At 65.7% G+C, this 56293-nt stretch carries 53 protein-coding genes; 35 read left to right on the forward strand and 18 right to left on the reverse strand.

What is annotated here, in order from left to right; genetic code table 11:
• Positions 1 to 148, forward strand: a 148-nt coding sequence (locus RIB52_RS13180) for a YadA-like family protein (RefSeq protein WP_350176571.1), incomplete at its 5' end; no start/stop codon positions are given.
• 80 nt (positions 149 to 228) lie between these two features.
• Here RIB52_RS13180 and RIB52_RS13185 read toward each other — a convergent pair.
• Both RIB52_RS13185 and RIB52_RS13190 read right to left on the reverse strand, forming a co-directional pair.
• Positions 229 to 1086, reverse strand: a complete 858-nt coding sequence (locus tag RIB52_RS13185; RefSeq protein WP_350176274.1) for an alpha/beta fold hydrolase — start codon at positions 1084 to 1086, stop codon at positions 229 to 231.
• A 135-nt stretch (positions 1087 to 1221) separates the two neighbouring features.
• The gene (locus tag RIB52_RS13190) at positions 1222 to 2916 is read right to left on the reverse strand and encodes an alpha/beta fold hydrolase (RefSeq protein WP_350176276.1); all 1695 of its coding nucleotides are present in this window, start codon (positions 2914 to 2916) and stop codon (positions 1222 to 1224) included.
• Between the two features lie 199 nt (positions 2917 to 3115).
• On the opposite strand from RIB52_RS13190, the gene RIB52_RS13195 reads away from it, so the two are divergent.
• From RIB52_RS13195 to RIB52_RS13215, 5 genes are all read left to right on the forward strand, one after another.
• Positions 3116 to 5314 (forward strand): putative bifunctional diguanylate cyclase/phosphodiesterase, encoded by a 2199-nt coding sequence (locus RIB52_RS13195; protein ID WP_350176278.1) that lies wholly within the window; start codon positions 3116 to 3118, stop codon positions 5312 to 5314.
• A gap of 100 nt (positions 5315 to 5414) precedes the next feature.
• Positions 5415 to 8315: an EAL domain-containing protein gene (locus tag RIB52_RS13200; protein ID WP_350176280.1), complete on the forward strand. Its 2901-nt coding sequence runs from the start codon at positions 5415 to 5417 to the stop codon at positions 8313 to 8315.
• 169 nt (positions 8316 to 8484) lie between these two features.
• On the forward strand, positions 8485 to 10686 hold the full coding sequence (locus RIB52_RS13205; protein ID WP_350176282.1) for a putative bifunctional diguanylate cyclase/phosphodiesterase: 2202 nt from the start codon (positions 8485 to 8487) through the stop codon (positions 10684 to 10686).
• Between the two features lie 70 nt (positions 10687 to 10756).
• Positions 10757 to 12574: a translation elongation factor 4 gene (lepA, locus tag RIB52_RS13210; protein WP_350176284.1), complete on the forward strand. Its 1818-nt coding sequence runs from the start codon at positions 10757 to 10759 to the stop codon at positions 12572 to 12574.
• Positions 12575 to 12663: 89 nt separating this feature from the next.
• Positions 12664 to 13413, forward strand: coding sequence for a Cfr10I/Bse634I family restriction endonuclease (locus RIB52_RS13215; protein WP_350176286.1), 750 nt, complete (start codon positions 12664 to 12666; stop codon positions 13411 to 13413).
• Here RIB52_RS13215 and RIB52_RS13220 read toward each other — a convergent pair.
• From RIB52_RS13220 to RIB52_RS13230, 3 genes are all read right to left on the reverse strand, one after another.
• Positions 13410 to 14612 (reverse strand): DNA cytosine methyltransferase, encoded by a 1203-nt coding sequence (locus tag RIB52_RS13220; protein WP_350176288.1) that lies wholly within the window; start codon positions 14610 to 14612, stop codon positions 13410 to 13412. The two genes, RIB52_RS13215 and RIB52_RS13220, sit on opposite strands and share 4 nt — an antisense overlap.
• Before the next feature lie 54 nt (positions 14613 to 14666).
• Positions 14667 to 15086 (reverse strand): very short patch repair endonuclease, encoded by a 420-nt coding sequence (locus RIB52_RS13225; RefSeq protein WP_350176290.1) that lies wholly within the window; start codon positions 15084 to 15086, stop codon positions 14667 to 14669.
• A gap of 79 nt (positions 15087 to 15165) precedes the next feature.
• Entirely contained in the window at positions 15166 to 15993 is an 828-nt protein-coding gene (locus RIB52_RS13230) for a hypothetical protein (protein WP_350176292.1), read from the reverse strand.
• A gap of 100 nt (positions 15994 to 16093) precedes the next feature.
• On the opposite strand from RIB52_RS13230, the gene RIB52_RS13235 reads away from it, so the two are divergent.
• Positions 16094 to 16888, forward strand: coding sequence for an outer membrane protein assembly factor BamD (locus tag RIB52_RS13235; RefSeq protein ID WP_350176294.1), 795 nt, complete (start codon positions 16094 to 16096; stop codon positions 16886 to 16888).
• Here RIB52_RS13235 and RIB52_RS13240 read toward each other — a convergent pair.
• Positions 16875 to 17345 carry a DUF1499 domain-containing protein gene (locus tag RIB52_RS13240; RefSeq protein WP_350176296.1) on the reverse strand — a complete coding sequence of 157 codons (471 nt, stop codon included), beginning with the start codon at positions 17343 to 17345 and terminating at the stop codon, positions 16875 to 16877. The genes RIB52_RS13235 and RIB52_RS13240 overlap by 14 nt on opposite strands.
• A 148-nt stretch (positions 17346 to 17493) precedes the next feature.
• Here RIB52_RS13240 and recN point away from each other — a divergent pair, with 148 nt between their 5' ends.
• The 4 genes from recN to RIB52_RS13260 are packed head-to-tail and all read left to right on the forward strand — an operon-like array spanning position 17494 to position 22236.
• The gene (gene recN / locus RIB52_RS13245; RefSeq protein WP_350176298.1) at positions 17494 to 19161 is read left to right on the forward strand and encodes a DNA repair protein RecN; all 1668 of its coding nucleotides are present in this window, start codon (positions 17494 to 17496) and stop codon (positions 19159 to 19161) included.
• On the forward strand, positions 19161 to 19625 hold the full coding sequence (locus RIB52_RS13250; protein WP_350176300.1) for a hypothetical protein: 465 nt from the start codon (positions 19161 to 19163) through the stop codon (positions 19623 to 19625). Before recN ends, RIB52_RS13250 begins: the two co-directional genes overlap by 1 nt.
• Positions 19622 to 21739 carry an NAD-dependent DNA ligase LigA gene (gene ligA, locus RIB52_RS13255; RefSeq protein ID WP_350176302.1) on the forward strand — a complete coding sequence of 706 codons (2118 nt, stop codon included), beginning with the start codon at positions 19622 to 19624 and terminating at the stop codon, positions 21737 to 21739. The genes RIB52_RS13250 and ligA overlap by 4 nt, the downstream gene beginning before the upstream one ends.
• Positions 21736 to 22236, forward strand: coding sequence for a CinA family protein (locus tag RIB52_RS13260; protein ID WP_350176304.1), 501 nt, complete (start codon positions 21736 to 21738; stop codon positions 22234 to 22236). The genes ligA and RIB52_RS13260 overlap by 4 nt, the downstream gene beginning before the upstream one ends.
• On the opposite strand, the gene RIB52_RS13265 is transcribed toward RIB52_RS13260, so the two are convergent.
• Entirely contained in the window at positions 22233 to 22904 is a 672-nt protein-coding gene (locus RIB52_RS13265) for an SDR family oxidoreductase (RefSeq protein ID WP_350176306.1), read from the reverse strand. The two genes, RIB52_RS13260 and RIB52_RS13265, sit on opposite strands and share 4 nt — an antisense overlap.
• Before the next feature lie 171 nt (positions 22905 to 23075).
• Here RIB52_RS13265 and RIB52_RS13270 point away from each other — a divergent pair, with 171 nt between their 5' ends.
• Both RIB52_RS13270 and RIB52_RS13275 read left to right on the forward strand, forming a co-directional pair.
• Positions 23076 to 23435 carry a YciI family protein gene (locus tag RIB52_RS13270; protein ID WP_350176308.1) on the forward strand — a complete coding sequence of 120 codons (360 nt, stop codon included), beginning with the start codon at positions 23076 to 23078 and terminating at the stop codon, positions 23433 to 23435.
• Positions 23432 to 24655 carry an RNA polymerase sigma factor gene (locus RIB52_RS13275; RefSeq protein ID WP_350176310.1) on the forward strand — a complete coding sequence of 408 codons (1224 nt, stop codon included), beginning with the start codon at positions 23432 to 23434 and terminating at the stop codon, positions 24653 to 24655. The genes RIB52_RS13270 and RIB52_RS13275 overlap by 4 nt, the downstream gene beginning before the upstream one ends.
• Here the strand turns inward: RIB52_RS13275 and RIB52_RS13280 are convergent.
• The 3 genes from RIB52_RS13280 to RIB52_RS13290 are packed head-to-tail and all read right to left on the reverse strand — an operon-like array spanning position 24652 to position 26957.
• On the reverse strand, positions 24652 to 25317 hold the full coding sequence (locus RIB52_RS13280) for a DUF2459 domain-containing protein (protein ID WP_350176312.1): 666 nt from the start codon (positions 25315 to 25317) through the stop codon (positions 24652 to 24654). The two genes, RIB52_RS13275 and RIB52_RS13280, sit on opposite strands and share 4 nt — an antisense overlap.
• Positions 25307 to 26245 (reverse strand): 50S ribosomal protein L11 methyltransferase, encoded by a 939-nt coding sequence (locus RIB52_RS13285; protein WP_350176314.1) that lies wholly within the window; start codon positions 26243 to 26245, stop codon positions 25307 to 25309. The genes RIB52_RS13280 and RIB52_RS13285 overlap by 11 nt, the downstream gene beginning before the upstream one ends.
• Complete coding sequence (locus RIB52_RS13290; RefSeq protein WP_350176316.1) at positions 26235 to 26957, reverse strand: SDR family NAD(P)-dependent oxidoreductase; 723 nt, start codon at positions 26955 to 26957, stop codon at positions 26235 to 26237. The genes RIB52_RS13285 and RIB52_RS13290 overlap by 11 nt, the downstream gene beginning before the upstream one ends.
• Before the next feature lie 108 nt (positions 26958 to 27065).
• Between RIB52_RS13290 and sdhC the strand changes: the two genes are divergently transcribed.
• From sdhC to RIB52_RS13315, 5 genes are read left to right on the forward strand one after another with little or no spacing between them, the layout of a single operon-like run.
• Positions 27066 to 27455, forward strand: coding sequence for a succinate dehydrogenase, cytochrome b556 subunit (gene sdhC, locus RIB52_RS13295; protein WP_350176318.1), 390 nt, complete (start codon positions 27066 to 27068; stop codon positions 27453 to 27455).
• A gap of 3 nt (positions 27456 to 27458) precedes the next feature.
• Entirely contained in the window at positions 27459 to 27845 is a 387-nt protein-coding gene (gene sdhD / locus RIB52_RS13300) for a succinate dehydrogenase, hydrophobic membrane anchor protein (RefSeq protein ID WP_350176320.1), read from the forward strand.
• A complete protein-coding gene (sdhA, locus tag RIB52_RS13305; protein ID WP_350176322.1) occupies positions 27845 to 29698 on the forward strand; it encodes a succinate dehydrogenase flavoprotein subunit in 1854 nt (617 codons plus the stop codon). The genes sdhD and sdhA overlap by 1 nt, the downstream gene beginning before the upstream one ends.
• A 53-nt stretch (positions 29699 to 29751) precedes the next feature.
• Complete coding sequence (locus RIB52_RS13310) at positions 29752 to 30270, forward strand: hypothetical protein (protein WP_350176324.1); 519 nt, start codon at positions 29752 to 29754, stop codon at positions 30268 to 30270.
• Positions 30271 to 30303: 33 nt separating this feature from the next.
• Positions 30304 to 31326: a C13 family peptidase gene (locus tag RIB52_RS13315; RefSeq protein ID WP_350176326.1), complete on the forward strand. Its 1023-nt coding sequence runs from the start codon at positions 30304 to 30306 to the stop codon at positions 31324 to 31326.
• Here RIB52_RS13315 and RIB52_RS13320 read toward each other — a convergent pair.
• Positions 31292 to 32869 (reverse strand): peptidylprolyl isomerase, encoded by a 1578-nt coding sequence (locus RIB52_RS13320; RefSeq protein ID WP_350176328.1) that lies wholly within the window; start codon positions 32867 to 32869, stop codon positions 31292 to 31294. The two genes, RIB52_RS13315 and RIB52_RS13320, sit on opposite strands and share 35 nt — an antisense overlap.
• 125 nt (positions 32870 to 32994) lie before the next feature.
• On the opposite strand from RIB52_RS13320, the gene RIB52_RS13325 reads away from it, so the two are divergent.
• Together RIB52_RS13325 and RIB52_RS13330 are read left to right on the forward strand one after the other, a co-directional pair.
• Positions 32995 to 33399 (forward strand): BlaI/MecI/CopY family transcriptional regulator, encoded by a 405-nt coding sequence (locus RIB52_RS13325; RefSeq protein WP_350176330.1) that lies wholly within the window; start codon positions 32995 to 32997, stop codon positions 33397 to 33399.
• Positions 33396 to 35147, forward strand: a complete 1752-nt coding sequence (locus RIB52_RS13330) for a M56 family metallopeptidase (RefSeq protein WP_350176332.1) — start codon at positions 33396 to 33398, stop codon at positions 35145 to 35147. Before RIB52_RS13325 ends, RIB52_RS13330 begins: the two co-directional genes overlap by 4 nt.
• A 61-nt stretch (positions 35148 to 35208) precedes the next feature.
• On the opposite strand, the gene RIB52_RS13335 is transcribed toward RIB52_RS13330, so the two are convergent.
• Both RIB52_RS13335 and ypfJ read right to left on the reverse strand, forming a co-directional pair.
• Complete coding sequence (locus RIB52_RS13335) at positions 35209 to 35787, reverse strand: hypothetical protein (protein WP_350176334.1); 579 nt, start codon at positions 35785 to 35787, stop codon at positions 35209 to 35211.
• Entirely contained in the window at positions 35759 to 36619 is an 861-nt protein-coding gene (gene ypfJ, locus RIB52_RS13340) for a KPN_02809 family neutral zinc metallopeptidase (protein ID WP_350176336.1), read from the reverse strand. Before ypfJ ends, RIB52_RS13335 begins: the two co-directional genes overlap by 29 nt.
• A 104-nt stretch (positions 36620 to 36723) precedes the next feature.
• On the opposite strand from ypfJ, the gene RIB52_RS13345 reads away from it, so the two are divergent.
• The 6 genes from RIB52_RS13345 (at position 36724) to RIB52_RS13370 (ending at position 43195) form a co-directional block, all read left to right on the forward strand.
• Positions 36724 to 37506, forward strand: a complete 783-nt coding sequence (locus tag RIB52_RS13345; RefSeq protein WP_350176573.1) for a 3-hydroxybutyrate dehydrogenase — start codon at positions 36724 to 36726, stop codon at positions 37504 to 37506.
• Positions 37503 to 39032 carry a M20/M25/M40 family metallo-hydrolase gene (locus RIB52_RS13350; RefSeq protein WP_350176338.1) on the forward strand — a complete coding sequence of 510 codons (1530 nt, stop codon included), beginning with the start codon at positions 37503 to 37505 and terminating at the stop codon, positions 39030 to 39032. The genes RIB52_RS13345 and RIB52_RS13350 overlap by 4 nt, the downstream gene beginning before the upstream one ends.
• Before the next feature lie 109 nt (positions 39033 to 39141).
• Complete coding sequence (gene guaB, locus RIB52_RS13355; RefSeq protein WP_350176340.1) at positions 39142 to 40596, forward strand: IMP dehydrogenase; 1455 nt, start codon at positions 39142 to 39144, stop codon at positions 40594 to 40596.
• Between the two features lie 135 nt (positions 40597 to 40731).
• On the forward strand, positions 40732 to 41937 hold the full coding sequence (locus RIB52_RS13360; RefSeq protein ID WP_350176342.1) for an RsmB/NOP family class I SAM-dependent RNA methyltransferase: 1206 nt from the start codon (positions 40732 to 40734) through the stop codon (positions 41935 to 41937).
• A gap of 59 nt (positions 41938 to 41996) precedes the next feature.
• A complete protein-coding gene (locus RIB52_RS13365; RefSeq protein WP_350176344.1) occupies positions 41997 to 42503 on the forward strand; it encodes a tetratricopeptide repeat protein in 507 nt (168 codons plus the stop codon).
• A 17-nt stretch (positions 42504 to 42520) separates the two neighbouring features.
• Complete coding sequence (locus RIB52_RS13370) at positions 42521 to 43195, forward strand: glutathione S-transferase family protein (protein WP_350176346.1); 675 nt, start codon at positions 42521 to 42523, stop codon at positions 43193 to 43195.
• Between the two features lie 3 nt (positions 43196 to 43198).
• Here RIB52_RS13370 and RIB52_RS13375 read toward each other — a convergent pair whose 3' ends face one another.
• Positions 43199 to 43684 (reverse strand): RNA pyrophosphohydrolase, encoded by a 486-nt coding sequence (locus RIB52_RS13375; protein WP_350176348.1) that lies wholly within the window; start codon positions 43682 to 43684, stop codon positions 43199 to 43201.
• 3 nt (positions 43685 to 43687) lie between these two features.
• On the reverse strand, positions 43688 to 44632 hold the full coding sequence (locus tag RIB52_RS13380; RefSeq protein WP_350176350.1) for an alpha/beta hydrolase: 945 nt from the start codon (positions 44630 to 44632) through the stop codon (positions 43688 to 43690).
• A 110-nt stretch (positions 44633 to 44742) separates the two neighbouring features.
• Between RIB52_RS13380 and RIB52_RS13385 the strand changes: the two genes are divergently transcribed.
• Genes RIB52_RS13385 through RIB52_RS13405 form a run of 5 tightly spaced genes read left to right on the forward strand, consistent with a single transcriptional unit; the run spans position 44743 to position 50109 of the window.
• Complete coding sequence (locus RIB52_RS13385) at positions 44743 to 45123, forward strand: hypothetical protein (RefSeq protein WP_350176352.1); 381 nt, start codon at positions 44743 to 44745, stop codon at positions 45121 to 45123.
• A 19-nt stretch (positions 45124 to 45142) separates the two neighbouring features.
• Positions 45143 to 46099, forward strand: a complete 957-nt coding sequence (locus RIB52_RS13390) for a metal-dependent hydrolase (protein WP_350176354.1) — start codon at positions 45143 to 45145, stop codon at positions 46097 to 46099.
• 15 nt (positions 46100 to 46114) lie between these two features.
• On the forward strand, positions 46115 to 47506 hold the full coding sequence (locus tag RIB52_RS13395; RefSeq protein ID WP_350176356.1) for a cryptochrome/photolyase family protein: 1392 nt from the start codon (positions 46115 to 46117) through the stop codon (positions 47504 to 47506).
• A 51-nt stretch (positions 47507 to 47557) separates the two neighbouring features.
• A complete protein-coding gene (locus RIB52_RS13400; RefSeq protein ID WP_350176358.1) occupies positions 47558 to 48853 on the forward strand; it encodes a class I SAM-dependent methyltransferase in 1296 nt (431 codons plus the stop codon).
• Between the two features lie 17 nt (positions 48854 to 48870).
• The gene (locus tag RIB52_RS13405) at positions 48871 to 50109 is read left to right on the forward strand and encodes a serine hydrolase domain-containing protein (RefSeq protein WP_350176360.1); all 1239 of its coding nucleotides are present in this window, start codon (positions 48871 to 48873) and stop codon (positions 50107 to 50109) included.
• A 31-nt stretch (positions 50110 to 50140) separates the two neighbouring features.
• Here RIB52_RS13405 and RIB52_RS13410 read toward each other — a convergent pair whose 3' ends face one another.
• The 3 genes from RIB52_RS13410 to purF all read right to left on the reverse strand — a co-directional run bounded on the left by RIB52_RS13410 (position 50141) and on the right by purF (position 52992).
• Positions 50141 to 50488, reverse strand: coding sequence for a PilZ domain-containing protein (locus tag RIB52_RS13410; RefSeq protein WP_350176362.1), 348 nt, complete (start codon positions 50486 to 50488; stop codon positions 50141 to 50143).
• A 205-nt stretch (positions 50489 to 50693) separates the two neighbouring features.
• Entirely contained in the window at positions 50694 to 51407 is a 714-nt protein-coding gene (locus RIB52_RS13415; RefSeq protein ID WP_350176364.1) for an SDR family NAD(P)-dependent oxidoreductase, read from the reverse strand.
• 43 nt (positions 51408 to 51450) lie between these two features.
• Positions 51451 to 52992, reverse strand: coding sequence for an amidophosphoribosyltransferase (gene purF, locus RIB52_RS13420; protein WP_350176366.1), 1542 nt, complete (start codon positions 52990 to 52992; stop codon positions 51451 to 51453).
• Between the two features lie 218 nt (positions 52993 to 53210).
• Between purF and RIB52_RS13425 the strand changes: the two genes are divergently transcribed.
• The 4 genes from RIB52_RS13425 (at position 53211) to RIB52_RS13440 (ending at position 56061) form a co-directional block, all read left to right on the forward strand.
• Positions 53211 to 54485, forward strand: a complete 1275-nt coding sequence (locus tag RIB52_RS13425) for a lipoprotein-releasing ABC transporter permease subunit (RefSeq protein WP_350176368.1) — start codon at positions 53211 to 53213, stop codon at positions 54483 to 54485.
• Complete coding sequence (locus RIB52_RS13430; protein WP_350176370.1) at positions 54478 to 55167, forward strand: ABC transporter ATP-binding protein; 690 nt, start codon at positions 54478 to 54480, stop codon at positions 55165 to 55167. Before RIB52_RS13425 ends, RIB52_RS13430 begins: the two co-directional genes overlap by 8 nt.
• A gap of 52 nt (positions 55168 to 55219) precedes the next feature.
• A complete protein-coding gene (locus tag RIB52_RS13435) occupies positions 55220 to 55501 on the forward strand; it encodes a hypothetical protein (protein WP_350176372.1) in 282 nt (93 codons plus the stop codon).
• 80 nt (positions 55502 to 55581) lie between these two features.
• The gene (locus RIB52_RS13440; protein WP_350176374.1) at positions 55582 to 56061 is read left to right on the forward strand and encodes a glutathione peroxidase; all 480 of its coding nucleotides are present in this window, start codon (positions 55582 to 55584) and stop codon (positions 56059 to 56061) included.
• Positions 56062 to 56293: the final 232 nt, after the last annotated feature.

A 56293-nucleotide genomic window follows, 5' to 3' on the forward strand; every position in this document is an offset into this window, starting at 1 on the left:
CAGCAATGTTGCGACCTATCGCGGCGAAGTCGGCGTTTCCGTCGGCCTGATGCACCGGCTCGAAGGCGATTTCGCCCTCACGGCGGGCGTTACCTATGCCGGCGGCAATTCGACTGCGGTACGGGCGGGCATCGCCGGGGAGTTCTGAGGCGAAAGGCGGCGAGCGGCCCCTTCGGTCCCCTTCGGTCACAGTGCGGAAACGGTCGCTCGCCGTGCGCGTGCCGGGCCTTATGCGGCGTAGGCGCTGGTCCGGACGGCTTCCTTTTCGCTTTCGGGCGCATCGAGGAATTCGCGGATCGCCGCGACGCTTTCATCGGCATGGGTGAGCAGGAACAGGTGCCCGCCGCCCTCGACAGTGACGAGGCGCGAATTGGGGATCATGGCCTTCAGAATCTTGCCGTTGGCGAGCGGGACGATCTGGTCGTCCTCGCCCATCATGATCAGCGTTTCCTTGCTCATGAAGGGCAGGGCCGGAAGGCTCGTCCAGCCCATCATGCACATCAGCTGGTAAAGGTATCCGCGCGGGGAAGGGGGCTTGAGCCGACCGATATGGCTGTCCTTCTGGTGCTCGGCCCCGTCCTTGTCGACCCCGCCATAGAGCGTGGCGAAATGTTCGTTCATGAATTCGGGATCGATATAGCGGCGCGGATTGGCCATCTTGGTGAAGGCCGCCGGATTGCCCGGCACCATCGCCATGCCCGGCGTCGTCGCCATCAGGGCGAGCCGCCGCGTGCGCGCGGGATGCTGGAGCGCGAAATGCTGCGCCATCGCGCCGCCCCACGAGACGCCCATCACATCGACTTCGCCAAGACCGTATCGGCCGAGGATCTGGGCCGCGGTCCAGCTCATGGTGAAGGGGTTGTAGGGGATCACCGGTTCGGGCGATTCGCCGACGCCCGGCATGTCGAACATGACGAAGCCGCGCTCGGGCAGGGCGTCCGCAAGCGGGGCCACCGCCTCGATATTCGCACCGATGCCGTTGAAGAACAGGATGGGCAAGTGATCGGAGGGTTCATCGAGCCTCCACGCAGCAGTCCGTAGCGTCCGGCCGGCGACCTCTTCCATGGTAACGACCGCGTCTTTCATGGGGTCAGACACTATATCCCGTCCTTTCGTACCGCGCCGTTCGACCCCGCGGGTCCGGCGCTTGTCGATGGGTGGGAGGCACGCTCGTGGATCCCTCACGGGCGTGCCTCCCGTAAGCTGTTGCGCGGCGCTGTATCAGACTTCCTCGACCACGTAGAGTCCCGGCGCGGGGCCGAGCGGCTTGTATGTCGCATTGCCGAGCTTGGTCGGGGCGGGCTTCTTCCCGCCCGAGCGAGCCTGCAGCCATTCGATCCAGAACGGCCACCAGCTGCCTTTCACCTCTTCCACCCCGCCGAGCCACTCGTCCGCGGTCGCGGGGAGCTTGCCCTTCTTTTTCTGGACGAAATACTTCGCCTTGGGATTGGTCGGCGGGTTGAGGATCGCCTGCATATGGCCCGACTGCGAGAGGACGTAGGTCACGTCCTTCGAGCCGAACAGCTGGGTCGAACGATAGGTCGCCTTCCACGGGGTGATGTGATCGGTCACCCCGCCGAGGATGAACAGGTCGCTGGTCACCTTGGACAGGTCGATCCTGTGATCCGCCATCTCGACCTCGCCCTTTTTCGTAAAGGCGAGCGTTTCGTAGAGATCGAGGAAATCGCCCATCAGGCTCGCCGAAAGGTTGGTCGCGTCCGAATTCCAGTAGAGCACGTCGAAAGCGGGCGGATCGGCGCCGAGCAGGTAATTGTTGATGACATAGTTCCAGATGAGGTCGTTCGGCCGCAGCCACGCGAAACCGCGCGCGAGATCGTCGGCCTTGATCACGCCCGCCTTCATCGCGCGCTGGCGGGCGATTTCCATGCCGTTTTCGGAAACCAGCGATCCCGCCTCGATATCGGTCGCCTTGGGATGGAGGACGCACACCATCAGGGTGAGAGTGCCGAGCAGGTCGGATTTTGTCGCCGCGAGTTTCGAGGCAAGCACGCTCGCAGTCTGCCCGCCCGAACACCCGGCCGAGACATTGACTTTCTCCGACCCCGTGATCGCCGCGACCGCTTCCATCGCTTCCTCGCACGAGGCGACATAGTCCGCGATGCCCCAGCGCCCCATCTCCTTCGTCGGATTGCGCCAGGAAATGACGAAGGTCTGGATGCCGTTGTCGACCTGCCATTTCACCACCGACTTCTCGGGCGAGAGGTCGTTGATATACATCTTGTTGATCTGCGGCGGGATAGTGAGCTGGGGGATCTCGTAGACCTCCTCCGTGCTCGGGGCGTAGTGGATCAGCTCCATCATCTCGGTCCGCAGCACGACCTCGCCTTTAGAAGTCGCAATATTCTCGCCCAGCTTGAACGGGCGCTTGTCCACCTGGCTCACCATGCCCTTGTTGTGGACGATGTCGTTATAGGCGTTCTGCAGACCCTTGATCAGCGACAGGCCGCCTGAATCGATCAGCCGTTTCTGCGCGGTCGGATTGCCGGCCAGCGTGTTGGTCGGCGAAAGCCCGTCCAGGATGATATTGGCGATGAAGTTCGCCCGGTTGCGCTCCAGCTCGTCAAGCTCGAGATCCTCCAGCCAGCCGCGCATCCCCTTCTGCACGGCGAGGTAATATTGCACGCCCGCGCGGTAGAAGGGGTTGAACGCCCAGGCCGGGTCCATGAAACGCTTGTCCTTGGGATCGGGGACGAGATCGCTCTTGCCGGTCATGATCTGGACCATGTCCTCGCCCATTGACCGGGCGTGCTTGAACGCGCGCGCCGGATCGCTCGCCGTCTCGCGCAAAAGCAGCGCGACCGCGCCGACGAAATCCTCGCGTGCGACCCCGATGAGCGGCCCCAGCGCATTGGTCGATTGCGCCGCCTCGTTCTCCAGTCTTACACCGTCCGTCATCGTCGCATCTCCCCCTTGTGTGCCGCTGAAACGGCACCTTCCCGGCCCAGACTGGCGCGGCACCCATCGCTTTGCAAGCGCGAGTGCGCTGCGCCTTCCGGCACGGATCGCGCTCCCCCGCCTATCCTTACCGTTTCTTTATCCATGTCCCCTAGGATCCTTACTCGGTTGGCACCACTTCAGTTCGGGACCAGGACACGTGGCAGGCATTTTCGGGCGGATCAAACGGCAGGCCGATGCGCCGGAGGCGGAAGAGGAGGCGCCTGCGGTCGCGGCTCCGATCGCGGCGAGCGACCTTGCGCGCCGGGTCGAACTGCTCGACTCGCTCGAGGAAACCGGGGTCGGCTGGTTCTGGGCGAGCGATGCCGAAGGGCGGATGATCTATTGCTCGCCCGCCGCCATCGCGCCGTTCGAGATCACGCCGGACGAACTCGCCGCGCGCAGGATCACCGAGATCTTCGAGGAAGAGCGCAAGGAAGAGGGCAAGGGCGAGGATACCGGGCGGCCCCTGAAATTCCTGCTCGCCGCGCGCAATTCGCTCGCCCCGACGGCCGTCAGGGTCAAGCTCGGCAAGGGCGACACATGGTGGGAGATCGCAGGCAAGCCGCGCTTCGGCAGGGACGGGGCCTTTGCCGGCTATCGCGGGACGGCGCGCGACATCACCGGCACGCACGAGGAACGGCGCAAGCAGGAGCGCGCCTCGCAATACGATTCGCTTACCGGGCTCGCCAATCGCTATCGCATGAGCCGGATGCTCGACCAGACGCTCAAGGCGTTCGCGCATGCCAAACGGTCCTGCGCGCTGATGATGCTCGACCTCGATCGGTTCAAGCAGGTCAACGACACGCTCGGCCATCCGGCGGGCGATGAATTGCTCAAGCAGGTCGCCGCGCGAATCCGGCGATTGCTTGGCGAACGGGTCGAGATCGGGCGGCTGGGCGGCGACGAATTCCAGATCATCCTGCCCGACGTCGACGATCGCGGCGAACTCGGCGAGATGGCGCAGCAGCTCATCCAGATCGCCTCGCAGCCCTATTCGATCAATGGCAGCCGTGCGGTGATCGGCGTGTCTGTGGGAATCGCGGTCGCGCCCTATGACGGCATCGAGCCCGAGGAGCTGACCAAGGCGGCCGATCTCGCGCTCTATGCGGCCAAGGGCGGGGGGCGCGGCCAGCATCGCTTCTATTCGCGCGAATTGCGCGACCAGGCGAGCTTTCGGCACCAGATCGAGCAGGATCTGCGCGATGCGATAGCGGGCGACCAGCTGCGCATGCATTACCAGCCGATCGTGAATGCCCGGACCCACGAGGTCGCCTGCATGGAAGCGCTGATGCGCTGGGAACACCCGCAGCGCGGCATGATCTCGCCGGCCGATTTCATTCCCGTCGCCGAGGAAGTCGGCCTGATCCGCGAAATGGGCACCTGGGCGCTGAACCAGGTCTGCGCCGAGGCAGCGGGCTGGCCGGACACGGTCAAGGCGGCGATCAATGTCTCGGCGGTCCAGTTCGCGGCCGACGATTTCGTGGATGTGGTGCGCAAGGCGCTCAAGCGCAGCGGGATCGATCCGGCACGGGTCGAGCTGGAGATCACCGAAAGCGTCTTCATGGGCGATGTCGAACGCTCCGCGCGGACCTTCGCCGCGCTTAAGAAACTGGGCGTGCGGCTCGCGCTCGACGATTTCGGGACGGGCTATTCCTCGCTCAGCTATCTGCGCGACGCGCCGTTCGACAAGATCAAGATCGACCAGAGCTTCGTGCGCGGCTGCGCGGGTGAGGACAGCAACAATCTCGCCATCGTAGCAGCCGTGGTCAGCCTTGCCGGCGCGCTCGGCATGGAGACCGTGGCGGAAGGGGTGGAGAGCAAGGACGAACTCGCTGCCGTGACGCGGCAGGGGGCGAGCCACCTGCAGGGCGTGATCTTCTCGCGCGCCGTGCCGGGCGAGGAGATGCTGCGCCGATTCGAGGAAGGCGATCTCGTCTTCGCACCGCGCGGCCCCGAGCGTTACCGAGCCGAGCGGCGCACGGAGTTCCGCCGCATCGGGCTCATCCATGGCGACCATCGCTACAATGTCTTCCTGCGCAACCTGTCGCGCACGGGCGCGAAGATCGAAGGTCTGCTGGGGGTCGAGGTGGGGACCGAGGTGGTGCTCGACCTTGGCGGCGGGCAGCTTGCCGTGGCGGCGGTGCGGCGTTCGGATGGGGCGGTGCAGGGGGTCGAGTTCGAAAGCCCGCTGATAAGCGACGGGGCGGACGGTCTGTGCACGCGCCACCGCGTTTCGCCCTACCAGATCGAGCTGGCCGGAAAGCCGCTCGCAGCGCTCGGCGACGATCCCTATGCGGCGCTGATGACGATGCAGAATCGCGCACCCAAGGCGTTCATGGAAGTGCAGCTCGATTAACCTTCGCGCCCGCAAAAACCGCCGAAACGCGTGGTTCTTGGCGATCGATTAACCAGAAACCTTAGCCAGAGGGCAAACAGGTTCGGGTTATGACACAATCATGAAAGCGCACGCCGCCAGGGAAAGGATACGCCGGGGGAGGCAGATCGCCTCCGAAACCGAGCCCGTGCCGTCGGTCGCGCAAGGGCGCGCCAGGTCCGGGGAGGGCGCAGGGCAAGCCGCCGCGCCCTCCACGCCTCGTTCCGAGCCCGTCCCTGCGCCGCTCGAATCCTCGAACAAAGCACCGCGCGACATCCATTCCGGCACATCGCCGAACCCCCGCCCAGGGGAGGGTTCCGGCGACCGAAGGGCGCGCAAGGCCGGGAGCGACCGCCGCGCAAGCGAGCGCCGCGCCAAGCTGAGCGAGGGCGAACGCCACACCGCCCTGCGCGCCTCGGGCGCGGCACTCGCCCCGCGCGGGCAGGAGTGGTATCTGCCGCGCCATTCGCGCGCGCTGGCCCTGCTGCTGGGGCTCGCTTACGTGCCAAGCGCGATCATCGCAGGCCGGCTGCCCGAAGGCGCGGCGCTTTTTACCGGCTTCGCCTCGGTCATCCTGCTCGCCGGCGGATCGCTCTTCGCTGCGGTCGAACGGCGCGAACAGGTGAACGAATGGCTCAGGCTGGTGCTCGTGGCGCTGGGCGTGGTGCTGCCGATGGCCTGTGCGGGCTTCACGCTTTCCCAATGGATCGGTTTCGGCCTGCCGTGGCAATGGGCGGCGGCGACGGTGCTTTCGATCAACGCGGCCGCCGCGACCGTCTATCGCGCGCGGATCGTGTCGCTGTTCTCGGCCAAGATCGCGTCCTGGGCGCCATTCGTACTCATCGACCCGAGCCCGCTGATGATCGCGGCTATGACCGGCGGCGGCCTCGCACTGCTGCTGATCGCGCGGTTCGAATGGAAGGATGCGCAGCGCCGCCGCCGCAGGAGCGAGGCGCGCGAGCGGGTCGCGGCGCGGGCCGAGGACATCCTGCGCAGTTTCGAGGAAACCGGCGAGGGCTGGTTTTGGGAGACCGACCGGCGCGGGCAGCTCACCTATATCTCCCCCAAGGCCGCGCATGCCCTTGGCAAGGAGCCCGACGAGGTGATCGGTTGCCCGCTCACCGAGATCGTGCTTCCGGCCCACGATGCCTCGGATGCGGAGCGCACGCTCGCCTTCCATCTGTCCGCGCGTTCGGCGTTTCAGGATGTCGAATTGCGCGCGGCGCGCCCGAATTGCCCCGAGGACGGCAAGGGAGGCGAGGCTGATGCGCGCTGGTGGGCGTTGACGGGGCGGCCGGTTTACGATTCCTACAAGAATTTCTGCGGCTTTCGCGGCCACGGCACGGACCTCACCGAAAAGCGGCGGAGCGAGCAGCAGGTCTCGCGGCTCGCCCACTACGATTCGCTCACGGGGCTCGCCAACCGTGTCCAGATGAGCCGTGCCCTGGAACAGATCCTCGCCGCCCCGCGCGAGCGGGATCGGGCCTGCGCGCTCTTCCTGCTCGATCTCGACCGGTTCAAGCAGGTCAACGACACGCTCGGCCATCCGGCCGGCGATGCGCTGCTCAAGCAGGTCGCGCAGCGGCTCGAGCGGGTGATCGGCCCGGCCGGGCGCTGCGGCCGCCTGGGGGGCGACGAATTCCAGGTGATCGTCCCCGCGCCGCAGACGCGGGAGCACCTGGCCCATCTCGCGAACGAGATCATCGCCTCGCTCTCGCAACCTTACACGGTGGACGGCCACTCGGTGGTGATCGGTGCCTCGGTCGGGGTGGCGACCGCGCCTGAGCACGGCACGTCGGGCGAAGCGCTGATCCGCAATGTCGACCTTGCGCTTTATGCCGCCAAGGATGCCGGGCGCGGCTGCCATCGGTTCTATTCCGACGAGCTCCATTCCGCCGCCGAGGAGCGCGCCGAGCTCGAGCACGACCTGCGCGAGGCCGTCGCGCGCGGCGAGCTCGAGCTTCATTACCAGCCGGTCGTCTATGCCGCGAGCGAGACGATCGTCGGGTTCGAGGCGCTGATGCGCTGGAATCACCCGAAGAGGGGCTGGCTATCGCCTGCCAAGTTCATCCCCATCGCCGAGGATGCGGGGCTGATCGACCAGCTCGGCCAGTGGGCGCTGCGCACCGCCTGCGACGACCTGGCGCGCTGGCCCGCCGCGATCCGCTGCGCGGTGAATGTCTCGCCGCTGCAATTCGCCAATCCGGAATTGCCCAATATCGTCGCCAACGCGCTCGCCCATTCCGGGGTGGACCCGACGCGGCTCGAACTGGAGATCACCGAGAGCGTCTTCATGGGCGACAGCGCCGCGACCGATGCGATGTTCGCCGCGTTGAAGCGGGTCGGCGTGCGGCTCGCGCTCGACGACTTCGGGACGGGTTATTCGTCGCTCGGCTACCTGCGCAAGGCGCCCTTCGACAAGATCAAGATCGACCAGAGCTTCGTGCGCGGGGCGACCGAAAAGGGCAGCCGCAACGGCGCGATCATCGCCTCGATCACCAGCCTTGCCGAAGCGCTCGGCATGGACACGACCGCCGAAGGGGTGGAAACGCTCGACGAGCTCGAACTCGTGCGGATGCTGGGCTGCAGCCACGTGCAGGGATATATCTATCACAAGCCGATGGACACGCACGCGGCCGGGGCGCTGGTCGACGGCGACCGGACGGTGAAAGCCGACGGTCCGCGCGCCGCGCGCCAGGTCCGCACCAACCTGCTGCGCCGGGTGCGCGTGGCGCACGAAGGCGGGATCGCCGATGCCACCTTGCGCAACATCTCCGAGGGCGGCGCCTTGCTCGAAGGGATCTGGAACGTTGCAGCGGGCAGTCCTGTCGAGATCGAATTCGCCGCCGGTCGCCGGGCATGCGGGGTCGTGCGCTGGACCCGGGAGAACCGCACGGGGATCGAATTCGACGAACCCCTGAAGCGCCGACAGGACGGCTCCTTCGCGGTGCTGCGTGGCACGCCTGCGCGGCTCGCCGGCTAGCCTTTGCGCGCAAACTCGGCCGCGGCCCCGCCGGGAATCTTCTTAGCGAAAAACTAACCAACCGCCTTTACGCGGGGGTGATGTCAGGAACCGCTCGTTGCGTGCCCGGCCCAGCCTGCGCGGGCCGGGCCGGAGCGCAGCGGATGGAGACCGGGAGGACCGAAGCGACGTGCCCCTGAAGGGTCTGCTGTCTTCGAAAGGCGGGAGCGCTGCTGCGGAACCGGTTGCCGAGGAGGCGGCCGCGGCCGCATCGACCCTGTCCGATGCGCAGAAGCTCGCCATGCTCGAGGACCTCGAACGGTCCGGGCTCGGCTGGTTCTGGGCGAGCGATGCCGAAGGGCGGCTCGTCTATCTTTCGGCCAGCGTCGCCGAACGGCTCGGCCTCGCGCTCGAGGATCTCGTCGGCCGTCCCGTCGCGCAGATCTTCCAGCCCGCCGCCAGCGACGGACGCGAAAAGCCGCTTGCCCTGAGGCTTGGCGCGCACAAGGCTTTCTCCGGCCTCCCCGTGCGGGCTGCGGCGCGGCCGGACGGCGCGGTCCTGCGATTGGCCGGGCATCCGGTGTCCGATGCTCAAGGCGGCTTTGCCGGCTTTCGCGGGACCGGCACGGAAATCACCGAGGAATGGTACCGCGAAGAGGAGACCGAACGCCTCGCCAAGTTCGATTCGCTCACCGGTCTCGCCAATCGCCACCGTATGGCGCAGCTCATCGATTCCACTCTTACCGCCTTCCGGGCGGCGAAGCGCAATTGCGCGGTGATGATGCTCGACCTCGACCGGTTCAAGCAGGTCAACGACACGCTCGGCCATGCCGCGGGCGACGAGCTGCTGCGGCAGGTCGCCGAAAGGCTGGGGCGCGCGATCGACCGCGAATGCGAAATCGGACGCCTCGGCGGCGATGAATTCCAGGTTATGATCCCCGATCTCGACGATCGCGGCGTGCTGGGCGAGATCGCGATGAAGGTCCTCACCATGCTCAGGCAGCCCTACAGCCTCGAGGAGGGGCGCTGCGTCATCGGCTCGTCGGTCGGGATCGCCATCGCTCCGCATGACGGGGTCACGCGCGAGGAAGTGGTGCGTTCGGCCGACCTTGCGCTCTATGCTGCGAAGAATGGCGGGCGCGGGCAATTTCGCTTCTATTCGGGCGATCTTGAAAACGAGGCGATCTTCCGCCGTCGGCTCGAGGCCGACCTTGGCACGGGCCTTGCGGAAAACCAGTTCTTTCTCAAATACCAGCCCGTGATCGAGGCGGAAAGCCGCAAGGTGATCGCGCTCGAGGCGAAGATCTGCTGGAACCACTCGCAACGCGGCGAAATCGACGAGGAGGAGTTCGCGCGCATCCTCGAGGGCTCTTCGCTGGTCGGGGAAATCGGTCGCTGGGCGATCCACGAGGCGTGTTCGCATGCCGCCCGCTGGCCAGAAACGGTGCGCGTCGCGCTGGGCGTGCCGGTCCCGCTGTTCACCGCTGAAAGCTTCGTCGAGGACGTGTCCGAGGCCCTTTCCGAGGCCGGCCTCGGGCCCTCGAGGCTCGACCTTGCGATCAGCGAGGCAATCTTTTTCGGCGATGCCGATAATGTCGATCGCACGCTCGCTCGCCTGTTCAAGCTCGGTGTCCGGCTGACTCTAGACGAATTCGGTTCGGGCTATTCGAGCCTCGCCTATCTACGCCGCGCCCCGTTCGACACGATCCGCATCGACAGCCGCCTCGTCGCCGAGGCGAGCGGGGAGGACGAGCGTGAGATCGGCCTGGTGCGCGCGATCGTCGCACTCGCGGGCGCGCTCGGGATGGATACGCTTGCGGGCGGGGTGGAAACCATGGCTCTGAACGATGCGCTGGTGGGATGCGGGATCGGGCTCCTGCAGGGTCCGATCTATTACGAATCCACCCTGCGCGAGACGGTCGAGGCGGAAATCATGGGCGAAGGCTGGCGGATCGACCCGTCGAGCGAGCGGACGTGGCGCGCGCGCCGCCGAACCGTTCTGCGCAAGATCCACGTGATCCACGACGATCATTCCTATGAAGTGACCTTGCGCAACCTGTCGCGCACCGGGGCGCTGATCCAGGGCCTGATCGACGTGCCCAGGGGCACGCAATTCGTGGTCGACCTGGGTGGCGGGCAATTGGCGGTAGCGACGGTGACGCGCAGCAATGGCGATACGCAGGGACTCGAATTCGAACAGCATCTCGTCGATGACGGATCGGGCGGGCTGTGTACGCGCAACCGCGTTTCGCCCTATCTTCTCGCTTCGGCCGGCAAGCCGCTCGCCGCCCTGTCACCCGGGAGTTACAAGGCGATGCGGGGCCAGCTCGGCGAAGGCCAGCCGATCCCGCAATTCGGCTACGCCCCGAGCGCGCGGGCCGAACAGGGCTGAACCCTTCGCGCAATCACTTGCGTTTTTCTCGCATGACAGGGTGCGGGAGCGGCGCTATCTGCGCTGTCTGATGACCGACCTTTCCAAAATCCGCAATTTTTCAATAATCGCCCACATCGACCATGGGAAGTCGACGCTTGCCGATCGGCTGATCCAGGTTTGTGGCGGCCTGACGACGCGCGAAATGTCCGAGCAGGTGCTCGACAACATGGATATCGAGCGCGAGCGCGGCATCACCATCAAGGCCCAGACCGTCCGCCTTTCCTACACCGCGTCGGACGGCGAGACCTACCAGCTCAACCTCATGGACACCCCCGGCCACGTCGATTTCGCCTACGAAGTCTCCCGCAGCCTTGCCGCGTGCGAAGGCGCGCTGCTGGTGGTGGATGCGGCGCAGGGGGTCGAGGCGCAGACGCTCGCCAATGTCTACCAGTCGATCGAGCACGATCACGAGATCGTCCCCGTCATCAACAAGATCGACCTGCCCGCCGCCGATACCGACAAGGTCCGCGCCGAGATCGAGGATATCATCGGCCTCGATGCCTCCGACGCCGTGCTCACCAGCGCGAAATCGGGCATCGGGATCGAGGACGTGCTCGAAGCCATCGTCCAGCGCATCCCGCCGCCCACCGGCACGCGCGAGGCGCCGCTGAAAGCCAGCCTCGTGGACTCGTGGTACGACCCCTATCTCGGCGTCGTCATCCTCGTGCGCGTGCTAGAGGGAACCCTCACCAAGGGGCTGAATATCCGCTTCATGCAGGGCGGCACGCAGCACCTCGTCGACCGCGTGGGGTGCTTCACGCCGAAACGCACCGACCTGCCCGAACTCGGGCCCGGCGAAATCGGCTTCATCACCGCCCAGATCAAGGAAGTCGAACAGGCCCGCGTCGGCGACACCATCACCACCGTGAAGAACGGCGCGGACACCCCGCTGCCCGGCTACCGCGAGCCGCAGCCGGTGGTCTTCTGCGGGCTGTTCCCGGTCGATGCCGCCGATTTCGACAAGCTGCGCGAAAGCATCGGGAAACTGCGCCTCAACGATGCGAGCTTCACTTACGAGATGGAAAGCTCCGCTGCGCTCGGCTTCGGCTTTCGCGCCGGGTTCCTTGGCCTCCTCCACCTCGAGATCATCCAGGAGCGCCTTTCCCGCGAATACGATCTCGACCTCATCACCACCGCGCCCAGCGTCGTCTACCGCGTCCATCTCGGCCACACGAAAAACGAGGACGCGCAGACGATCGACATCCACAATCCCGCCGACTGGCCCGACGTCAACCGGATCGAGGCGGTCGAGGAGCCGTGGATCAAGGCGGTGATCTACACCCCCGACGAATACTTGGGCGCGATCCTGAAACTGTGCCAGGACCGGCGCGGCATCCAGACCGATCTCACCTATGTCGGCGGGCGCGCGCAGGTGACCTACGAATTGCCGCTCAACGAAGTGGTGTTCGATTTCTACGACCGGCTGAAGTCGATCTCGCGCGGCTATGCCAGCTTCGACTACGAGCAGATCGGCCTTCGCGAAGGCGACCTCGTCAAGATGAACATCCTCGTCAACAACGAGCCCGTCGACGCGCTATCGCTGATCGTCCACCGCTCGGTCGCCGAGGAACGCGGGCGCGGCATGTGCGAGCGCCTCAAGGACCTCATCCCGCGCCACCTGTTCAAGATCCCGATACAGGCCGCGATCGGCGGCAAGATCATCGCCCGCGAAACCATCGCCGCCCTGCGCAAGGACGTGACCGCCAAGTGCTATGGCGGCGACATCACGCGCAAGAAGAAGCTGCTCGACAAGCAGAAGAAGGGCAAGGCGCGGATGCGGGAGTATGGGAATGTGAGCATTCCGCAGGAGGCGTTTATTGCAGCGCTCAGGATGGGGGAGGAGTGACTTTGATTTCTGACGCTGCTCGGAGATTCACCTACCGAAATCCAAAGGGTGAACTTTCAATAAATTCCTTGGCTACTTTATGCGAATCCTTGAAGCGCTTTCCATTGAACGGAACAAGGGAATTCCAGACTGTTCTAGACGAGTGTCAACGTCTCGTTTTGTCTGAGCACCCGCTTGTTAAGTCAGGTGCGCTCGGCAATGCCAGAGGTCGTTGGTACGAGTGGCTGATTGCACTGGCAGCAGAGGAATACTTCGTCTCCTTCAAGCCTGCCTGCCGGTTGATACCGCTCCCAAATATAAATAGTTTCGATTGCGCTCATTTATACCAAGATGAGATTGCAGAGATCGTCACGGATTTGCGCGCTAAGGTTCTATCTGCCGGAAAGGTTGCACTTGTAACATCTAACCCTGATTTCGTTATCGTGAGAAAGGATAGAGCAAAGGGTCCTGTCACTGGGACTATCAAAGAAAAAATTGAGAAGATCGATCACTTGTACCGAGATGTTGCGCGAACTTGTTTTCTGGACGATATCCTAGGCTATGGGGCAGCTAAACTTTCGCTACGTTCGGATAGACGATATCAAATCCCGCATGAAGGCAGCTTGTTTAAAGCGTTATATCGTCATATTCAGACCCGTGAATGGCTTATCAATGCGCGTGGAATCAAATATTATGCATTGGCTATGCAGTTCACGAGAAAAGATTTGGAGGCTTTGAGGACAGTCGCGACCCATTCGATTGTAGATGTTGGCTCCCTCCCGCAGCGCGCTGTCGATGAGTCGTTTACGATAGACGGTGAAGCCGCTCTGGCCACCTCACTCTCTCAGATTCTGAATTAAGCGAAAATCGCGGAGCCTAAGGCATAGGCAAAAGCTGGCGGGACGGCATTTCCGATCTGGCGCCCAATGCTAACGATACTCGGTTTGCCTGAAACAGTCCTGAACTCCCAATCTGCGGGAAACGATTGCAGGGCGGCCATCTCGGCTGTGTTAATGCCGCGATTTTCGAAAGGATGGATGTATTTGCCTTTCGTCGGATTGTAGCCAGCAGTTCGTATGGTAGGGGCAGGTTTCCCACCTTCCATTCGGCCGAACGTGTCGTGGCCTTCATGTTTCCCCGATTGCCAGCACTTAGGGCGCATTTGCATAGGCAAGACTTTGAAGTTTCGCCCTTGTGGGATCATCGCCATACGTTCGACCATGTATGAAGCATGCCGCATACCCACGCAGTCGGCTCGTTGAAGGTTTCCGCGCGGAATCTCCTCAAAAGCTTCCGCGACGGTCTTCCACTGACTTAATGTAGCGATTGGCTCTGGCGAAAATACGTCGGGGAAAAGACCATCTTTGGTATGCGTCGGCAAAGGAAATGCCGGAGCATCCCCCTTTCGTCCCAACATGATAAACCGCTTGCGTTGCTGGGGCACGCCGTAGTCAGCCGCGTTCAAAACCTCGAAAGCGACTGAGTACCCCGATCCGGCGAACTGGGCGGTCATATATTCTACTACTTCGTTATGTCGACCCTGCGCGATGCCCGCAACATTCTCGAATATGAAGCCAGCTGGTTGTGTTCCTAGAACAATTTTCACAAAATCTAGGAACAAGTCTCCGTTTTTAGGGTCTGATTTCCCTAATTTCTTCCCCATGTTACTGAAGGGCTGGCACGGTGCTCCACCAGTTACGAGGGCGGCCTCACCGCGCTTTAGATTCGCTTTAAGCAGCAACTCTTCGGGCCGAATGGCGCGTAGGTCACCGGGCGTACGGTTCTGTTCGTCTTCGAACAAAACCCAATGTTCACGATTTTTCCGAAGCGTTTCGCGGCTGTCGGGATCGATTTCGACGCAAATGGCGGTTTCGAAGCCAGCACTCTCAAGGCCGATCTCCATGCCGCCCGCGCCGGTGAAAAGACTAATTACCTTTCCACGCTGTTCCGCCGAACCTTGGGAAATCCGTACGAACCGATTACCCGTTAGCTTACTGCGCACCGACATCCTATCCGCCCCGGGACTGACGAGTTGGGACCGCGCGTGATCTACTGACATGAAGCCTTCTCCGTTGCCGACTGGCTATTCTCTATTTGTTCCCCGCGCAACGAATTATCGCCATTTTGACGCTTTCTCTGTGGAAAGGAACGAGAGCAGCCGCTCCAGCCCCGGCTCCATGTCACATTCCCATATGATATGCACGCGCCACGCTTCTCGCTCGAGTTTCCGAATGTTGATGCAATCTCGTTCGCGGTTTCGTTCAATCTTCTTTATCCAGAATGCAGCGTTCGTAGACGGCAATTTCCCTCTTCTACAATCGTGGCCATGCCAGAAGCAGCCGTTAACAAAGACGGCTGTCCGGTAACGTGGAAGAACGATATCCGGTTTTCCGGGCAGCTTCGCGACGTGCAAGCGAAATCGATATCCTTGTCTGTGAAGGGCAGATCGGACGATAATCTCTGGCTTTGTATCGCGCGATCTAACGCGGGACATCAACTCGCTGCGTTGGTTCCTAGTAAGTCTATCGGCCATGCGAAGTAGATAGGCATCCGCGCTACACGCACCACCCCCAACCCCCTCCTCCCGGGAGGAGGGGGTTTAGCGCACCGCCTCAGGGCTGGCCGAAACCCTCATCCGTCAGCTTCCACACGGTCTTGCGCGGCTCCGGCTCCGGCTTTTCGCGCTTCGGCGGGGGCGGGTATTGTTCGTCCTTGCGCGGCCCCTCGGCCAGCCGCTGGCGCAGGTCCTCGTCGGCGCGCATCGCGTCGAGGTCGCGGTTGCGTAAGCTCTCGAAGCGGTCCCACGCCGCGCGGGTCTCCTCCGAGAGCAGCGCCCATTCGCGGGCGCGATCCTCGGCGATGGAATCGCGGAGCGCGGCGATCTTGGCATCGATGCTCGCGCGGATCTCGGCCGGGGTGACGCACGCTCGCTCGGCCTCCCATTCGGCCCGCCACTGCTTCTTGAGCCGCTCGGCCTCCATCTTGCCGACCGCGTTCAATCCTTTCGCGCCGCCTTCGGCGAAGCGGTCGGGCGCGCGGTTGCGCAGCATGAACATGAGCAGGCGGTCGTTGTAGCGCTTGCGCTTGGCGACGAGCTTGCCGTCGGAGAAGTATTCCTCCTCGACACCGTTCAGCGCGCGCTCCATGGCGACATCCTCGAGCCGTTCGACGCCGAGATCGAGCGCGGCGGCCCAGGCCTTGCGGAAGCTTTCCGCGCCGGGCTGGCGGCGCAGGTAATAGGCTCCGACCGTGCTCATATCGACGGCCTTGCAGGCTGCGGCGACCGAGCCGGTGTCGGCGAGCGCTTCGATGAAGGCGCGCTGGCGCTGCGGGGTCCAGCCGTCGTGGCGCTGGTTCTTGCGGGGCACGGGGGCGAAATCGGGCAGCTGCGTCGCGGGCACGGGCAGGCGGGCGGTGCGGGGATCGGTGCGGCGGGTCATCGGGGCGGGTGGAGCACAAAAGCGCGGGGTAGGAAACGCGGGCGCGAGGGTGCCAACCTTCACTTGGCGTTCAGCGCGGGCGCAGCTATATGCTCGCGCCATGACGACCCGGATTACGACAAAGCTCTCGCGCGCCGCCCTGCTGGGCGCGGCCGTCCTCGCCACGAGCGCCTGTGGGGGAGGCTCCGCCAATGAGGACGTCGCCTATGTCGCGCGCGACGTCGAATCGCTCTATGCCGAGGCGCAGCGGCGGCTCGATCGGGGCAACACGATCCTCGCCGCCGCGCTGTTCGACGAAGTCGAACGCCAGCACCCCTATTCGCCCTGGGCGCGGCGCGCGCAGCTGATGAGCGCGTTCAGCTATTACCTCGCGCGCGATTACAACAAGGCGATCCAGAACGCGCAGCGTTTCCTGTCGATCCACCCGGGCAACAAGGATGCGCCCTATGCCTATTACCTGATCGCGCTCAGCTATTACGAACAGATCAGCGACGTGAACCGCGACCAGAAGATCACCGAGCAGGCGCAGGCCGCGCTGCAGGAGGTGAACCGCCGCTTTCCCCAGTCCGAATACGCCGCCGATGCGCGGCTGAAGCTCGACCTTGTCGCCGATCACCTCGCGGGCAAGGAAATGGAAATCGGCCGCTTCTACCAGCGCTCGGGTCAGTGGCTCGCCGCAGCGCTGCGTTTTCGCAACGTGATCGAGGATTTCGACACGACCAGCCACACGCCCGAGGCCCTGTATCGCCTGACCGAAAGCAATCTTGCGCTCGGCATTCGGGCCGAAGCGGTGAAATATGCCGCGGTCCTCGGGGCGAATTATCCCGGTAGCGAGTGGTACGAAAAGGCCTACAAGCTCATCGACAAGCACGCCGACGGCGTCACGCCGAGCTAGCGTCGGCCTGCGCTCGGTCGGGCAATCGCTCTCGCAATTGGGCGACGCGCGCCGCGTTCACGCCGCCGTCCGAATGGCCGACCCGCGAGGCGGAGCGCACATGCACCCCGTCCTCGCTCCTGCGCAGTTCGAGGTCGTCGACGAAGCCGAAGGTGTCAGAGGCGAATTCGGCCGCGATATAATCCGCCTCTTGCCGTGTCACCGTCCCGCCCATCGCCGCGATTGCGCCGGGCAGGGCATCCCAGGCTCCCGGCGCGAACGGCTCTACCCGCTTGGACGGAGCCGTTCCCGCCTCGCTCGAGACGCAATTGGGGCTGTCGGGGCAGGGCGCGAGCGCGCCTTGCACCAGGCCCGGCGTGCTCCCCCGCTTGGAATATTGGCCCAGCACCGCAAAGCCGCCCACGCCCAGCGCCGCAAGGCCGATCAGTGTGACGGCGCCCGTCCGGATAATGTTCATTGCCTTATCCCCAAAGGTCTCCCGTCATAGCCGCCCCCGGAGCCTTTGTGAAATGGCGCGCCGCCCGGCCCGATTGCCGCGATAGCTGTTCGCAAAAGGGTTTTGCGCGCGTGACCGGGGGCCACGCTTGGTTTAACAGGTTCGCGCCATGCTCACCCGGCTTTCGATCCGCAACATCGTCCTCATCGAAGCGCTCGATCTCGAGTTTCGCGGCGGGCTTGGCGTGCTGACGGGCGAGACGGGGGCGGGCAAGTCGATCCTGCTCGATGCGCTGGGCCTCGTTCTGGGCGACCGGGCGGAAACCGCTCTGGTGCGCGCCGGGGAGGACAGGGCGAGCGTCACCGCGAGCTTCGATTTCGGCGCGCTGCCCGCCGCGATCGCAGACGCGCTGGACGATGCGGGGATCGAGATCGAGCCGGGCGAACCGCTGCTGATCCGCAGGCAGGTCAAGGCCGATGGCGGCTCAAAGGCTTTCGTCAACGACCAGTCCGCCAGCGTCGCCCTGCTGCGCACGCTCGCCCCGGCGCTGGTCGAACTGCACGGCCAGCACGACGATCGCGGGCTGGTGAACCCGCGCGGGCACAAGGACCTGCTCGATCGCTATGCGGGGACCGACCTTGCCGCTCTGGAAACCGCATGGCGCGACTGGGCGAAGGCCGAAGCGCGGCTGGCCGAAGCGCGCGCCGTGGTCGAGCAGGCCAGGGCCGACGAGGACCTGCTCACCGCCCATCTTGCCGAACTCGACGCACTGACGCCCGAGGCGGGCGAGGAAGAACGCCTCGCCGCCCAGCGCATCGACCTGCAGAAGGGCGAACGGCTGTCGGGCGAACTCGAGGAATTGCGCCACATCTGGGAGGGTTCGGATTCCCCGCTCGCCTCGCTGCGCGTCGCCGCGCGCAAGCTCGACCGGATCGCCGAGGAACACCCATTGCTGGCGGAGGCGCTGGCGGCGCTCGACCGGGCGGTGATCGAAGCGGGCGAGGCCGAGGACAAGCTCGAACAGGCCGCCGAGGCGCTGGTCCATGACCCGGCCGCGCTCGAAGCGGCGGAGACGCGCCTGTTCGACTTGCGCGCGCTCGCCCGCAAGCATCGCTGCGAGGTCGATGAATTGCCTGCGCTGATGGAGGAAATGCGCCGCAAGCTCGAATCGATTCAAGGCGGGGAGGCGCAGCTGGGCGCTCTGGAAAAGGCAGCGGAAGAGGCGCGCGCGGCCTATCTGAAAGCCGCCGATGCCGCGCATGAAACGAGGCTGAAAGCGGCGCAGCGGCTGGACACAGCGGTGGCGGCGGAACTCGCCCCGCTCAAACTCGACGCGGCGCGCTTCCAGACGGCGATCACCGATCTGCCTGAGGACAAATGGGGCGCGCTCGGCCGTGACGCGGTCGAATTCCTGATCGCCACCAATCCCGGCGCCGATTTCGCCCCGCTCGCCAAGATCGCGAGCGGAGGCGAACTTTCGCGCTTCATCCTCGCGCTCAAAGTGGCGCTGGCGGAAAAGGGCGGGGCGGCGACGATCATCTTCGACGAGATCGACCGCGGCGTGGGCGGCGCGGTGGCGAGCGCCATTGGTGAACGGCTGGCGCGGCTTGCATCGGACGAGGGGCAATTGCTGGCGGTGACGCACTCGCCGCAGGTCGCGGCGCGCGGGGGGCAGCATTACCTTATCGCCAAGGCGTCCTCGGGCACGGTGACCAAGACGAGCGTGGTGCTGCTCGATGCCGAGGGGAGGCAGGAGGAGATCGCGCGGATGCTTTCCGGGGCGGAGGTCACGCCAGAGGCAAGGGCGCAGGCGGATCGGCTGCTGGAGGGGGTGTGATGTTTGCGAACGAGGCTGAATTCGAGTCTTTCATTCGCAAAGTTATCGCTGAAAAGATCACCGCGAAGGAACCCAGAATTTACTGCCTCGATAGCAAGAAAGCGGTCGACATCCTCGTTTGTGATGATCGAGAACCAAATCGCGTTTCCTTTATTGAGGTTAAGTATCACAAGGCTTCACATGGGAGGCTTGGTTTTGGGTCAGGTGCTGGTGTCGGATTTCAACCAGAGATACTTCAGAGGCGTCCGAACTACTTTGTCGAACGTTTGATCTGGGTGCTTGGTAGCGAGAAGCACGAGCGTGACAAAGTTATGGTCCTACGGTGCGATGAAATATTAGAGTATGTAGCCGGTGGAAAAATCGAAAAGAAATTTAATAACATTCAGGAGCGGGTCCTGAGGGATCACGAATGGCTCTCTCGCGACGAGTTTGAGCTTTATCTTGAGAGGTGGCTAGTGGGATGACCGAGCTCACCGAAGCCGAAGCCGCCAACGAGCTGATGCGGCTCGCGAAGCAGATCGCGAAACACGACCGCCTCTACCACGCCGAGGATTCGCCCGAGATCTCCGACGCGGAATATGACGCGCTGGTGCGCCGCAATGCGGAGCTGGAGGAAGCTTTCCCGCATCTGGTGCGCGAGGACAGCCCGTCAAAGAAGGTCGGCCATGCGGTCGCAGCTTCGCCGCTTTCCAAGGTCACCCACGAGGTTCGCATGATGAGCCTCGACAACGCCTTCTCGCCCGAAGAGGTCGAGGAATGGGCCGCGCGGGTGCGGCGCTATCTTGCTCTGCCCGAGGACGAACCGCTCGCCTTCACCGCCGAGGACAAGATCGACGGGCTGTCCTGCTCCCTGCGCTACGAGGACGGTGTGCTGGTGCGCGCCGCGACCCGCGGGGACGGTCAGGTGGGCGAGGACGTGACGCCGAATGTCGCCCATATCGCCGACATCCCGCAGGAATTGCCTGATGGCGTGCCCGCCGTCTTCGAGGTGCGCGGCGAGGTCTACATGGAGCGCGCCGCCTTCGCCGAGTTGAACGCCCGGCTGATGGAGGAGGCGCGCGCCGCAGCCGATGCCAAAGGTGCAGAATTCGACCCCGCGAAAGCCCGCCAGTTTGCCAATCCGCGCAACGCCGCCGCCGGGTCGTTGCGACAGAAGGATGCGAGCGTTACCGCCAAGCGCCCCCTGCGGTTCTGGGCGCATGGCTGGGGCGCGGCGAGCGATGTTCCGGGCGAGACGCAAGCCGGGGTGATCGAAACCTTGCGCGAATGGGGCTTTCCGATCTCGCCGCTGTTCACGCGGGTGGAAAGTGTCGCGGACCTCATCGCCCAATACGAACGCATCGCCGCCGCGCGGCCCGATCTCGCCTATGAAATCGACGGCGTGGTCTACAAGGTCGACCGGCTCGACTACCAGCAGCGCCTCGGCTACGTCGCCAAGGCTCCGCGCTGGGCATTGGCACACAAGTTCCCGGCCGAGCGGGCCGAGACCGTGCTCGAGGCGATCGACATCCAGGTCGGGCGCACCGGCAAGCTGACGCCCGTGGGGCGCCTCGCGCCCGTGCTGGTGGGCGGGGTGACAGTGACGAACGTCACGCTCCACAACCGCGACGAGATCGCGCGCCTCGGCGTGCGGCCCGGCGACCGAGTGGTGGTCCAGCGCGCGGGCGACGTGATCCCGCAGGTTGTGGAAAACCTGACCCTCAATGAGGAGCGCAACGCCTTCCAGTTTCCCGACCACTGCCCGCGCTGCGGCAGCGAGGCGGTGGCCGAAGAGGGCGAGGTCGACGTGCGCTGCACCGGCGGGCTGATCTGCCCGGCCCAGCGGACGCAGCGATTGGAGCATTTCGTCAGCCGCAAGGCGCTCGACATCGACGGGTTCGGGGAAAAGACCATCGCCCAGTTCTTCGACCTCGGCTGGCTCGAAAGCCCCGCCGATATCTTCCGCCTCAAGGACCGACGCAGCGACATCCTCGCGCTCGAAGGTTGGCAGGACAAGTCTGTGGATAACTTGTTGGCGGCTGTGGAAAACCGGCGCGAGCCCGACGCCGCGCGGCTGCTGTTCGGCCTCGGCATCCGCCATGTCGGCGAGGTGACGGCGCGCGATCTGCTCAGGAACTTCCACGAACTCCCCGTCATCCGCGACCTCGCCGAGCGCGCGCGGACCGGTGACGAGGAGGCGACCGGAGAACTCACCGCGATCGACGGCATCGGGCCGAGCGTGGTCGAGGCGCTGGGCGACTTCTTCCACGAACCGCACAATGTCGCGGTATGGGAGGACCTGCTCTCGCTCGTGAACCCGCCGCGCTACGAGGTCGAGACGCTCGATTCCCCGGTCGCGGGCAAGACCGTGGTCTTCACCGGCAAGCTCGAGACGATGAGCCGCGACGAGGCGAAGGCGCAGGCCGAGCGATTGGGCGCAAAGGCGGCGGGCAGCGTGTCGGCCAAGACCGACCTGCTGGTCGCGGGCCCTGGCGCGGGCTCGAAGCTGAAGAAGGCCGAGCAGCTCGGGATCGAGGTGGTGGACGAGCCGGGCTGGGCTCAGATCGTGGCGCAGGCCGATGCGGGGGCAGGAGCGTGAGCGATCTCCTGGCCGAACTTCACCCCCAGGCGCTCCGCATCGCAAGGCTCCTGCGCGCGCGGGACGAGAAGGTGGCGGTCGCGGACGGCGCTACCGGGGGCCTGATCGCGGCCAGCTTGCTCACCGTGCCGGGCGCGCTCGAGTTCTTCGTGGGCGGCGGGGTGGTCTATTCGCTGCGGGCGCGCGACGTTCTGTTCGACCTGCCACGCGAGGCATATCGCGGCATGCGTGGGGCGAGCGAGGATTATGCACTGCTCCAGTCGCGCGCGATCCGGGACAATTTCGCCGCCGACTGGGGCCTTGCCGAAAGCGGGTCGGTCGGCGGGTCCTCGCACCCGACCGGAGCGCCTGCGGGGCGTAGCGTGGCCGCGCTTGCAGGGCCGGATAGGGAGGTTTGCGCGGTGCTGGAAACCGCCAGCGAGGATCGCATCGCCAACATGGCCGCCTTCACCCGCAACGCGCTGGACCTGCTCGAGAAAACGCTCGCGCAGGCCTAGTCGTTGGGCATGATGTAGACCTCGCGCACCGCCGCGGTCTTGGGCTGCTCAAGCGCATAGACGACCGCACTCGCCACGTCCTCGGGCTGGATCTTGGTCGGCAGGTCGTCGTCGAAGAAATCGGTGTTGACCATGCCCGGCGCGATCACCGTGCAGCGTCCGCCCCATTCGCGCATTTCCTCGGCGAGGTTCTCGCCGAAACCGTGGACGAACCACTTGGTCGCCGAATAGACAGAACCCTTCATGTTGTCGCGGCCCGCCTTGGAGCCGGTGACGAGGAAATGGCCTTTCGTCTTCTTCAGATGAGGGATCGCCTCGTGGGCTGCGTAGAGCACGGCGAGGATGTTGATGTGGATCATGCGGTGCCAGTCTTCGGGATCGCCGTTCTCGACGCCCGGAGATTTCGCGCCCGTCCCCGCATTGGCATAGACCGCATCGAGCCCGCCGAAATATTCCGCCGCCTTCGCGAGCGCTTCTCGGACCTGGTCGCGATCGGTCGCGTCGCAGGGCAGGGCGAGCGCCTTTTCGCCGATCTCTCCCGCCAGGTCCGCCAGCTTGTCCGCCGATCGCGCAACCAGCGCGACGTTCCAGCCCGCTTGTGCCGCCGCGCGGGCAGTGGCCGCGCCGATGCCGGATGATGCTCCGGTGATGAGAAGGGTGCGGGTCATGTAAATGTCTCCCAGTTGCTCTTTGTTTTAGGCCTTTGTCTTCCAAGCGAGCGGGGGCGGGCGGAGTTCCGGCGGAGAAATTTTCGCGCGCCTGTCGAATCCGGCTTGGCAGGTGCGTCTTCCTGTCGGAGCCTTGCCATTCCGGCATGGCGCAAAGCGAAAGGCGAGACGATGCAATACATGCTGCTGATCCACGAAAGCGAAGATGCCTATGCGGGCGAGGACGGGGCGCAGGTCATGGAAGCGACGCTGGCCGGCCACATGAAGCTGATAGAAAAGCTCACGGCGAGCGGGACGAACTGGTCGGGCAACCGGCTGCGCGAGGCGCATACGGCCACGACCTTGCGCTATGACGATGGCGGCGAGGGCGTGATCCATGACGGGCCCTTTGCCGAAACCCACGAAGAGCTGGGCGGCTATTACATCGTCGAGGCGGACGATCTCGACGGCGCGATCGCATGGGCGAGGATGATCCCGGTACCGGGCAAGGGCGCGGTCGAGATCCGCCCGGTCTGGCCGGAGGAGGAGTGACCGCAGCCACCGACCTCGCCCGCGCCATTGCCGGGGCGCGCCCGCGCGTAATCGCGGCGCTCGCGGCGATGCTGCGTGATCTCGATGCGGCGGAGGAGGCATTCGGAGAGGCCGCGGCGACCTGTCTCGCCTTGCCGCAGCCGCCGCGCGATCCCGCTGCCTGGCTGTTCGTCGCCGCGAAGCGCAGGGCGCTGGATGCGCGGCGGCGGCAGGCGGTGGAGGCACGGGTGGCGGGCGATCTCGCGCGCAGCGGCGAGGTGGACGACATGATCCGCCTTCCCGAACCCATCCCCGACGAGCGGCTGCGGCTGCTGTTCATCTGTTGCCATCCCGCTTTGGCGGTTGAGGCCCGTGCCGCGCTTGCGCTCAGGGTGATCTGCGGCCTGCCGGTCGCGGCCATCGCACAGGCCTTCGTCACCAGCGAACAGGCCATGTTCCAGCGGATCACGCGGGCCAAGGCCAAGGTGCGCAAGGCGGGAATCGCCTTCGACCTGCCGCCGCGCGCAAGGTGGCCGGAACGGCTCGATGCGGTGATGCTCGCGCTCGAGCTCGCCTTCACCGCCGTCTACGCCGATGCGGGCGGGGAGCTGGCAGCGGCGCTGGGCGAGGATCTCGGGGCAGAGGTCGAGCGGCTGGTGCGGTTGCTCGCGGAATTGATGCCCGAAGAGCCGGAGGCGCTGGGGCTTGCCGCGCTCGTGATCCTCGCCCGGTCCCGCCACGCGGCGCGGCTCGATCCGCACGGTGCTATGGTTCCGCTCTCGCAGCAGGATCCCGCGTTCTGGGACCGCGCGGCCATCGAGGAAGCGCGCGTGCTGCTGGACCGCGCGGCGATGGCCGGGCGCAGCGGGCCGCGCCAGGTGATGGCGGCGATCCAGCTGGCCCATGCGCGGCGCGTCTATGGCGGGACGACCGATTGGGTCGCGGTGCTGGCGCTTTACGATGCCCTGCTGGCGCTGCGTCCCTCGCCGATGGCGGCGATCCCGCGCGCGCTCGCGCTGGCCGAGGTCGAGGGGGCAGAGGCGGGGCTGGCGCTGCTTGAGGAACTGCCCGCCGAGCGGCTTGCGCGCGCGCGCCCGTTCCACGTCGCGCGCAGCCGGCTGCTGGCGCGCTGCGGGCGGGAGGCGGAAGCCCTGGAGGCGCTGGACGCCGCGCTCGCCACCTTGCCGCCGCGGTCCGAGCGACTGTGGCTCGAGCGGCAGCGCGCGGCGCTTTCGCCCTAGCCCTGCGGCACCCATTTCATCACGCCCCCCGCAAGAGGGGTCCACCAGCCGGTCCTTATTCCCGCACCCGCCAGCCTGTCGCTGGTCCATTGGTTGCAGGTCCGCCCGAGATGATAGGTCCCGCGCGCCGGATAGAACACGTCATGACCGCCATAACCCCCGAAACGCCGCGCGCCCGGGGCGAGATCGGCGGCGATGCTTGCGGCCAGCGCGCGATAGTCCTTGGCCGAGAGGGTGAGGCGCCTGTAATCCTCCGACGGGGCGGGGCGCACATACCATGCGACATGGAGCAGCGCGTCACCCCCGGCAATCGCACCCAGCGCGTTGCCGATTTCCAGATCGGCCCAGGTCGGCGTCTCCAGAAAGAAGGTCCGCTCGCCCCAGCTTACCCCGACATGGGTATAGGGGCGCTGCGGATTTGCGATATCGCCGGGCGGGAAGAGCGCGCGCCAATCATGCCCTTGGGCAAGGATAGGCATGACGATCTCGGTGTGGACGCCGTTGTCGCCGACCATGATCGTGACCCCGGTTTCGGGCTCCTGCCAGTCCGCATTGCGCGGGATCGACGAACCGATCCACGCACCGAGCGCGAACAGGAGCGGAAGGGCGATCAGTGCGAGCGTTGCCCGGCCCAGCCAGCGGCGCACATCGTCAGCGACCACGGCGCTTGCGCAGCCAGAGGATCGCCCAGTCGCCGCGCTGGAGCCGTGCGACGAGATGGAGCCCCGCGCGGCGATAGGCCCGGCGCACGGCGGCTTCCTGCTCTCCGGCGAGCAGGCCGGCAAGCAGAACGCTCCCGCCGCGCGCGGTGTGGCGCGCGAATTCAGGGGCGAGCTCCACGAGCGGCCCGGCAAGGATATTGGCGATCAGCAGGTCGTAGGGCGCGTTCACCGCCAAAAGGTCGTGCTGCATCCCCTCGGCCACGACGAAGGCCATCTGGCCGGCTTTCGGCCCGAGCCCGATCGCGTTGAGCGCGGCATTCTCGGCCACGACATCGGCGCAGACCTCGTCGATGTCCGAGGCGGTGACATGGGCGAGTTTCCACAGGCGCAGCGCGGCGAAACCGAGCAGGCCGGTGCCCGTCCCGATATCGGCGATGCGCCGCGCGACAAGGCCGCTCGTCTTCATGTTGCCCAGCATTTCGAGGCAGCCCGCCGTGGTGCGGTGCTGCCCGGTACCGAAGGCCTGGCTGGCCGGGATGACGAAATCGATTGCTCCGGGTTCCGCGGGAAATTCGGGCGTATGGACATGGAACCGCCCGGCGCGGATCGGCTGGACGTTCTGCTGGCTGAGCGTGAGCCAGTCCTGCGCCGCGAGCCGTTCAATCGCGATTTCCGGCGGGGTTCCCTCGAACAGTCCGGTTATCGCCGCCTCCTGATCGATGCCCGGTTCGCGCGGATACCAGCCTTCCAGCACCCAGTCCTCGGGCCGGTCTTCGGCGAGTTCGCGGCCCGCGATCACCAGTTCGGGATCCCAGTCGTCGATTTCGTCATGGGCGAGCAGCGCCTGCTGCACCGCGCGTTTCCCGGCATGGGCGGTCAGCTTCCAGGTGGCCCCTGCCTCCTGGCCGTCCGGCGCCTCAGCGGACAAAGCTCGCCCCGTTCGCATCGATCACCGCGCCCGTCATGCTCGGCGGAGCGTCGAGCGCGCAGAAGGCTGCGATCCGGGCGATTTCCTCCGGGTCGGCCACCCGGCCCAGCGGAATATCGGCGAGCAGTCCCGGCCCGCCCCTGCTTTCAAGATAATCGCCCGCCATGCTGGTATCGGTAAAGCCGGGCGTGATCGCATAGCTGAGCACACCCATATTGGCATAGGCTCGGGCGATCGTCTTGTGCATGGCCACCATGCCGCCTTTCGCTGCGGCATAGTGCCAGTGCGCGGGGGAGTCGCCGCGATAGGCGGCGCGGCTGGCGACATTGACGAGGCGGCCGCGCACGCCGTCCCCCCCTGCATCGCCATCGAGCCAGTGGAGCACGGCGAGCCGCGACAGCTGGGCCGCCGCCGTCAGGTTGATGCGCAACGTGTCCTCCCACGCATCGAGCCATTCGATATCGGAACGCTCCAGCCGCGAGGCTTCGAACAGGCCGGCATTGTTGACCAGCGCGTCGATCCGCCCGCCGCCCGCCTCCAGCGCGGCTTCCCAAAGCATTTGCGGGGCGGCCGGATCCGTGAAGTCGGCCGCGATTGCGCCGCCTCCCCCGCGCGTCGAATGGCCGATCACCGAGACCCCGCGCGCGGCAAGCGCCTCGCGCACCGCCGCGCCTATCCCCCGGCTCGAACCCGTAACAAGAATGACACTCATGCAAGCCCCTATCCTCAAATTTGCAAGCGGAGTCGAGCGCTCGCCGCTTGCCACAAGGCGCAGCATCGTTAAGTGGGAGCCGGGATAAAAACGCGAGTACCAATGACCATGAGCCAAAGACCGCTTTCTCCGCATCTGCAGATCTGGCGCTGGGGGCCGCACATGCTGGTCTCGATCCTGCACCGGGTCACGGGATCGGCACTCGCGCTGGTCGGCCTGCCGCTGCTGGCGTGGTTCCTGGGCGCGCTGGCGAGCGGGCCGGAAGCCTATGCGACCTTCACCGGCGTGATGGGCACGGTGCCCGGATATATCGTGCTTTTCGGCCTTTCATGGGCCTTCTTCAACCACATGATGAGCGGGCTGCGCCATTTCGTACTCGATATCGGCGCGGGCTATGATCTCGACATCAACCGTTTCTGGTCGGTCGCCTCGCCGATCATCGCTGCGGCGCTGACTCTGGCGCTGTGGTCCTACCTCCTGATGGCGAAAGGGCTCTGAGCGATGGGTAACGGCACTTCGATCGGTCGCGTGCGCGGCCTTGGCCCCAGTCACGAGGGCGCGCATCACTGGCTGCTGCAGCGGACCACGGCGGCGGGCAATCTCGTGGTGATGACATGGCTGCTGGCGAGTTTCATGATCCTGCCCGATTTCGGCCATGCCAGCGTTGCCGGCTGGCTCGCCCAGCCGATCGCAGCTGTGCCCATGGCGCTGCTTTCGATCAGCCTGTTCTGGCATGCCCGGCTGGGCCTGCAGGTCGTGATCGAGGACTACATCCATGAACCCGGGACCAAATTCGCGCTGATCACGGCGCTCAACCTCGCGGTTTTCGGCGGCGCAGCCTTCGCGCTGTTCAGCGTCGCAACCCTCGCATTCGGAGCACAAGGCTAATGGCAAGCGCACCCGCCAATGATGCGGGGCCCCAGCTCAAGGGGTCCTACAAGATTATCGACCACACCTATGACGTGGTCGTCGTGGGCGCAGGCGGCAGCGGCCTGCGCGCCACGATGGGCGCGGCAGAAGCCGGCCTGAGGACCGCCAACATCTCCAAGGTTTTCCCGACGCGTTCGCACACCGTTGCCGCGCAGGGCGGGATCGCGGCGAGCCTCGGCAACAACACGCCCGACCACTGGACCTGGCACATGTACGACACCGTCAAGGGTTCGGACTGGCTGGGCGACCAGGACGCGATCGAATATCTTGCGCGCGAAGCGCCGCAGGCGGTCTATGAACTGGAGCACGCCGGCGTGCCCTTCAGCCGTAACGAGGACGGCACGATCTACCAGCGCCCGTTCGGCGGGCACATGCAGAACATGGGCGAAGGCCCGCCGGTGCAGCGCACCTGCGCCGCCGCCGACCGCACGGGGCACGCAATGCTCCACGCGCTCTACCAGCAGAGCCTCAAATACGACGCGGATTTCTTCATCGAATATTTCGCGCTCGATCTCATCATGTCGGAAGTCGACGGGGTGAAACAGTGCGTCGGGGTCATGGCGATGTGCCTCGATGACGGCACGATCCACCGTTTCCGTGCGCAGAGCGTGGTGCTGGCGACCGGCGGCTATGGCCGGTGCTATTTCACCGCGACCTCCGCGCACACCTGCACGGGCGATGGCGGCGGCATGGTGCTGCGCGCCGGCTTGCCGCTGCAGGACATGGAATTCGTCCAGTTCCACCCGACCGGCATTTACGGCGCGGGCGTGCTCATCACCGAGGGCGCGCGAGGCGAGGGCGGCTATCTCACCAATTCCGAAGGCGAGCGGTTCATGGAACGCTACGCGCCGTCCGCGAAGGACCTCGCCAGCCGCGATGTCGTCTCGCGTTCGATGGCGCTTGAAATGCGCGAAGGGCGCGGTGTCGGGCCGGACGGGGACCACATCTACCTCCATCTCGACCATATCGATCCCGATGTGCTGGCGCAGCGCCTGCCGGGCATCACCGAAAGCGGCAAGATCTTCGCCGGCGTCGATCTGACCCGCGAACCGCTGCCCGTTACCCCGACGGTCCATTACAACATGGGCGGGATCCAGTGCGACTATCACGGCCGGGTCGTGACCATTGGCCCGGATGGCGATCCCGACACCGTCGTGCCGGGCCTCTATGCCGTGGGCGAGGCGGCCTGCGTTTCGGTGCACGGCGCCAACCGCCTCGGCTCGAATTCGCTGATCGACCTTGTTGTGTTCGGACGCGCGACGGGCATCCATTTGAAGGAAAATCTCAAGCCCGGCGCGAGCCAGCCCGAACTGCCGACCGACAGCGCCGACTTCGCGCTCACCCGGCTCGATCACTTCCGCTATGCCGAGGGCGGCTCGCCCACCGCGGCGATCCGCGCCGACATGCAGAAGGCGATGCAGCAGCACGCCGCCGTGTTCCGCGACCAGAAGCTGATGGACGAGGGCGTCAAGAAGCTTGCCGAGCAGAACAAGCGGATGGAGGACATCCACGTCTCCGACAAGTCGCTGATCTGGAACTCGGACCTGATCGAGACGCTGGAGCTCGACAACCTCATGGCGCAGGCCAACGTCACCATGGCATCCGCCGCCAACCGCAAGGAAAGCCGCGGCGCCCATGCGCACGAGGATTATCCCGAGCGCAATGACAAGGAATGGATGAAGCACACCGTCGCCTGGTTCGACGGCTGGGGCGGGCGCGGCTCGAACATCCGCATCGATTACCGCCCGGTCCACGAATACACCCTGACCGAGGACGCGACCTATATCGAGCCCAAGGCGCGGGTTTACTGATCCCAGCCTGGCGCAGCACTTCAGCGAAAGGGACGGCCTTTACAACGCGGATCATGCGACGGCTCGGCTGGTATTGGAAGCTCGAGCTTGCCAATGCCGCGCTCGTCCCGGCTTTCGTTGCTGTCGTGGCCCACAGTCAAGGCGAAGGGGCAGGCTGGCTCAGCTATGTCTCGCTTTTGCCGTGCTGCATTCTGCTGGTGATCGGCGGCTTATATTGGCGTGCCAAGCTGCACTCGCTGGCCGGCGATGACGCGGCGATGCGCGCATTGCTCCCGGCAGCAGCGTATCTGCAGAAGCCGCTTCTCATCGGTTCGCTTGGGGTGATTGCACTCGTGTTTGCGGCCTTGCTCGTGGCGCTGCCGGAAGTGACCGAGACCGATCTTTGGGCCGGTGGATTGGTCGCCGTGCTCGGCCTGCTCGAATACGTCAATTACTACCATCGCCAGCTGCAGCATTTCGACCATTGGCCCGATTTCAAACGCCTTTTTGCAGGGCACGGCTTTCGCCGCGCATGGATGGCGCGCGACCTGGCCGAATGGCGTCGGGAGCGCTCGCCGCAGCCGCCCGCTTGACGCTTCGGTTCTGTAAAGGCAGCTTGCCTGCCCATGAAAAGGGGCACGATCATGGTGGGGGTTTGGGCAAGCCTGCTTTCACTTGCCGCCCCGTCCGTCGCCAACCCCAACCAGCCGCCGCCGCACACCGAGCCTTTCCCGAACCTCGTCACCGGCGAAGACCGCGAGGCGGCTAAGGCCAGCTTCGATCTCGGCCCGCAGATGCGGCGCGGGGTGAGCGTTGCCGAAATGCTCGAGCAGCGCGAGAGGCTCGATGCGGCGCTTGGGAAACTGCGGGCGCATCGGCGCGGCACGGTCGATGCCTATGTCGTAACGGTGGCGCTCGACAGCGACCCGGTCTTCGCCCGCGAGGCGCGCGAGGCGGGAAGGGTGCTTGCGCGGCGCTACGGCGCGGACGGGCGCACGCTGGTGCTGGCAGGGCCGGACGGGACGCGCGACGACCGGCCGCACGGCTCGATCGAGGCGCTGGCACTGTCGCTCGCGCGGATCGCCGAGCTGATGGACCCGGCCGAGGACGCGCTCGTCCTCTACACCACCAGCCACGGCGCGCCCTATGGCCTCGTCTTCCACTACGGCGACACGGGCTACGGTATCCTCTCGCCCGCGCGGCTCAAATCCGTGCTCGAAGAGCTCGGCATCGCGCGGCGCGTGCTGATCGTATCGGCCTGCTATTCCGGCATCTTCATCCCCGAACTCGCCGGGCCCGACAGCGCGATCATGACCGCGGCGGCGGGCAATCGCACCAGCTTCGGCTGCGAGGCGGACAATGACTGGACCTTCTACGGCGATGCCATGATCAATCGCGCGCTGCGAAAGCCTCTGCCGCTGCCCGAGGCGGCGCGCGAGGCGAACCGCACGATCGCCGCGTGGGAGGCAAACCTGCGCCTGTTCGCCTCGCTACCACAGTCCAGCATCGGCGATGGCGCGAAGACCTGGCTGGCCGAACTCGAGGCGGGAATCCCGCAGGAGGCGAGCGAGCCGGTCGGGCGGTCGGCCTTCGAAGCGGCGCGGGAGAAGCTCGCTAGTCAGCCTGCTCCACAACCCGCACGTCGATGATCTTCACGGGCTGGGCCAGCATCTGGCCCTTCATCACCCCTTCGCCCTTGTCGGGATCGCCTGGCCGCGCGTGGATCGCGGCGACCACGTCCATCCCGCCCGTAACATAGCCGAACACGGCATAGCCATTGCGCCATGTCGGGTTGTCGCTGTCGGGCCGCGCGTCGAGCCCCGTCTGGTCCTGAAGCATGATCGAGAAATCGCCGTTCGCCGTGCCCGGATCGCCCATCGCCATCGATAGCGCACCGTTGGTGTGAGACAGGCCCGTCTCGCTGGTCGGCTCATGCTCTATGCCGGGCAGGATGCGGTCAGGATCCTGCTGCGTTCCTCCCTGGATCAGGCCGTTGGGCCGGGGCTCGCGGTCGAGTTTCATCGCGCGGTAGAACACCGTCCCGTCGAACCGGTCCTCGTCCACATAGCGCAGGAAGTTGCCCGCGGTAATCGGTGCGCGCTCGGTTTCAAGAGCGACCGTGATGTCGCCGAGCTCGGTCTCGATCACCACCGCCGTGGTTTCGTAATCCCGAGACGGTGCGACATTGGCGGGCGGCGCTGGTGGGGGCGGGGGGGCGTCCGACTTGATTTCGAACTTCATCAGCAGGGTGCGCTGGCAGCCCGGCGCATCGTCATCGGTGCAGTTGCGGAAATTGTCGTCGCTGACGAGGTAGAGGAAGCGCGCGCCGTTTTCTTCGCGCAGCGCCAGCCCCTCGAAATTGTCGAGCGCAAGAGGCGGGCGCAACACGGCAAGCGTTTTGGGCTGGGCTCCCTCGGCGATCTCGACGATCGCGGCGCGGTTGCCCTCCTCGGGGCGATAGCTGCGGAACAGGACATAGCAGGTCCCGCCCGAATGGCACGCCGCATCCGTGGGCACGCCGCCCGCTTCGGCGATGCCGGCAGGGGCGGGGAGGTGGAACAGGCTGGCGCTGCCGCCGGTCACGCGCTGGCAATTGGGTCGATCCGGATCGATCCATTCCCCGCAGGAGAGGAAGCCTTCGGCAAAGCCGGCCAATGTCTCGATCCCGTTATTTCCCGAGGCCGAGGCGAGCAATTCGTCGGCGCGGGTTTCGCTCGCGGCGGGGGGCTCGCGGTAATTCGCATAGCGCCAGATGCGATGGTTGCGCTCGAATGCGACGAGCCATTCGCCCGAGAGCAGGCGCGTGATCGCCTCGGCATCGGCGCGCGCCTTCCCGCCGAGCTCATCCCCGTCCGTATCGAGCAGGGGACCGATCTCCATCGCCGCGATATCGACGAGGCGGCGGTTGATCGCATCGGGTCGCATGGTGATCCAGCGCCCGTTGTCGGTCACGGCGTGGAGCGCGCCGCCCGCCCATTCGAGCCCGGAAATGCCGCCGATCCCGAATTCATCCGGTTCGATCGCCACGCCGCCACGAAAGATCAGCTCGCCGACCTCTTCCTCGCCCAGCTCGACAGGCTCGGTCAGCGGGAAGAATTCCTGCGCCTCCACAGCGTGTGCGGCGAAAATCGTCGCCGCCAGCACGAAAGCGAGAAGGCCGGGTAGGGCGAAGAGGGTAGAGCGTTCGGTCATCGATCCGATGATATCGGCGCTTCGTCGAGGCGCAAGCGGCCCTGGACACCATTCATCGGGCTTTCATGTTTACAAACGTAATCGGTACGCCTACAACCGTAGTCGTCAGCAGGAGGACCGCCTTCATGGCCGATCATGACGAGCCCCGGGACAATTCCCCGACCCCCGACCGTATCAGCGAGGCGGAGCACGCCGTAATGGAGGCGCTCTGGATGCGCGGGACCCTGACGGCGACCGAGGTCTGCGACATCGTCTGCGAGACGCGCGGCTGGAGCCTTGCCACCGTCAAGACGCTGCTTTCGCGGCTGGTCCAGAAGGGCGCGATCGACACGCGGCCCGACGGCCGGCGCTATCTCTACAGCGCGGTGATCGAGCGGGCCGATTATGTTGGCGGCGAATCGCGCCGACTTGTCGATCGCCTGTTCGGCGGGCGGCCCGCATCGCTTTTCGCCCATCTCGCCGAAGCCGAGGCGCTGAGCGAGGACGACCTCGCCGAGATCGAGGCGCTTCTGAAGGAGATGCGCAAATGAACGGCTGGCTGATCGATACGCTGTTGTGGTCCGGTGCGCTGATCGCGCTTGTCCTGCTCGTGCGCCGCCGGGTGGCGCAGGTTTTCGGGCCGCGCATGGCCTATGCGCTGTGGGCGCTGCCGATGGCGCGGCTGCTGTTGCCGCCGATCACGCTGCCCGCCTGGCTTGGCCCCGCGCCCGCACCCGCCCCCGCGCCCGAGGCCGCTCCGATGCCCGTCGGCTCTGCGCTCGACTCCGCCGATCCGGGCGGAGCGATGCCCGCTGCATTGCCGAGCGCGCCTGACACCGCGCCGTTCCTGCCGCTCCACGCGCTCGACTGGGAGATGCTCGCTGCGACCGCGTTCGCGCTCTGGATCGCGGGCGCGGTTGCCTTCCTCGCGGTTCGTTTCCGTCATTATTTCGTCCTGCGCGCCGAGCTTCTCGCCGGGGCGCGCGAGGTCGGCCGCATCGCCGGGCCCATCGCGCCGATCCGCCTGCTCGAAACTCAGGGAACGAGTGCGCCGCTCGCTTTCGGCGTGTTCGATCCGGTCATCGCCCTGCCGCCCGGCTTCATGGCACGGCCCGATCGCACGGCGCGCGATCTCGCGCTGGAACACGAGATCGCCCATCATCGCGGGCACGACCTGCTCATCAATATCATCGTCCAGCCGCTTTTCGCCGCCCATTGGTTCAATCCGCTCGCCCGCTATGGCTGGCTCGCCCTGCGGCGCGACCAGGAGGCGGCCTGCGATGCCCGGGTCATCGCCGCGTGCGGCCAAAGCGAGCGGGCCGCCTATGCGCGCCTGATCGCGAGCATGGCCGCAGGGGCCGATGGCTCGCCGGGCGCTTTCTCCGCCCATGCGGCGATCACGGCGCCCATGGCCTGCCCGGTGTTGGGCGAAAAATCCATCATCCACCGTCTGAGGAGCCTGAAAATGTCCGACCTTTCCCCCCGCCGCCGCATGGCAGGCCGCCTCGCAATGGGCGCGGCGGTGCTGGCCCTGCCGCTCACCGCCTCGATCAGCTATGCCGGAACGGGTTCGGTGCAAGCGCCCGAAGCCCCTAAGGCCCCGTCCGCGCCAGCCACGCCCGGCGATGCGCCGCAGCCGCCGGTGCCGCCAGAGGCTCCCGCAACCGGCGATATCGAGAGAGTCGACCCTGACAGCGAAGATTCCAGGGGCACCGGGCCCCGGGTCTATTACGAAGAGGAATCGGAGTACGTCACGATCGTCGAGAGCGATGAGCCCGGCGAGGACGGCAAGCGCCGTGAGGTGATCGTCAAGCGCGTCACCGATGGGGAGGACGCGACGGTCGCCGAGGAGCTCGGCAAGGGCGAGCGCGCGATCGTGCTCAGCACAAGCAGCGAGGAGGTTCGCGGCAAGCGTGCCGACGGTGATCTGAGCGAAGAGGAGATCGAGGCTATCATGTCCGAGGTTCGTGAAGGCCTGGCAAAGGCCGACCAGGTCATGAGCGAGCTTCCCGAAATGCTTGCCGGGATCGAGCGCGAGGCCGACTTCGCCGGCAGCCGCACCGTGGTCGAAATGCAATGCGATCCGGCGAGCGAGGACGTTGCCACCACCGTCACCGACAAGGACGGCGTGACCACCGTCAAGCTGTGCCAGGCGCGCGTCATGAAACAGGCGCTCGAAGGCATCAGGGAAGCGCGCCGCTCGATCGCCGCGGATCGCGACCTGTCTGCTTCGATGCGCCGGAAGATCCTGAAGGAACTGGATCGCCAGATCGACACCTGGGAAGACGCGGCCAGCTGATATTGGGTCGCTGCCGGCTATTGGGGGCGGGGGGCCTTGCGGCCGGCCCGCCCTTTCGCATTCAGCGCGCCTGCCCGGCCTTTGTGGCCGCCGCTTTTTCGTTTGCGGCCTGCTCCGCTTTCATCGTCATTTCGCGCGGCGCCGCCGGGTATTCGCAGCCGCGCCCCTTGCCGAGACCCTTGAGAAAGCCGCGCCGGGTCATCGCGGCCGTAATCAAATAGGCGAGCTCGCGGGCTTCGCCCGCCGCGCCGGTCACCTCGCGCACAATGCCGCGAAAGGGGATCAGCGAGCCGACCAGGCCCTTGGCGACCTTGCCCGGCTTCAATCCGCCCTCGGGCCGGCCAAGATAGTCGTAATCGGGTCCCAGCACCCGGTCGATCCGCGCGATTTCGGCGACGATCGCGTTGCAATCGGCGAGCATGTCCTGCGCATAGGGGTCCTCGGCGGCCTCGACCAGCACGGGCGGTATTTCGTCGCCTTCGATGTTCAGATCCTCGAGCGGGGTGCGGGCGATATCCTCGATATCGGCATCGGGCTTCGCCACCTGCGCCCGGGCAGGCGAGGCGATGCAGGCGGCCGCGATCAATACGAGCGCTGCGGGCGCGAGCGCCCTATTCGAAAAAGTCGTCGCAAGCCGCATGATCGCCTGTCTCCATTCCCAGCCTGAGTGCCGCCATGCGCTGGGCGCTGGTGCCGTGGGTGAAATTCTCCGGCTCGATCCGTCGCCCGGCGCGCCGCATCAGCGTGTCGTCGCCGATCGAGCCGGCCGCGGACATGCCTTCTTCCATGTCGCCCGGCTCGATCCGGTCCCGGTTGAGCCCGGCCCACACGCCCGCATAGCAATCGGCCTGCAATTCCATCGCGACCTGCAGGACGTTGGCCCGCGAGGGGTCGCGCGCCTTCGCCTGCCGCACCGCATCGGCGATGCCGGTCAGGTTCTGAATGTGATGGCCGTATTCGTGCGCGATGACATACAAACGCGCGAAATCGCCGCGCGTGCCCGACATTGTCGCAAGCTGGTCGTAAAATCCGGTGTCGATATAGATGCCCATGTCGGCCGGGCAGTAGAAAGGACCCACCGCGCTCGACGCGCTGCCGCAGCCCTGGGTGTTGACCTTCCCGCCGCGATAGAGGTCGAGCACCGGCTGTGCGAAGCGCGCGCCGGCGCGAGCGAAAACCGGCTCCCAGGTCGAATTCAGGCTGTCGAGCGCATCGCAGGCCTCGCGGGCATAGGGCCCCATCGCGCAGACCTGTGCTTCGCTCATTTCGCTCGCCTCGCCGCCGCGCTGCGGCAGCGAGCGCTGCGCGCCTTCGACCATGCCGATTGTCTGGCGCGGATCGATGTCGAGCAGCCAGGCCGCCGCGAGCGCGATCAGGATCCCGACAATCCCGAGCCCGCCCGCCTTGCGCGCGCGGCCGCCGCTGCTCGAACGGACCTTGATGTTGGAGGTGTCGTGAGAATCGAGCCGCATATTCCCTCCCCTGTCGCACCGCCGATCCGCAAATCTCTGGACAGGCGGCGCGCGTCCGGCGAAAGCGAAGCGCCGTGACGAAGCGAGTGCAGGAGAACGACGAAATGCTCAAGAGCGATGCGGCTGGCGGCACGATACTGGCGGGCAAGCGCGCGCTGGTGACGGGGTCGACTTCGGGCATCGGGCTCGCCGTTGCGCGCGCGCTGAAGGCCGAAGGGGCCGAGATCGTCCTCAACGGGCTCGGCGATGCGGACGAGATCGATGCTCTGTGCGCGGAAATCGGCGCGCACTTCAACGGCGCGAACCTGATGGATGAAGGCGCGATCGCCGAGATGATGGACGAGGTCGGGCCGGTCGACATCCTCGTCAACAATGCCGGGATGCAGCATGTCGCACCGGTCGAGGATTTCCCGCCGGAGAAATGGAACGCGGTGCTCGCCCTCAATCTCACCGCCGCCTTTCACACGACGAGGGCCGCCGTGCCTGCAATGAAGGCGAAGGGGTGGGGGCGGATCGTCAATACGGCCAGCGCCCATTCGCTTGCCGCCTCCCCGTTCAAGAGCGCCTATGTCGCAGCCAAACACGGCCTTGCCGGTTTCACCAAGACGATCGCGCTCGAACTGGCCGAACATGGCGTCACCGCGAATTGTATCTCGCCCGGCTATGTCTGGACGCCGCTGGTGGAGAACCAGATCCCCGACACGATGCAGGCGCGCTCGATGAGCCGCGAGGAGGTCATCAACGACGTGCTGCTTGCCGGCCAGCCGACCAAGAAATTCGTCCAGCCCGAAGATGTCGGCGCGATGGCAGTCTTCCTGTGCAGCCCGGCTGCCGAGAACATCACGGGCTCCAATTTCAGCATGGACGGAGGATGGACCGCCAAGTGAGCTTGCATGCGCGCCTCGCCCGGCTTGCCGCGCCGATCATCGGCCTTGCCGCGCTCGCCGCCTGCGCGAGCGCGCCCGCGCCGCGCGTGGCCGATGCGCAGGTGGAGGCGATCCGTGCGCATCTCACCCGGGACATCGCGATCCTCGCCAGCGACGAATTCGGCGGCCGCAAGCCGGGCACGCCGTTCGAGCAGCGGACGGTCGACTTCGTCATCGCCGAACTCGAAGCCGCTGGGCTGGTATCGGGGACCAATGATCCGGGCAGCGCCTGGCGCGCGCCGGTTGAGCTCATATCCACCACCCCGCAGGCGAGCGGCCTGTCCTTCGAACTGGGCACGCGCGGGGTTCTTGTTCCCGACGCGGAAGGCGCAGCTTTCACCACTCGCCGCCGGGTGCTGATACAGGCCGGGCCCGATCTCGGCAGCGAGCTGGTCTTTGTCGGCCTTGAAGGGGAGGGGCTCCCGGCGCAAACCGCTGCCGGACAGATACTCGTCATGCTCGGCGAACCCGGCGTCAGTCCGCGGCGGCGCGCGGCGCTGTTCGACAAGAGACCGGTCGCGATCATCACGGTGGTCGAGGACGAAAAGGCGATCGCGGCCGCCCAGGAGGCCTATGGACGCGAAAGACTGCTGCTGGCGAGCGAGGAGGAAGTGCGCCTGTCCGCCTTCGTGACCGAAGACGCGATGGCGCGCGTGCTCGGCAAGGAGGAATGGCGCGCGCTCGAACGCAGCGCGCAAGAGACGGATTTCGAGCCGGCCAGGATCCCCTTGCGGGTGACGATCGAGGCGACATCGAAGCGGCGCGAATTCACCAGCTCGAACGTGATCGGCCTGCTGCCCGGCACAAGGCCGGAGGCAGGGGCGGTGCTGCTGCTCGGCCATTGGGACCATTTGGGCCACTGCGGCAAGGCCCCGGACAAGATCTGCAACGGCGCGGTCGACAATGCCTCGGGCATCGCGGTCATGCTCGAGCTCTCTCGCCGGCTCGCCGCGTCCGGCCCGCACCAACGCGACATCTACGTGCTCGCCACGAGTGCGGAGGAAGCGGGGTTGCTCGGCGCAAAGGCCTTTGCCGAGAACCCGCCGCTGCCACTCGATGACATCGTTGCCGCACTCAATTTCGACACCGTCGCGGTCGCGCCCGCCGGAACGCCGCTCGGATATGTCGGCGAAGGGCGCAGCACCGCGCTCGATGGCGTGGTGCTCGACCTGCTCGCCGAGCGGGGCCGTCGTATCGGCGACAAGGATTTCGCCGAGAGCTTCCTCAAGCGACAGGACGGCTGGGCGCTGCTCGAAAAGGGCGTGCCAGCGGTGCTCCTTTCGAGCGCCTTTTCCTCGCGTAGCGTGCTCGGTCCCTATCTTTCGAGCGATTACCACCGTCCATCCGACGAAGCGGGCGAGCTCGAACTGGGCGGGGCGATCGAGGACCTGTTGCTGCACGAGGAACTCGTTCGTCGCCTTGCCAACACCGCCTACATGCCCGTTGGCGAGGTCGGGACTCTGGAAATCGCGGGCAAGCGTCGATAGCGGTCCCGAGTGCCCTAGCGTTTGCGGGTAAGCGCGATTACATGGGCCGTCACGATTCTCCCGGCCCCTGCAATCGTTAGTGGCCAAGACGCCCAGGAAAGTGACGCTCATGGATATCCCGCTCGGCCTTACCTTCGACGACGTGCTGCTGCGTCCGGCCGAAAGCGAGGTCTTGCCCTCCATGGCCGACACGCGCACGCGCCTGACGCGCGAGATCGCGCTCAACATCCCGATCCTGTCCTCCGCCATGGACACCGTGACCGAGGCCGACATGGCCATTGCCATGGCGCAGCTGGGCGGGATCGGCGTGCTTCACCGCAATCTCGACATCGAGGAGCAATGCGCCGCGGTGCGCGCGGTCAAACGGTTCGAGAGCGGAATGGTGGTGAACCCGATCACGATCGGGCCCGACGCGGCGCTGGGCGAGGCGCAGGCGCTCATGCAGCAGCACCGCATCAGCGGGATTCCGGTGACCGACCGCGAAGGCAGGCTCTGCGGCATCCTCACCAATCGCGACGTGCGCTTCGCCGAAAACCCGGCCCAGCCCGTGCGCGAGCTGATGACGACCGACAATCTCGCCACCGTCGCCATCGGCACCAGCCAGGAGGAAGCGCGCCGGCTCCTCCACCAGCGCCGGATCGAGAAGCTGCTTGTGGTCGACGACGATTATCGCTGCATCGGCCTTATCACCGTCAAGGATATCGAAAAGGCGGTGACCTATCCCGATGCGACCAAGGATGCCGCCGGGCGCCTGCGCATCGCGGCGGCCACGACGGTCGGCGATTCGGGGTTCGCGCGGACCGAGGCGTTGATCGATGCCGAGGTCGACGTGATCGTGATCGACACCGCGCACGGCCACAATCGGGAGGTTGCCCGTGCCGTCGAACGGGCGAAGAAGCTTTCGAACTCGGTGCAGGTCATTGCCGGCAATGTCGCCACCCCCGAGGCTACCGCTGCGCTGATCGATGCGGGCGCGGACGCTGTGAAGGTGGGGATCGGGCCGGGCTCGATCTGCACCACCCGCGTCGTCGCGGGCGTCGGCGTGCCGCAACTCACCGCGGTCATGGAAAGCGCCGCCGAGGCGAGAAAATCGAACGTCCCGGTGATCGCGGACGGGGGGCTGCGCACCAGCGGCGATGTCGCCAAGGCGATTGCCGCAGGTGCGAGCACGGTGATGGTCGGGTCCATGCTTGCAGGCACCGCCGAAAGCCCGGGCGAGGTGTTCCTCTACCAAGGCCGCTCCTACAAGGCCTATCGCGGCATGGGTTCGGTCAGCGCGATGGCGCGCGGCAGCGCCGACCGCTATTTCCAGCAGGACGTTTCCGCCATGAAGCTCGTGCCCGAGGGGATCGAGGGGCAGGTCCCGTTCAAGGGCCCCGTGGCCGACGTGATCCACCAGCTCGTCGGCGGGATCAAGGCGGCAATGGGCTATACCGGCGCGGCGACCATCGAAGACCTGCAGACCCGCTCGCAATTCGTCCGGATCACCAATGCGGGGCTTTCGGAGAGCCACGTTCACGATGTCGCGATCACCCGCGAGGCACCCAACTATCCGACGAGATGATTCTCCGGCGCCCGTATCCACGGGCGCATCCTCGCTAGACGCGCAGCTGACGCTGCGCCCGTTGCCGGCGGGCGGTCCCCCTTGCGGTCGGCGCGCGACCGATGCTCGTATTCCGCACGACGCGGGGTGGACGCGATGACCCCCGCAGCCCGCGTGCAGGCTGCGATCGAGGTTCTCGACTTCGTGATCGAGGCGGCGAAGGGGGAGGGTGCCCCCGCCGACCGCATCCTCGCCGACTATTTCCGCGCGCGTCGCTATGCCGGCTCGAAGGACCGCCGGGCGGTGCGCGAGCTGGTCTATGCCGCGATCCGCGCGCTCGGCCCGGTCCCGGGCAATGGCCGCGACGCGATGCTCGCCTATGGCCGAGCCGACCCCGCCAACCACCACGTCCTCGACCTGTTCGACGGCTCGCCCCACGGCCCCGCGCCCATCGAGGCCCCCCTGGAAAAAGATGGCGCGATCGAGGCCACGCCCGGTCTTGCGCCCGAATGGCTGGTCGCGGCGCTGGCACGCTCGGGCATGGCGGGCGAGGCGGCGCAGGCGCTGATGGGCCGCGCGTCGCTCGATGTGCGGGTCAACACGCTCAAGGCGGACCGTGAGAGCCTCGACCTGCCCGAGCCGGGCGAGCATCTCGCCGCCTCGCAGGCCCTGCGCTTTCCGGCAGGCACGAGGGTCGAGGAATGGGACGCCTATCGCGACGGCATGATAGAGGTGCAGGACCACGGCAGCCAGCTCGCCTGCCTCGCCGCCGATGCCCGGCCCGGGGAGACCGTGGTCGACCTGTGCGCCGGGGCCGGGGGCAAGTCGCTCGCGCTTGCTGCGGCCATGTCGAATTCGGGCCGACTCGTTGCTTGCGATACCGACAAGCGGCGGCTTGGCAACCTCGCTCCCCGCGCCGAGAGGGCCGGAGCAGGGCTGATCGAGCCTCGCCTGATCGATCCGGGCCGGGAGATCGAGGCGCTGGCCGATATAGCGGGCAGGGCCGATCTCGTCCTCGTCGATGCGCCCTGTTCGGGGACGGGCACATGGCGCCGCAAGCCCGAGGCCAAATGGCGGCTCACCGCGCGCGCACTCGAAAAATACGCGGCTCTGCAGGATCGCTTGCTCGACATTGCGGCGCAGGTGGCGGCGCCGGGCGGCAGGATCGTCTTCGTCACCTGCTCGTTGCTGGACGAGGAAGGGGCAAAACGAATCGATGCATTCCTGGCACGCCATGAAAGTTTCGAGGCGCGCGGTGTTAACCTTCCGCTCGGAGGCCCGCGCGGGAAAGGATGGCGGATCGACCCGTTCCATGACGGCACGGACGGGTTTTTTGTCGCCAATTGCTCGCTTGCGTGTTAGCCATATGCCTTATGGCTGAGCCTGTCAGATCCCGGCCTGCTGCATTCAAGGAGCTGTTCATGCGTTTTGCGCCCGCTGCCGCCGCCCTCTCGCTGTTCCTCGCCACCACGGCAAGCGTGACGAGCGCCGGGGAGAAGGCACCGGACGCGCGAGCCGAGGCGCTGATCCAGCAGGGTGAAGCCGCCCTTGCCGCAGGCGACACGCAGGCCGCGATCGATGCCTTCGAGGCGGCCTTGGCGGTCGATCCGGCTTATACTCCGATCTTCGTCAATCTCGCCGAGGCTGCGCGGGAAAATGGCCTGCAGGGCAAGGCGATTCGCTATTACCGCGAAGCCCTGGCCCGCGATCCCGACAACTTCGCCGCCATTTCGGGCGAGGGTGCGGCGCTGGTCGAAAAGGGTGCGATCGAACGGGCGAAGCGCAATCTCGCCCGGTTGCAATCCATGTGCGGCGACAGCTGCCCCGAAACGGTGGCGCTGCGTTCGACCATTGCGACCGGGGCGAACGCGCCGACCGGTCAGCGTCTCGCGGTGGACACGGCCGAGGGCACGACGGCCTCCAACTGAGCCGGCGGAGGCGCCCCATGCTGACGCTGCACCACCTCGAATATTCGCAGAGCTTCCGCATCCTCTGGCTGCTCGAGGAGTTGGGCGCGGATTACGAGCTCAAGGCCTATGATCGCGATCCCGAGACCAATCTCGCGCCGGAGGATTACAAGGCGCTGTCGCCGCTGGGCACGGCGCCGGTCGTGACCGAAGGCGATCTGGTGCTGGCGGAAAGCAATGCGATCATCGACTACATTCTCGACAAGTACCCGGACAGTCCGCTTCGTCCTTCGCCCGGCAGTTCTGATCGCGCACGGCATCTCTTCTGGTTCCACGCGGCGCAGGGCTCGCTGATGTCGACCCAGATGGTCTCGATGGTGCTCACCCTGCTCGAAAGCCGCACCCCCTGGCCGATAAGCGCGCTGCTCAAGGCTATTTTCGGGCAGGTCCGCAAGCTGTTCGTGAACCCGCGGCTGGATGCGCTCTTCGGCGAGATGGAAAAGGACCTCGCCGAGAAACCCTTCTTCGGCGGCGACCGGCTTACCGCAGCCGACATCACGCTTGTCTATCCCATGTTCGCCGCGCGCGACAAAGGCGCGTTCGAGCTGGGCTATCCCAATATTTCCGGGTGGTTCGAACGCGTCGAGGCAATGGACAGCTTCAAGGCGGCGCGGGCGAAAGACGACCGGGATTCGATCATCTTCCGATTCTAACCCTCACAGGAAAGCGCGAAATTCCTCGAGGATCTCGCGATAGACCTGCCGCTTGAACGGTATGATGAGTTCGGGAAGCTGTTCGGGTTCGATCCAGCGATAGGCGTTGAATTCGGGCGGGTCGTGCGCTTCGAGATCGATATCGTCCTCGTCGCCGAGGAAACGGCCGAGGAACCAGTGCTGCTCCTGCCCGCGATACTTTCCCTTCCACACCTTGCCGAGCAATTCGGGCGGCAGGTCATAACGCAGGGGTTTCGAAGCGGGAGCGATGATCTCGACGAGGTCGGACGTGATGCCGGTCTCCTCGCCCAGTTCGCGAAGCGCGGCGGTCTCGTGGTCCTCGCCCGGGTCGATCCCGCCCTGCGGCATCTGCCACATGCCATGGGCGCGCTTTTCGATACGCTGGCCGACAAAGACGCGGTTTTCTTCATTGAGCAGCATGAAGCCCGCGCAGGGCCGATAGGGCAGGTCGTCCGGGGAAAGGCTCATCGATCAGGCTCCGAGCATGAATTGCATCGCCGCGACAACCCGTTCGAGGTCGGCCTGGGTGCTGGGCACGGCCTGTCGCAGATTGGTGAAGCTGTGGGTGACGCCTTCGATTTCGAGGAAGACGTGGGATCGGCCCGCCTCGGCCAGCGCCTTGGCGTAATCGCGGCCCGAATCGCGGATCGGATCGAGGCTCGCGGTCACGATGACGGTCGGCGGCGCGCTCGCATGGTCGCCAAGGATCGGAAAGGCGCGCGGGTCCTTGCGGTCGCCCTGATAGGCGGCATCGAAGAATTCGACCGCGGCCTTGGTCAGGACGAACCCGTCGGCGAAGGCATCGAGGCTCGCCGAACCCATCGCGTCGGCCGCGAGCGGGAACAGCGGGACCTGAAGGACCACCGGCACGGCAGCGGGATCGGCGGCGAGCAATTGCCCGACCGCTATCGTCGCCGTACCCCCGGCGCTGTCCCCGATCGTTACCAGCCCCGTCGCCTCTCGGCCCAGCCTCTCCGGGCTTCCCGCGATCCAGCGAGCCGCGGCCTCGCAATCCTCTATCGCGGCGGGGAAAGGCGCTTCGGGTGCGCGGCGGTAATTGGTCGCGATCACCGGTAGGTCGAGCAGCGCGGCAAGCTCGGTGCACAGCGCGTTGTGCGTTTCAAGATCGCCGATGACGAAGCCGCCACCGTGGAAGAACGTTACCACCGGGCCGGGCTCGCGGCTTTCGCGCGCGTCGTAGAGCCTGAGCGGGATGTCGCCCGCAGGCCCGGGGCAGGCGAGGTCGCGGATCACGGCAAGTTCGCGCGCGGGCTTGTCTGCCATGGCATGAAGGGCCACGTAACTGGCGCGTGCCTCATCGAGGGTCATGTCGGCGATTGCCGGTCCTTCCATCGCGGCGAGCGCATCGAGGAAGGCGCGCATGTCGGGTCTGACGAAGGGGGTGGCATCTTTCATCGTGTTTTCTCTCCCGGTTTCGCCAGAGGCTGATAGGCCGTGGCGAGGCGCATTTCCACCGGCCAGGCGCGCATTTCGGCCAGCATGAAGCGAGGTAGAAAAGCGAGGCAATGAAATATTCGGTCAGGACACGCACGCGGCTTCCGCTGCTTTTCGCGCCCAGCGCGATGTTCGTGGCCTATTTCCTGCCGCTTGCGAACCAGGTCCAGACCGGTATCTTCGGCATCGCGGTGGGCGCGATCGCGGGCTTTGCCGCGCGCGGGGCGGTCGAGCGGCACTTCGATCCCCCTGATGCGCCGCTCAACGTGAAGCGCCGGATCGTCGTCGCGCTTGCCCTGTCCAAGCTTGTCTTTGGCCTCCTCCTGATGCTGCTCAGCATCCTTGCCTTCGCCGACTGGCTGGCGACGCCCTTTACCGTGCTGGGCGGCTATCTCGCCGGGACGACGGCCGCGACGCCGCTTGCGCGCAGCGCCTTCGAGGCGGGCGGCTAGGCACAGGCACAGGGTCGGCATGGACAATCTCACTCACAGCCTCGTCGGGGCGCTGGTCGGACAGGCGGGCCTCAAGCGACGCACCGGGTTCGGCATGCCGGCGCTGGTGATCGGAGCGAACCTGCCGGATATCGATGCGGCTTGCTTTTTCTGGCTGGAAGGGGCCGAGCATCTCGGCTTCCGCCGCGGGATCACGCATGGGCCGATCGCGTGGGTCGTGCTGCCGCTGTTCCTCGCTGCTGCCCTGTGGGGGTTCGACCGCTGGCAGGAAAGACGCGGCAAGCGGCCGGAGCAACGCGCGCCGGTCGACTTCGCGTGGGCGTACTGGTTGTCGCTGATCGGTTGCCTCACCCATCCCATACTTGACTGGCTCAATGTCTACGGGATCCGAATGTTCGCCCCCTTTTCGGATCGCTGGTTCTATGGCGACACCCTGTTCATCATCGATGTCTGGCTCTGGGGGCTGCTGGGCTTTTCGCTGTGGCGGTCGCTGCAGCGGGAAAGACGCGAGGGGCCGGGGCGGGGCGAGCTCATCGCGCAGGTCGCGCTCGGCCTGACGCTGCTTTATGTCGCGTTCAACGGCCTGATTTCGGATTATGCCGCCTATCACAAGTCCAAGCTTTACGATCCCGAGCCCGAAATCGCGATCGCCTCTCCCGTGCCCCTGTTCTTCTGGGAGCGCGAACGGATCATCCGCACCGAGAAGGGGCGCTGGTATTCGACCGCCTGGCAAGGAGAGCCTTTCGGCAACGGCTACCACGCGCCGATTGCGATCGTGTGCCGGATTCCGGCCGATGCCGCCGAGGCTTCCGAGGAGGCGCGCGCTTTCCTGTTCTGGTCGCGCGCACCCTTTGCCGAAAGGGCCTCCGACGGGTCTGTCATCCTGCGCGATGCGCGCTTTTACGACCCGCGCGCGCGGGAACGGTTCAGCGTTGCGCTGCCGGATCACGAATGTGAGGAACTGGAAAGCGAGTGATGCGCTTTTGCCGGCATGAGTGACGTCCAGATCGTATGGCTGCGGCGCGATTTGCGCATGGCCGACAATCCCGCCCTTTACGAAGCTGCAAAGCTGGGCCCCGTCTGCGCAGTTTACGTCCTCGACGATGCCGCCGCCGACCACCATGCCATGGGCGGCGCCTCACGCTGGTGGCTCCATCATTCGCTGGAAAGCCTGTCGCGCAGCTTCGGCAGGCGCAACGCCAGGATCGTTCTGCGGCGCGGCGATGCGGTGGAGGAATTGTGCCAGCTGGCCGATGCGCTCGGCACGCGGGCGGTGCACGCCAATCGCCATTACGAACCGTGGTGGAGGAAGGCTCAAGGGGCGCTTGCCCAGAGGCTCGACCTGACGCTGCACGACGGCAATTACCTGTTCCCGGCAGGGCATGTGACGACCGGCTCGGGCGATCCCTACAAGATCTACACGCCCTTTTACAAAGCGATGCGCGCCCAGTTCCCGCCGCGCGACCCCCTGCCCGAGCCCGAGACGTTGTCTTCGCCCCGCAATTGGCCCGAAAGTGAGGAACTCTGCGACTGGGACCTGCTGCCCACGAAACCCGACTGGTCGGGCGGGATCGCCGCATTCTGGAACGTGGGAGAGGAGGCCGCGCACGAACGCCTCGCCGAATGGGATGCTGATGTCGGCGCCTACGAGGACCGCCGCAACCTGCCGAGCGTCGACGGCTCCTCGCGCCTGTCGCCCCATCTCCACCACGGCGAGATCACCCCGGTGCAGGTCTGGCACGCGCTGAAACACCACCGCTCCGAAGGCTGGCAGAGCTTCGAGAGCGAGCTGGTCTGGCGCGACTATGCGCAGAATGTCATCTGCCAGTTTCCCGCCTATGGCAGCCGCAATTACCGCGAGGATTACGATGCGCTGGAGTGGCGCGATCCGGCGAATGACGAGGATGCCGCGCGCGACCTCAAAGCGTGGCAGAGGGGCATGACGGGCTACCCGATCGTCGATGCTGGGATGCGCCAGCTTTATGAAACCGGCTGGATGCACAATCGAGTGCGGATGATCACGGCAAGCTTTCTCATCAAGCACCTGCTGATCGACTGGCGCGAGGGCGAGAAATGGTTCTGGGACTGCCTGGTCGATGCGGATTACGGGTCAAACTCGGTCAACTGGCAGTGGAATTCGGGGACGGGGGTGGATTCGAACATGTTCGTGCGGATCATGGCCCCGCTTACCCAGAGCGAAAAATTCGACGCCGCCGGCTATATTCGCCGTTACGTGCCCGAGCTTTCAGGGCTCGACGCAGCCTATATCCACGATCCCGAGGCGCATGGCTGCCGCCTGCAGGATTACCCGGCCAAGATCATCGCCCACAAACAGGGCCGCGAACGCGCGCTGTCGGCCTACAAGCAGATGAAGGGCGAATGACCCGCCAGCACGGCTTGCCCCGCTCGCTGGGTCGGGCGTATGACTCGCGGCATGAAGGCGGGAGAGATCAGGACGGAGCGGTTGCTCGCCCGCGGGGCTCGTTTTGCGCCGTCCGCTTCGCTTCTCGCGCGGCTGCTTGCTCCCGGTTTCCGCAAGGTTCTTGACAGGATTGATGCGCGGCTGGCGCACGGCTCGCTGCGCGCGCACCTGCCCGACGGCACGACGCGCCTGCTCGGCGGCCATGCGCCCGGTTTCGAGGTCGAGGTCTGGCTGAGGGATTGGCGCGCGCTCGTGCGGCTTGCAACGCAGGGGTCGATCGGCTGGTATCGTGCCTATGAGGCAGGTGAATGGGAAGCGAGCGACATGGTGGCGCTGTTCGCCCTTTTCTCCGCCAATGCCCGCAGCCTTGGCGGCACGGCTCGGTCTTCCGGCCCGTTTCGCTGGCTCGCGCACACTGCGCATCGGCTCAACCGCAACAGCCGACCGGGCGCCGCACGCAACGTGGCCGCGCATTACGATCTCGGCAATGATTTCTACGCCGCCTGGCTCGATGACACCATGACCTATTCGAGCGCGCTGTTCGCACCCGAAGCGACCCCGTCGAAAAGCGCCCAATTTATGAGCGAACTGCGCGCGGGCCAGATTCGCAAGATGACCGCGATCGCCAATCGCATTCGTCCCCCGGCAGGCGGGCGAGTGCTCGAGATCGGCTGCGGGTGGGGGATGCAGGCCAAGATCATGGCCTCGCTGCAATATGTCGAGGTCGATGCGATCAGCCTCAGCCGCGAACAGCTTGCTTGGGCCCGCGCGCGGCGCGATGCCTCACCGCAGGAATTGTTCGGAGAGATCGCCTACCGCCAGCAGGACTATCGCGACGTCACCGGGCAGTATGATGCCATAGTGAGCGTCGAAATGGTCGAGGCGCTGGGCCGCGAATATTGGGGTGAATTCCTCGATTGCATCGTGCGCTGTCTCAAGCCCGGCGGGCGCGCCGCGATCCAGTTCATCTCCATGGCCGACGACCTGTTCGAGACCTATGCCGCCAGCGCCGACTTCATCCAGGCCTACATCTTCCCGGGCGGGCTGCTCATCAAACGCAGCGAATTTCGCATCCTGGCCGAGCAGCGCGGCCTCACATGGTGCGAGGAGGCCGATTTCGGCCCGGATTACGCGCGCACTCTGGAACTCTGGCGCAGCCGCTTCGATGCAGCGGTCGCCGAAGATCGCCTTCCGGCCGGCTTCGACGACCGCTTCGTGCGATTGTGGCGCTATTATCTCGCCTATTGCGAGGGCGGCTTTCGCGCGGGCACGATCAATGTCCACCAGGTGACACTGGTGAAGGAATAAAGGAGGGGATCGACCACATGACCAAGACACGCGGCGCCTTGGGCGCTTTGATCGCCGGCTGCCTCGCGGGCACGACCGCCTGCACAGGCAGTTTCGGCAGCGCCGATGAGATCCTTGCGACCGCGCCCGCCGCGCTGGCCGAAGTGGAAATGGTCGCCCCGCCCGAGCGCGATCCGTCCGAATTGCAGGTCCTGTTCTGGAGCGATGCGCAGCGTTCGGCGCGCTTCAGGGCGATGGAAGACTGGTTTGCGGGCCACGAAGTCCCCTCCGCTTCGCAAACCCGCCCGCTGCCGCGCGGCGAAGCGCTGCCCCTGGCGCTCGCCGACGATATCCGCAAGCTCATGGACGAAAGCGAGGCCGCGGGGGTGATGGTGCTCGAGGACGGTAAGGTGCGGTTCGAGGACTACGGGCTCGGCCTTGCGCCGACGGATCGCTGGACCAGCTTTTCGGTCGCCAAGAGCTTCACCTCGACCCTGCTGGGTGCAGCGATCAGGGACGGTTTCGTTGCGAGCCTCGACGATCCGGTCACGCTCTATGTGCCCGGCCTCGAAGGCTCGGCCTATGACGGGGTGAGCGTGGGCCAGCTTGCCACCATGACGAGCGGCGTCGCCTGGAACGAGGATTACACCGACCCGCAAAGCGACGTTGCAAGGATGAACGAATTCGTGCTCGAATATGGCAAGGACGCAATCGTGGCGCAGATGAAAGCGCTGGAGCGCGAGGCCGAGCCGGGCACGAAATTCGTCTACAAGACCGGAGAGACCAATCTGCTCGGCCTGCTGGTCGAAAATGCGATCGGCCTGCCGCTTGCCGAATATGCCCAGGAAAAGATCGTGGAACCGGCCGGATTTGCCGGACCCATGTTCTGGATGACCGACCAGCGCGGCGGCAATATCGGCGGTTGCTGCCTTTCCCTGCGCCTGTCGGATTATGCGCGCATGGGGCAGTTCGTGCTCGAAGGCGGCGAGGGGATCTCGGGCAGCCGGGTCGTGCCGGAGGGCTGGTTCGCCGAAGCGGGCGCGCCGCAAGTCGATTTCGGCGAGCTCGATCCCCGCCGCGCCGGCTTCGGATATGGCTATCAATGGTGGACCTATCCCGGCGGCAATTTCGGGGCGCAGGGGATTTTCGGCCAGTCGATCACGATCATGCCGCAGCAACGCCTTGTCGTCGCAATCGTCGGCAACTGGCCGACCGCGACCGGCCAATATCGCGGTCGGTGGTTCCGCCTCATCACCCGGATCGCCGCAGCGCAATAGGGCGAGGCAGGCGCAGCGCCTGCCTCACGCTTCAGGCCATGGGGCGATAGACGCCGGTATTGCTGTAACGCTGCAGGATGTTGTCGTGCACGATCGGGCTCAGGAGCTCCGCGAAGGCGCAGCCGACGATGCAATTGTCCCACCACACGACCTCTGCCTGGAGCGATTCGAGCCCCGGCAGCGTCAGCCAGCAGACCTGGCCTTCGTGCATGCGGTTGATCGAGGCCGCCGAAAAGCCCGAGATCGAAAGGTCGTGCACCACGCTCTGGAAGGCACGGCCGCCCGACGCGCGAAGCGTGGCGGGAATGGTAAGCTTGGTGCGTTCGCCGCAGCGATCTTCCTGTGCGGCAAGGCGGTAACGGTCGGTGTTGGTGGGCATTGCGCTAAACCTTGTCCAATCGGGCCTGGTCTCTTGCCGGTTGGTCCGGTGGGGGAGAATTCCCCCTTGAGACCTAATGCGACGTTTCACGCACTGGTTAATGCGCCGATAAGCCCGCACTTTTGGCGACCGGTCGTGCCGTTGCAATGCCGGAGCGAAGGCGGGGCCGGGGTCCTATCGGGCCCGGGCGAACCCGACCGCCGAATCAATCGACGCGTTCGCGGTGGCCGGAGGCGAAATCTTCCTGAACGAGATCGACGATCCGAGAGGCCACGACCTCCGGAGGCTTGACCGTCTCGGGATCCTCGCCCGGATAGGCGCGCGCCCGCATCTCCGTCCGCGTCGCGCCCGGATCGAGCACTGCGACGCGAACCGGGCTCAGGCGCTCCACCTCGGCACCATAAGTCTCGATCAGATTGTCGAACGCCGCCTTGGTCGAGGCATAGGCACCCCAGAACGGGCGTGGATCCTTGCCGACACTGCTGGTGAGGCCGATGACCCGTGCGCCCTCTGCCTTTCGAAGCAACGGGTCGAAAGCGGCCAGCAGTGCCTGCGTCGCGACGAGGTTCGTCATGAGCGCCTGATTGAACTGTTTGGGATCGACCTGCGAAAGGGGTGTAAGGTCCGGCATGTAGGCGGCTGACAGAACCAGGATATCCATCGTATCCCAGCGCCCGCCAATCGCGCTTGCCAGCCGGCTGACGCTGTCCGCTTCGGTGAGGTCCAGGGGAGCGATGGTAGAAGTGCCCCCCAATGCGTGGATCGCATCCTCGACCTCTTCGAGAGCTTTCACCCGGCGCGCGACAAGAATCACGTGCGCCCCCGCTTCGGCGAGCGCTTTCGCGGTGGCGGCACCGATGCCGCGGCTTGCGCCGGTGACAAGGGCGGTCTTGCCGGCAAGGGGTTTTGCGTCGGTCATGGGTCTCGCTTTGCCTTGGGAATTATCGGGAAAAGGGCTGCTATCAGGCCGCTTTCGGATCGGCAAAGGGAAGCTGTGCGGCGCCCTGCTCGGTCATGTGGAAATCGGTCAGGGAGGTCGGATAGTCGCCGGTGAAGCAGGCATCGCAAAATTGCGGGCAGCCCGTGTCGCGCTCCTTCTGGCCGACCGCGCGATACAGCCCGTCGATCGAGATGAAGGCGAGGCTATCGGCCTTGATGAATTCGCGCATGGGTTCGAGTTCGAGCCGAGCGGCCAGCAGTTTCGAGCGTTCGGGCGTATCGACGCCATAGAAGCAGGAATGGGCCGTGGGCGGGCTGGCGACGCGAAAATGGACCTCGCTCGCGCCCGCTTCGCGCATCATCTCGACGATCTTCATGCTCGTCGTTCCGCGAACGATCGAATCGTCGATCAGGACGATCCGCTTGCCCGCAACAAGGCCGCGATTGGCGTTATGCTTGCGCTTGACGCCGGAATGGCGCGCGCTGTCGGAGGGCTGGATGAAGGTCCGCCCGACATAATGCGAGCGGATGATGCCGAGTTCGAACGGCACGCCCGATTCCTGGGCATAGCCGATCGCCGCGGGCACGCCGCTGTCGGGGACCGGCACGACCAGATCGACATCGCACGGCGCCTCTATGGCGAGCTGCGTGCCGATCGCCTTCCTCGCCTCGTAGACGCTGCGTCCGGCGAAATAGCTGTCGGGGCGGCTGAAGTAGACATGTTCGAAAATGCACGGCCGCGCGGGCGGGGAGCCGAAGGGTCGCACGCTTTTCACCTCGCCGTCGAAGCCGACCTGGAGCATTTCCCCGGGTTCGACCTCGCGGATCAGTTCGGCACCGACAACGTCGAAGGCAACCGATTCGGAAGCGAACACGATCGCGCCGCCTTCCTTGGGGCCCATGCGCCCCATGACGAGCGGGCGGATGCCCAGCGGGTCTCGGCAGGCGATCATGCCCTCGGGCGTCATAACGATCAGCGCATAGGCCCCCTCGACGAGGCGCAGCGCGTCGATCAGCCGGTCGGCGGTGGTGGGATAACGGCTCGTCGCGACGAGATGGATGATGACCTCGGTGTCGGAGGTCGACTGGAAGATCGACCCCTTGGCGACGAGGTCTGCACGCAGGGCCTGCGAGTTGGAGATATTACCGTTGTGCGCGACCGCGAAGCCGCCGCTCGCCAGTTCGGCGTAAAGCGGCTGGACATTGCGCAGGCCCGATCCGCCGGTGGTCGAATAGCGCACGTGGCCCGCCGCCATGTGGCCCGGAAGTTCGCCGATCGCCTCGGACGAAGAGAAGTTGTCCGCGACATGGCCAAGCCCGCGGCGCGAATAGAACTCGCTGCCGTCAAAGCTGGTGATTCCAACCGCTTCCTGACCGCGATGCTGGAGCGCGTGCAGGCCGAGCGCCGTCGCGGCCGAAGCGTCGGCGGCATTGATCGCGCCGAACACGCCGCATTCCTCGCGCAGCTTGTCTCCGTCCGCGTCGAGAAAGGGATGGGTGAGATTCGCATCGAGCCGGTCCCGGAGCCGCCCGTTGTCCAAGCTTTTCGCCGATGAATTGGTCATGGTGTTCGAACCCGCTCAGCTGCCCCCGACCGTCGCTCTCCCAATGGCGATGTTACCGCTGGATTACAAGGGCGCGGGCCCTTGCCATGCCCTCCTTTTTCATGACCGCCGTCTTACGCGCGCGTGGCGGAGCCTGCCTTTGCCGCGCGGCATTGCGGGGAAAGGGGACAGCGCCTACAGGCAGCGTTCAGCACCGGCCGGCGAGATATCCACCCACAATGCTTTCACCCTTCGAATGGATGATTTCCAAGCGCTACCTCTGGCCCGGCAAGGGCGAGGCCTTCATTGCGCTGGTTGCCGGGATCTCGGTGGGCGTCGTGATGCTCTCTGTCGCCATGCTGGTGATCGTCATGAGCGTGATGAATGGATTTCGCGGCGAATTGCTCGACAAGATCGTGGGGCTCAACGGCCATGCGATCGTCCAGGCCTATGGCGGCAAGCTCGACAACTGGGAAAGCGTGCTCGAGGACGTGCGCGAGACCGACGGCGTGACCAGCGCGAGCCCGCTGATCGAGCAGCCACTCCTGGTAAGCTTCAATGGGCGGACGGTGGCGATCCTCGTGCGGGGACAGACGCAGGAGGATATCGACGAACTCGCAGACAAGGTCGTCGCGGGCGAGATCGCGGCGCTTGCTTCCGAATCCGGTCCGAACCTGCGCCGCGCGGACGGGCCCGAAGCGGGTGCGGTCGCGATCGGATCGCGGCTTGCCCAGAATATCGGGGCTCGGGTGGGCGACACGATCACGATCATCAATCCGCAGGGGCGTTCGACTCCCTTCGGCACCTCCATACGGCAGGTCCCCTATGAAGTCGGCGCGATCTTCGAGGTGGGCGTCTACGATTACGACGAAAAGTTCATCATCATGACGATCCCCGATGCGCAGACCCTGCTGCTGATGGAAGACAGTATCGGCATGATCGAAGTCACCGTCGATAATGCGGACAGGGTCGGCCAAATTCTCCAGCCGGTGAAGGACAAACTCGCGGGCCGTGCGGTGGTCGCCGACTGGAAGACGATCAATGCTGCCCTGTTCGAGGCATTGCAGGTCGAGCGTGCGGCGATGGGATTCGCCCTGAGTTTCATGGTTCTCGTCGCTGCATTCAACATCCTTTCGAGCCTTGTCATGCTGGTTCGCGCCAAGACGCGCGACATCGCGATCATGCGCACGATGGGCGCAACGCGGCGCAGCCTGCTCAAGATATTCGTCACCACCGGTACGACGATCGGCGCGATCGGGACGATTGCCGGGCTTGTCCTGGGCGCGGTGGTGCTGCTGTTCCGCGAACAGATCGTGCAGTTCATCGCCTTCGTGACGGGCCAGGAATTGTGGGACCCGGAGGTGCGCTTCCTGTCGACCATGCCCGCGCGGGCCGATCCTTGGGAGATCGCCGCGATTACCGCGCTCGCGCTCGTTCTGAGTTTCCTTGCGACGCTCTACCCGGCGCTTAAGGCGGCCAACACCGATCCCGTGCAGGTGCTGCGCTATGAATAGGGCCGATGAGAGCGCGCCGACCGTGGCGCTGCGCGGCCTTACGCGCAGTTTCGAGCAGGGCGGCCAGCGCATCGACGTGCTGCGCGGGGTCGATCTCGACATCATGCCGGGCGAGATCGTCGCGCTGCTTGGGCCGTCGGGCTCGGGCAAGTCGACCATGTTGCAGGCTGTCGGCCTGCTCGAAGGCGGCTTTTCCGGCTCGATCAGCATCGCCGGGCAGCAGGCGGAGAAACTCCCGACCGACGGGCGTACGAAGCTCAGGCGAGAGCATCTCGGCTTCGTCTACCAGTTTCACCATCTCCTGCCCGATTTCGATGCGCGCGAGAATGTCGTGATGCCTCAGATGATCGCGGGCGCGACGCGCGTCGAGGCGGAGGAGCGCGCCGACAGCCTCCTTTCCAGCCTCGGCCTCCAGCACCGCCTTACACACCGGCCGAGCCAGCTTTCGGGCGGCGAACAGCAGCGCGTCGCGGTCGCCCGCGCGCTCGCCAACCGGCCGACCTTGGTGCTGGCGGACGAGCCCACCGGCAATCTCGACGAGGCGACAGCGGACACGGTGCTGGCGCAATTCCTCGACCTTGTCCGGGGCGAAGGCAGCGCCGCGCTGGTTGCGACGCATAACGAACGGCTCGCCCGCCGGATGGACCGTGTCGTGCGCCTGAAGGAAGGGCATCTCGAATAGCCGTGGACCCCATGGAGCTCCCGCTCATTTATGAAATGAAGGAGGAGCAACCATGTCAGACCATCCCAGCACCTATGACGGAACCCCGGAACAATCGAACGAGACCGCATGGGAGGACCGCGCCGCGCTGCACGCCGTGGATGACGGCGACGGAATTTTCGACGGGGCGAAAGCGATCCGGCGCGGGACCTTCGCCGAGATGATCCGGCACATTGTCTCCCTGCCGGAAGGCGAGCGCGGTCGCTACCTGATCGAAAAGGCGGGAGACCGGGAATATTCGGCCGAAGAGGCGGTCGAGCTGAGCAAGCATGCGGATTTTCCATTGCGCGGGTAGATGCGCCGCCATCCCGGCTTGACACGGCCTGCCCGGCTGGCGGAGCAAGGATGGGAGGCGTCACAAGCAGGGGACCATCCATGACCACCATTGCCGATTTCACCGTCACGACCAATCGCGGCGACACGCTCGACCTTGCTCAGAAAAAGGGCAAGGTCCTGCTCGTCGCCAACACGGCCTCGAAATGCGGCTTCACCCCGCAATATGACGGGCTCGAGGCGCTCTACCAGCGGTTCAAGGACAGGGATTTCGAAGTGCTTGCCTTTCCCTGCAACCAGTTCGGCGCGCAGGAGCCGGGCAGCGCCGACGAGATCGCCGAATTCTGCAAGGTCAATTACGGCGTGTCCTTCCCGCTGATGGCGAAAGTGGACGTGAACGGCCCTCATGCATCACCCCTTTTCGACTGGCTGAAATCGGAGAAGAGGGGATTGATGGGCTCGATCTCGATCAAGTGGAACTTCACCAAGTTCCTGATCGACCGAAGCGGCAACGTGGTGAAACGCTACGGCCCGCAGGATAAGCCGGAAAGCATCGCGCGGGACGTCGAAAAGCTGCTGTGAGCGCGACCTCCGGTGACCCAAACCGGCTCGGTCCAGTCCTGCAGGCTTGCGCATGGTCGCCGAGCGTGGCGGCCGTCGTGGCGGGCCTGCTCGCTCTGGCGGGCCTTATCTCGGAATACAATGTACCCATTGTCCTCGGTCTGGCCTGGCTGCCCTTCTAGATCGGGTATGCCGTGGTGGGCTTCCGGTCCGGCTTCACCCTCGATGGCGGGTCGCCATTGAGTCACTACGC

Source organism: Erythrobacter sp., assembly GCF_040217515.1.
Taxonomy (GTDB): domain Bacteria; phylum Pseudomonadota; class Alphaproteobacteria; order Sphingomonadales; family Sphingomonadaceae; genus Erythrobacter.

Coding starts and splice junctions, on each gene's coding strand:
- RIB52_RS13185 (WP_350176274.1), bottom strand. CDS start 1,086: ATGAAAGACGCGGTCGTTACCATGGAAGAGGTCGCCGGCCGGACGCTA.
- RIB52_RS13190 (WP_350176276.1), bottom strand. CDS start 2,916: ATGACGGACGGTGTAAGACTGGAGAACGAGGCGGCGCAATCGACCAAT.
- RIB52_RS13200 (WP_350176280.1), top strand. CDS start 5,415: ATGAAAGCGCACGCCGCCAGGGAAAGGATACGCCGGGGGAGGCAGATC.
- lepA (WP_350176284.1), top strand. CDS start 10,757: ATGACCGACCTTTCCAAAATCCGCAATTTTTCAATAATCGCCCACATC.
- RIB52_RS13220 (WP_350176288.1), bottom strand. CDS start 14,612: ATGTCAGTAGATCACGCGCGGTCCCAACTCGTCAGTCCCGGGGCGGAT.
- RIB52_RS13225 (WP_350176290.1), bottom strand. CDS start 15,086: ATGGCCGATAGACTTACTAGGAACCAACGCAGCGAGTTGATGTCCCGC.
- RIB52_RS13230 (WP_350176292.1), bottom strand. CDS start 15,993: ATGACCCGCCGCACCGATCCCCGCACCGCCCGCCTGCCCGTGCCCGCG.
- RIB52_RS13235 (WP_350176294.1), top strand. CDS start 16,094: ATGACGACCCGGATTACGACAAAGCTCTCGCGCGCCGCCCTGCTGGGC.
- RIB52_RS13240 (WP_350176296.1), bottom strand. CDS start 17,345: ATGAACATTATCCGGACGGGCGCCGTCACACTGATCGGCCTTGCGGCG.
- recN (WP_350176298.1), top strand. CDS start 17,494: ATGCTCACCCGGCTTTCGATCCGCAACATCGTCCTCATCGAAGCGCTC.
- RIB52_RS13250 (WP_350176300.1), top strand. CDS start 19,161: ATGTTTGCGAACGAGGCTGAATTCGAGTCTTTCATTCGCAAAGTTATC.
- ligA (WP_350176302.1), top strand. CDS start 19,622: ATGACCGAGCTCACCGAAGCCGAAGCCGCCAACGAGCTGATGCGGCTC.
- RIB52_RS13265 (WP_350176306.1), bottom strand. CDS start 22,904: ATGACCCGCACCCTTCTCATCACCGGAGCATCATCCGGCATCGGCGCG.
- RIB52_RS13270 (WP_350176308.1), top strand. CDS start 23,076: ATGCAATACATGCTGCTGATCCACGAAAGCGAAGATGCCTATGCGGGC.
- RIB52_RS13290 (WP_350176316.1), bottom strand. CDS start 26,957: ATGAGTGTCATTCTTGTTACGGGTTCGAGCCGGGGGATAGGCGCGGCG.
- sdhC (WP_350176318.1), top strand. CDS start 27,066: ATGAGCCAAAGACCGCTTTCTCCGCATCTGCAGATCTGGCGCTGGGGG.
- sdhD (WP_350176320.1), top strand. CDS start 27,459: ATGGGTAACGGCACTTCGATCGGTCGCGTGCGCGGCCTTGGCCCCAGT.
- sdhA (WP_350176322.1), top strand. CDS start 27,845: ATGGCAAGCGCACCCGCCAATGATGCGGGGCCCCAGCTCAAGGGGTCC.
- RIB52_RS13310 (WP_350176324.1), top strand. CDS start 29,752: ATGCGACGGCTCGGCTGGTATTGGAAGCTCGAGCTTGCCAATGCCGCG.
- RIB52_RS13315 (WP_350176326.1), top strand. CDS start 30,304: ATGAAAAGGGGCACGATCATGGTGGGGGTTTGGGCAAGCCTGCTTTCA.
- RIB52_RS13320 (WP_350176328.1), bottom strand. CDS start 32,869: ATGACCGAACGCTCTACCCTCTTCGCCCTACCCGGCCTTCTCGCTTTC.
- RIB52_RS13325 (WP_350176330.1), top strand. CDS start 32,995: ATGGCCGATCATGACGAGCCCCGGGACAATTCCCCGACCCCCGACCGT.
- RIB52_RS13330 (WP_350176332.1), top strand. CDS start 33,396: ATGAACGGCTGGCTGATCGATACGCTGTTGTGGTCCGGTGCGCTGATC.
- RIB52_RS13335 (WP_350176334.1), bottom strand. CDS start 35,787: ATGCGGCTTGCGACGACTTTTTCGAATAGGGCGCTCGCGCCCGCAGCG.
- ypfJ (WP_350176336.1), bottom strand. CDS start 36,619: ATGCGGCTCGATTCTCACGACACCTCCAACATCAAGGTCCGTTCGAGC.
- RIB52_RS13345 (WP_350176573.1), top strand. CDS start 36,724: ATGCTCAAGAGCGATGCGGCTGGCGGCACGATACTGGCGGGCAAGCGC.
- guaB (WP_350176340.1), top strand. CDS start 39,142: ATGGATATCCCGCTCGGCCTTACCTTCGACGACGTGCTGCTGCGTCCG.
- RIB52_RS13360 (WP_350176342.1), top strand. CDS start 40,732: ATGACCCCCGCAGCCCGCGTGCAGGCTGCGATCGAGGTTCTCGACTTC.
- RIB52_RS13365 (WP_350176344.1), top strand. CDS start 41,997: ATGCGTTTTGCGCCCGCTGCCGCCGCCCTCTCGCTGTTCCTCGCCACC.
- RIB52_RS13370 (WP_350176346.1), top strand. CDS start 42,521: ATGCTGACGCTGCACCACCTCGAATATTCGCAGAGCTTCCGCATCCTC.
- RIB52_RS13375 (WP_350176348.1), bottom strand. CDS start 43,684: ATGAGCCTTTCCCCGGACGACCTGCCCTATCGGCCCTGCGCGGGCTTC.
- RIB52_RS13380 (WP_350176350.1), bottom strand. CDS start 44,632: ATGAAAGATGCCACCCCCTTCGTCAGACCCGACATGCGCGCCTTCCTC.
- RIB52_RS13385 (WP_350176352.1), top strand. CDS start 44,743: ATGAAATATTCGGTCAGGACACGCACGCGGCTTCCGCTGCTTTTCGCG.
- RIB52_RS13390 (WP_350176354.1), top strand. CDS start 45,143: ATGGACAATCTCACTCACAGCCTCGTCGGGGCGCTGGTCGGACAGGCG.
- RIB52_RS13395 (WP_350176356.1), top strand. CDS start 46,115: ATGAGTGACGTCCAGATCGTATGGCTGCGGCGCGATTTGCGCATGGCC.
- RIB52_RS13400 (WP_350176358.1), top strand. CDS start 47,558: ATGAAGGCGGGAGAGATCAGGACGGAGCGGTTGCTCGCCCGCGGGGCT.
- RIB52_RS13405 (WP_350176360.1), top strand. CDS start 48,871: ATGACCAAGACACGCGGCGCCTTGGGCGCTTTGATCGCCGGCTGCCTC.
- RIB52_RS13410 (WP_350176362.1), bottom strand. CDS start 50,488: ATGCCCACCAACACCGACCGTTACCGCCTTGCCGCACAGGAAGATCGC.
- RIB52_RS13415 (WP_350176364.1), bottom strand. CDS start 51,407: ATGACCGACGCAAAACCCCTTGCCGGCAAGACCGCCCTTGTCACCGGC.
- purF (WP_350176366.1), bottom strand. CDS start 52,992: ATGACCAATTCATCGGCGAAAAGCTTGGACAACGGGCGGCTCCGGGAC.
- RIB52_RS13425 (WP_350176368.1), top strand. CDS start 53,211: ATGCTTTCACCCTTCGAATGGATGATTTCCAAGCGCTACCTCTGGCCC.
- RIB52_RS13430 (WP_350176370.1), top strand. CDS start 54,478: ATGAATAGGGCCGATGAGAGCGCGCCGACCGTGGCGCTGCGCGGCCTT.
- RIB52_RS13435 (WP_350176372.1), top strand. CDS start 55,220: ATGTCAGACCATCCCAGCACCTATGACGGAACCCCGGAACAATCGAAC.
- RIB52_RS13440 (WP_350176374.1), top strand. CDS start 55,582: ATGACCACCATTGCCGATTTCACCGTCACGACCAATCGCGGCGACACG.